The organism is Streptomyces sp. NPDC050509, assembly GCF_044457965.1.
Classification (GTDB): Bacteria; Actinomycetota; Actinomycetes; order Streptomycetales; family Streptomycetaceae; genus Streptomyces.
Genome location: NZ_JBITHL010000014.1, coordinates 173,015 through 215,018, shown reverse-complemented (window position 1 = coordinate 215,018; position 42,004 = coordinate 173,015). Strand labels below are relative to the sequence as shown.

36 protein-coding genes and 3 pseudogenes (1 of these 39 only partly in view) are annotated in these 42,004 nt (G+C 70.1%); 25 read left to right on the top strand and 14 right to left on the bottom strand.

The genetic code is table 11. The annotated features are described in order from the left end of the window. Positions 1 to 137 precede the first annotated feature (137 nt). On the bottom strand, positions 138 to 419 hold the full coding sequence (locus tag ACIBJC_RS33050; RefSeq protein WP_120720905.1) for an HPr family phosphocarrier protein: 282 nt from the start codon (positions 417 to 419) through the stop codon (positions 138 to 140). A 129-nt stretch (positions 420 to 548) separates the two neighbouring features. On the opposite strand from ACIBJC_RS33050, the gene ACIBJC_RS33045 reads away from it, so the two are divergent. From ACIBJC_RS33045 to ACIBJC_RS33030, 4 genes are all read left to right on the top strand, one after another. After that, positions 549 to 3,389, top strand: a complete 2,841-nt coding sequence (locus ACIBJC_RS33045) for a GNAT family N-acetyltransferase (RefSeq protein WP_399298874.1) — start codon at positions 549 to 551, stop codon at positions 3,387 to 3,389. 92 nt (positions 3,390 to 3,481) lie between these two features. After that, positions 3,482 to 4,087 carry a DUF5998 family protein gene (locus tag ACIBJC_RS33040; RefSeq protein ID WP_399298872.1) on the top strand — a complete coding sequence of 202 codons (606 nt, stop codon included), beginning with the start codon at positions 3,482 to 3,484 and terminating at the stop codon, positions 4,085 to 4,087. Continuing rightward, positions 4,087 to 5,283, top strand: a complete 1,197-nt coding sequence (locus ACIBJC_RS33035; protein WP_399298870.1) for an alkaline phosphatase family protein — start codon at positions 4,087 to 4,089, stop codon at positions 5,281 to 5,283. The genes ACIBJC_RS33040 and ACIBJC_RS33035 overlap by 1 nt, the downstream gene beginning before the upstream one ends. 134 nt (positions 5,284 to 5,417) lie before the next feature. Then, positions 5,418 to 6,059 carry a thymidine kinase gene (locus tag ACIBJC_RS33030; RefSeq protein WP_399298867.1) on the top strand — a complete coding sequence of 214 codons (642 nt, stop codon included), beginning with the start codon at positions 5,418 to 5,420 and terminating at the stop codon, positions 6,057 to 6,059. Positions 6,060 to 6,086: 27 nt separating this feature from the next. Here ACIBJC_RS33030 and ACIBJC_RS33025 read toward each other — a convergent pair whose 3' ends face one another. Continuing rightward, positions 6,087 to 6,857, bottom strand: a complete 771-nt coding sequence (locus ACIBJC_RS33025) for a VOC family protein (RefSeq protein WP_399298865.1) — start codon at positions 6,855 to 6,857, stop codon at positions 6,087 to 6,089. Between the two features lie 288 nt (positions 6,858 to 7,145). Between ACIBJC_RS33025 and ACIBJC_RS33020 the strand changes: the two genes are divergently transcribed. Next, a complete protein-coding gene (locus ACIBJC_RS33020; protein ID WP_399298863.1) occupies positions 7,146 to 7,970 on the top strand; it encodes a sulfurtransferase in 825 nt (274 codons plus the stop codon). Positions 7,971 to 8,142: 172 nt separating this feature from the next. Here ACIBJC_RS33020 and sepH read toward each other — a convergent pair whose 3' ends face one another. Next, positions 8,143 to 9,171 carry a septation protein SepH gene (sepH, locus tag ACIBJC_RS33015; RefSeq protein ID WP_399298861.1) on the bottom strand — a complete coding sequence of 343 codons (1,029 nt, stop codon included), beginning with the start codon at positions 9,169 to 9,171 and terminating at the stop codon, positions 8,143 to 8,145. Positions 9,172 to 9,668: 497 nt separating this feature from the next. Between sepH and ACIBJC_RS33010 the strand changes: the two genes are divergently transcribed. Next, positions 9,669 to 10,685, top strand: coding sequence for a hypothetical protein (locus tag ACIBJC_RS33010; protein ID WP_399298859.1), 1,017 nt, complete (start codon positions 9,669 to 9,671; stop codon positions 10,683 to 10,685). 27 nt (positions 10,686 to 10,712) lie between these two features. Here ACIBJC_RS33010 and ACIBJC_RS33005 read toward each other — a convergent pair whose 3' ends face one another. Next, positions 10,713 to 12,047, bottom strand: a complete 1,335-nt coding sequence (locus ACIBJC_RS33005) for a D-arabinono-1,4-lactone oxidase (protein WP_399298883.1) — start codon at positions 12,045 to 12,047, stop codon at positions 10,713 to 10,715. Further along, complete coding sequence (locus ACIBJC_RS33000) at positions 11,992 to 13,254, bottom strand: MFS transporter (RefSeq protein ID WP_399298857.1); 1,263 nt, start codon at positions 13,252 to 13,254, stop codon at positions 11,992 to 11,994. The genes ACIBJC_RS33005 and ACIBJC_RS33000 overlap by 56 nt, the downstream gene beginning before the upstream one ends. A 163-nt stretch (positions 13,255 to 13,417) precedes the next feature. Here ACIBJC_RS33000 and ACIBJC_RS32995 point away from each other — a divergent pair, with 163 nt between their 5' ends. Further along, positions 13,418 to 14,545: a ferrochelatase gene (locus tag ACIBJC_RS32995; RefSeq protein ID WP_399298855.1), complete on the top strand. Its 1,128-nt coding sequence runs from the start codon at positions 13,418 to 13,420 to the stop codon at positions 14,543 to 14,545. Positions 14,546 to 14,556: 11 nt separating this feature from the next. Continuing rightward, complete coding sequence (locus tag ACIBJC_RS32990) at positions 14,557 to 15,357, top strand: inositol monophosphatase family protein (RefSeq protein ID WP_399298853.1); 801 nt, start codon at positions 14,557 to 14,559, stop codon at positions 15,355 to 15,357. A gap of 203 nt (positions 15,358 to 15,560) precedes the next feature. On the opposite strand, the gene ACIBJC_RS32985 is transcribed toward ACIBJC_RS32990, so the two are convergent. Continuing rightward, complete coding sequence (locus tag ACIBJC_RS32985) at positions 15,561 to 15,734, bottom strand: hypothetical protein (protein ID WP_329821500.1); 174 nt, start codon at positions 15,732 to 15,734, stop codon at positions 15,561 to 15,563. A 335-nt stretch (positions 15,735 to 16,069) separates the two neighbouring features. On the opposite strand from ACIBJC_RS32985, the gene ACIBJC_RS32980 reads away from it, so the two are divergent. From ACIBJC_RS32980 to ACIBJC_RS32965, 4 genes are all read left to right on the top strand, one after another. After that, positions 16,070 to 16,723: a response regulator transcription factor gene (locus tag ACIBJC_RS32980; RefSeq protein ID WP_329821498.1), complete on the top strand. Its 654-nt coding sequence runs from the start codon at positions 16,070 to 16,072 to the stop codon at positions 16,721 to 16,723. A gap of 5 nt (positions 16,724 to 16,728) precedes the next feature. Next, positions 16,729 to 17,961: a HAMP domain-containing sensor histidine kinase gene (locus tag ACIBJC_RS32975; protein WP_329821497.1), complete on the top strand. Its 1,233-nt coding sequence runs from the start codon at positions 16,729 to 16,731 to the stop codon at positions 17,959 to 17,961. Positions 17,962 to 18,367: 406 nt separating this feature from the next. Next, positions 18,368 to 18,664, top strand: a complete 297-nt coding sequence (locus ACIBJC_RS32970; RefSeq protein WP_030350183.1) for a DUF4193 domain-containing protein — start codon at positions 18,368 to 18,370, stop codon at positions 18,662 to 18,664. A 13-nt stretch (positions 18,665 to 18,677) separates the two neighbouring features. Then, entirely contained in the window at positions 18,678 to 19,601 is a 924-nt protein-coding gene (locus ACIBJC_RS32965; RefSeq protein ID WP_399298850.1) for a hypothetical protein, read from the top strand. A gap of 72 nt (positions 19,602 to 19,673) precedes the next feature. On the opposite strand, the gene ACIBJC_RS32960 is transcribed toward ACIBJC_RS32965, so the two are convergent. After that, entirely contained in the window at positions 19,674 to 20,132 is a 459-nt protein-coding gene (locus ACIBJC_RS32960) for a DUF3093 domain-containing protein (protein WP_399298848.1), read from the bottom strand. Between the two features lie 129 nt (positions 20,133 to 20,261). Between ACIBJC_RS32960 and dut the strand changes: the two genes are divergently transcribed. The 6 genes from dut to ACIBJC_RS32930 all read left to right on the top strand — a co-directional run bounded on the left by dut (position 20,262) and on the right by ACIBJC_RS32930 (position 26,333). Then, the gene (gene dut, locus ACIBJC_RS32955) at positions 20,262 to 20,777 is read left to right on the top strand and encodes a dUTP diphosphatase (RefSeq protein WP_329821517.1); all 516 of its coding nucleotides are present in this window, start codon (positions 20,262 to 20,264) and stop codon (positions 20,775 to 20,777) included. 1 nt (position 20,778) lies between these two features. After that, entirely contained in the window at positions 20,779 to 21,570 is a 792-nt protein-coding gene (locus tag ACIBJC_RS32950; protein WP_399298846.1) for a DUF3710 domain-containing protein, read from the top strand. Positions 21,571 to 21,825: 255 nt separating this feature from the next. After that, positions 21,826 to 24,369 (top strand): sensor histidine kinase KdpD, encoded by a 2,544-nt coding sequence (locus tag ACIBJC_RS32945; protein WP_329821493.1) that lies wholly within the window; start codon positions 21,826 to 21,828, stop codon positions 24,367 to 24,369. A gap of 26 nt (positions 24,370 to 24,395) precedes the next feature. Next, a complete protein-coding gene (locus ACIBJC_RS32940; RefSeq protein ID WP_399298844.1) occupies positions 24,396 to 25,085 on the top strand; it encodes a response regulator in 690 nt (229 codons plus the stop codon). A 69-nt stretch (positions 25,086 to 25,154) separates the two neighbouring features. Next, positions 25,155 to 25,541, top strand: a complete 387-nt coding sequence (locus ACIBJC_RS32935) for an OB-fold nucleic acid binding domain-containing protein (protein WP_399298842.1) — start codon at positions 25,155 to 25,157, stop codon at positions 25,539 to 25,541. Positions 25,542 to 25,544: 3 nt separating this feature from the next. Beyond that, positions 25,545 to 26,333, top strand: a complete 789-nt coding sequence (locus ACIBJC_RS32930) for a DUF3159 domain-containing protein (RefSeq protein ID WP_399298840.1) — start codon at positions 25,545 to 25,547, stop codon at positions 26,331 to 26,333. A gap of 105 nt (positions 26,334 to 26,438) precedes the next feature. Here the strand turns inward: ACIBJC_RS32930 and ACIBJC_RS32925 are convergent, their stop codons facing one another. Together ACIBJC_RS32925 and ACIBJC_RS32920 are read right to left on the bottom strand one after the other, a co-directional pair. After that, complete coding sequence (locus ACIBJC_RS32925; protein WP_329821490.1) at positions 26,439 to 27,116, bottom strand: TrkA family potassium uptake protein; 678 nt, start codon at positions 27,114 to 27,116, stop codon at positions 26,439 to 26,441. Continuing rightward, complete coding sequence (locus ACIBJC_RS32920) at positions 27,116 to 27,784, bottom strand: potassium channel family protein (RefSeq protein ID WP_399298837.1); 669 nt, start codon at positions 27,782 to 27,784, stop codon at positions 27,116 to 27,118. Before ACIBJC_RS32920 ends, ACIBJC_RS32925 begins: the two co-directional genes overlap by 1 nt. 383 nt (positions 27,785 to 28,167) lie before the next feature. On the opposite strand from ACIBJC_RS32920, the gene ACIBJC_RS32915 reads away from it, so the two are divergent. From ACIBJC_RS32915 to ACIBJC_RS32905, 3 genes are all read left to right on the top strand, one after another. Next, positions 28,168 to 30,216 (top strand): APC family permease, encoded by a 2,049-nt coding sequence (locus tag ACIBJC_RS32915; RefSeq protein ID WP_399298835.1) that lies wholly within the window; start codon positions 28,168 to 28,170, stop codon positions 30,214 to 30,216. A 117-nt stretch (positions 30,217 to 30,333) separates the two neighbouring features. Further along, entirely contained in the window at positions 30,334 to 31,662 is a 1,329-nt protein-coding gene (locus ACIBJC_RS32910) for a class I SAM-dependent RNA methyltransferase (RefSeq protein WP_399298833.1), read from the top strand. A gap of 301 nt (positions 31,663 to 31,963) precedes the next feature. Continuing rightward, positions 31,964 to 32,362 carry a type II toxin-antitoxin system death-on-curing family toxin gene (locus ACIBJC_RS32905; protein WP_399298831.1) on the top strand — a complete coding sequence of 133 codons (399 nt, stop codon included), beginning with the start codon at positions 31,964 to 31,966 and terminating at the stop codon, positions 32,360 to 32,362. Positions 32,363 to 32,490: 128 nt separating this feature from the next. Here ACIBJC_RS32905 and ACIBJC_RS32900 read toward each other — a convergent pair whose 3' ends face one another. Together ACIBJC_RS32900 and ACIBJC_RS32895 are read right to left on the bottom strand one after the other, a co-directional pair. Beyond that, the gene (locus tag ACIBJC_RS32900) at positions 32,491 to 33,498 is read right to left on the bottom strand and encodes a hypothetical protein (RefSeq protein ID WP_399298829.1); all 1,008 of its coding nucleotides are present in this window, start codon (positions 33,496 to 33,498) and stop codon (positions 32,491 to 32,493) included. Positions 33,499 to 34,736: 1,238 nt separating this feature from the next. Then, a complete protein-coding gene (locus ACIBJC_RS32895; protein ID WP_399298827.1) occupies positions 34,737 to 35,753 on the bottom strand; it encodes a hypothetical protein in 1,017 nt (338 codons plus the stop codon). A gap of 511 nt (positions 35,754 to 36,264) precedes the next feature. Between ACIBJC_RS32895 and ACIBJC_RS32890 the strand changes: the two genes are divergently transcribed. Continuing rightward, complete coding sequence (locus ACIBJC_RS32890) at positions 36,265 to 36,513, top strand: transposase (protein ID WP_399298825.1); 249 nt, start codon at positions 36,265 to 36,267, stop codon at positions 36,511 to 36,513. Positions 36,514 to 36,596: 83 nt separating this feature from the next. After that, the gene (locus ACIBJC_RS32885) at positions 36,597 to 37,265 is read left to right on the top strand and encodes a DDE-type integrase/transposase/recombinase (protein WP_399298881.1); all 669 of its coding nucleotides are present in this window, start codon (positions 36,597 to 36,599) and stop codon (positions 37,263 to 37,265) included. 604 nt (positions 37,266 to 37,869) lie between these two features. On the opposite strand, the gene ACIBJC_RS32880 is transcribed toward ACIBJC_RS32885, so the two are convergent. Beyond that, positions 37,870 to 39,122 (bottom strand): IS3 family transposase gene (locus tag ACIBJC_RS32880; RefSeq protein WP_399298823.1). Its coding sequence is split into 2 segments (ribosomal slippage): positions 37,870 to 38,840 and positions 38,840 to 39,122, totalling 1,254 coding nucleotides; the frame shifts between segments, so codons are not numbered across the junction. 460 nt (positions 39,123 to 39,582) lie between these two features. Further along, entirely contained in the window at positions 39,583 to 40,593 is a 1,011-nt protein-coding gene (locus tag ACIBJC_RS32875) for an aldo/keto reductase (RefSeq protein WP_399298822.1), read from the bottom strand. A gap of 656 nt (positions 40,594 to 41,249) precedes the next feature. On the opposite strand from ACIBJC_RS32875, the pseudogene ACIBJC_RS32870 reads away from it, so the two are divergent. Both ACIBJC_RS32870 and ACIBJC_RS32865 read left to right on the top strand, forming a co-directional pair. Then, positions 41,250 to 41,396 (top strand): annotated as a pseudogene (locus ACIBJC_RS32870) (CHAT domain-containing protein); the annotation flags it as partial. 345 nt (positions 41,397 to 41,741) lie between these two features. Continuing rightward, positions 41,742 to 41,786: pseudogene (locus ACIBJC_RS32865) on the top strand (hypothetical protein); the annotation flags it as partial. A 34-nt stretch (positions 41,787 to 41,820) separates the two neighbouring features. On the opposite strand, the pseudogene ACIBJC_RS32860 reads toward ACIBJC_RS32865, so the two are convergent. Next, positions 41,821 to 42,004: pseudogene (locus ACIBJC_RS32860) on the bottom strand (IS1380 family transposase); its annotated part runs 101 nt beyond the window's last position; the annotation flags it as partial.

The following is a 42,004-nucleotide window of genomic DNA, read 5'->3' as shown; positions in this document are numbered from 1 at the left end:
CAAATAAATTAAAATTTCTCTTTTAAAAAATTATTTTATTTGGGGGGTCTTTTTTCTTGCCCCCCCCCACTACCCGCGGCGGGTTTGCCCCCCGTCGGCGGGCCCCCCACGGCTCCGTCGTGGAAATGCTCTCCGGATCAGACCGTTTCGGGGAGCTCGTCGAGCCCCTCGGCGACCAGCTTGGCCAGCCGGTCCAGGGCGGCGTCCGCGCCCTCGGCGTCCGAGGCCAGCACGATCTCCTCGCCGCCCTGCGCGCCCAGACCGAGCACCGCGAGCATCGACGCGGCGTTGACGGGGTTGCCGTCGGCCTTCGCGATCGTCATGGGGACGCCGGCGGCCGTGGCGGCGCGGACGAAGATGGAGGCGGGACGGGCGTGCAGGCCCTCGGCCCAGCCGACATTGACGCGGCGCTCAGCCATGGTGTTGCCCTTCAAGTCGCAAAAAGTCTCAAAACAGGTGTCCGTACCAGGCTCTCATGGGGCGCGGGACGGTCCCCCGTCGCCCCCGATCACCGCTCACGGACAGCGTCCCCGCCGTAGGCTTGCGGCATGGAGCACCCGCGGGACCACGCGTATCCAGGGCACTGGGAGGCGGACGTGGTGCTGCGCGACGGCGGCACGGCCCGGATCAGGCCCATCACCACCGAGGACGCGCAGCGGCTGGTCAGCTTCTACGAACAGGTCTCCGACGAGTCGAAGTACTACCGCTTCTTCGCCCCCTACCCGCGCCTCTCCGACCGCGACGTCCACCGCTTCACGCACCACGACTACGTGGACCGGGTGGGGCTCGCCGCGACGGTGGGCGGCGAGTTCATCGCGACCGTACGGTACGACCGCACCGACGAGCGCGGACTCCCCGCCTCCGCCCCGGCCGACGAGGCCGAGGTCGCCTTCCTCGTCCAGGACGCGCACCAGGGCCGCGGTGTAGCCTCCGCCCTCCTGGAGCACATCGGCGCGGTCGCCCGCGAGCGGGGCATCCGCCGCTTCGCCGCCGAGGTGCTCCCTGCCAACGCCAAGATGATCAAGGTGTTCCGGGACGCCGGGTACACGCAGAAGCGCAGCTTCGAGGACGGCGCCGTACGGCTCACCCTCGACCTGGAGCCGACCGCGGAGTCCCTGGCCGTCCAGCGCGGCCGTGAGCAGCGCGCCGAGGCCCGCTCCGTACAGCGCCTGCTGACCCCCGGCTCGGTCGCCGTCGTCGGGACCGGCCGCGCCCCCGGCGGCGTCGGCCGCACCGTGCTGCGCAACCTCCGCGACGCGGGCTTCACAGGGCGCCTGTACGCGGTGAACAGCGCGTTCCCCGAGACCACCGAGAGACTCGACGGCGTCCCCGCCGTACGCTCCGTCTCCCGGATCGGTGAACCCGTCGACCTCGCGGTCCTCGCCGTCCCCGCCGACCGGGTGCCGGAAGCGGTCGAGGACTGCGGCCGCTCCGGCGTACAGGGCCTGGTGGTTCTCTCCGCCGGTTACGCGGAGAGCGGCGCCGAGGGCCGCGAGCGCCAGCACGAACTGGTGCGGCGGGCCCGCTCGTACGGCATGCGCATCATCGGACCCAACGCCTTCGGGATCATCAACACCGCCGACGGCGCCCGGCTGAACGCCTCCCTCGCGCCCCAGCCGCCCGCGCGCGGCCGGATCGGCCTGTTCACCCAGTCCGGTGCGATCGGCATCGCGCTGCTCGCCGGGCTCCACCGGCGCGGCGCGGGCCTGTCGTCCTTCATCTCGGCGGGCAACCGCGCGGACGTCTCGGGCAACGACATCCTCCAGTACTGGTTCGAGGACCCGGACACCGATGTCGCGCTGCTGTACCTCGAATCGATCGGCAACCCGCGCAAGTTCACCCGGCTCGCCCGGCGCACGGCCGCGGTCAAGCCGGTCGTCGTGGTGAAGGGCGCCCGGCACAGCGGCAGCGCCCCGCCGGGACACACCGTCCCCGTCACCCGCATACCGGACGCCACGGTCTCGGCGCTGCTGCGGCAGGCCGGGGTGATCCGCGTCGACACGGTCACCGAACTCGTCGACGCGGGCCTGCTGCTCGCCTCCCAGCCGCTCCCCGCGGGCCCGCGGGTCGCGATCCTCGGCAACTCCGAGTCGCTCGGCCTCCTCACGTACGACGCCTGCCTCACGGAGGGCCTGCGCCCCCTGCCGCCCCAGGACCTCACCACCGCCGCGGCGCCCGACGACTTCCGTACGGCGCTCACGGCGGCGCTGGCCGATCCCGGCTGCGACGCCGTCGTGGTGACCGCGATACCCCGGGTGGGGGAGACGGGCACGACGGACCCTGCCGACGGCGGCGCGCTGGGCACCGCGCTCAGGACGGCCGCGGCGACGGCCCCGGCGAAGCCGGTCACGGTGGTCCACGTCGAGATCGGCGGCCTGGCGGAGGCGCTGTCGGCGGCGACGAACAGCGGCCCGTCCCGGCCGTCGCCGCCTACGCCTCCGGAGCAGCCACCACCGCTTGAGGTGCCCCCGTCAGGCAAGGACGGCGCCGACGCCCCCACCCCCACCGCCGTACGCATCCCCGCCTACCCCGCCGCCGAACGCGCGGTCCGGGCGCTCGCCGAGGCCGTCCGGTACGCGCGGTGGCGGCGCCAGGCCGCCGAGCCCGGCAAGGTCCCCGAGTTCCTGGACGACGCCATCGACGCGAGCGGGGCCGCCGCCCTCATAGACCGGCTCCTCGGCGCGGCCCCCGACGCCCGCCGCGTCTCCCTCACCCCCGACGACGCCCACGAACTGCTCGCCCTCTACGGCATCCCCGTACGGCCGACCCTGCCCGCGCCGGAACCCGACGCGGCCGTCGCCGCCGCCGCGCGGCTCGGCTACCCCGTAGCCCTGAAGACGACCGCCCCGCATCTGCGCCACCGCGCCGACCTCGGCGGCGTACGGCTCGACCTCGCCGACGAGGCCCAACTGCGGCTCGCCCACCGCGAACTGACCGAGACGCTCGGCACCGCCGTCGAGCTGCGCCCCGTCGTCCAGGCCATGGCGCCCCGCGGTGTGGACACCGTCGTACGGGCCGCCATCGACGCCGCCGCCGGCGCCGTGCTCTCCTTCGGGCTGGCCGGCGCCCCCTCCGAGCTCCTCGGCGACCTCGCCCACCGGCTGGTGCCCGTCACGGACCGGGACGCCGCCGAGCTGATCCGGTCGATCCGTACCGCGCCGCTCCTCTTCGGCTGGCGCGGCTCCGCGCCGGTCGACACCCCCGCCCTGGAGGAGGTGCTGCTGCGGGTGTCCCGGCTGGTCGACGACCACCCCGAGGTAGTCTCCGTCACCCTGGAGCCCGTCGTCGTCGCCACGCACGGGGTCTCGGTGCTCGGCGCCACCGTCCGTCTCGCACCGCCGCCCGCCCGCGACGATCTGGGCCCGCGCACCCTCCCCAGCTACTACTAGAGCCAGTACGGGGCCACTACGAGGCCACTGCTCAGCGGTTACCGCCGGACAGGGCGTCTCCGGCAGCCATCCGGCCACCGTAGGATGAGCCCATGGCGAAGACCGGTACGACGACCCAGGGGCTGCGCACGGCTATCGAGCGCAGCGGCTACTACCCGGCTCTCGTGGCCGAGGCGGTGGAGGCCGCTGTCGGTGGTGAGCCGATCTCGTCGTACCTGGTGCACCAGGAGACCACGTTCGACGCCAACGAGGTGCGGCGGCATGTCACCGTCCTCGTGCTGACGGCTCACCGCTTCATCGTGAGCCACACCGACGAGCAGGCCGCCGACTCCAGCTCCCCGACGCCGTACGCCACCACCTCCACCGAGTCGGTCAAGATCGACCGCATCTCCTCCGTCGTGGTCAGCCGTGTCGTCGCCAACCCGGAGTCGTACAAGCCCGGCGCCCTGCCGCGCGAGGTCGTCCTCACCATCGGCTGGGGCGCCGTCTCCCGTATCGACCTGGAGCCCGCCGCCTGCGGCGACCCCAACTGCGAGGCGGACCACGGCTACACGGGCAGCTCCACCGCCGACGACCTGAGCCTGCGCGTCAGCGAGGCGGGCGACGGGCCGGACGCCGTGCGGCAGACGCTCGCGTTCGCGCAGGCGCTCTCCGAGGCGATCGCGGCCACGACGGCCACTGCGGCGACCGGCCGCTGATGGCAGCCGAACCCCTCTGGCCGGAGCCCGTCCCGCTCGCCCTCTCCAGCGCTCCGCTGCCGCAGTACGGCAGCGGCTCCCTCGCCGATCTGCTGCCGACGCTCGCCGCGGGCCAGGGCGTTCCGGATCTGACCGCGACGATCACCGAACTGACCCCCGCCGACCGGAACTGCGTCTTTCTGATCGACGGCCTCGGCTGGGAGCAGCTCAAGGCCCACCCGGACGAAGCGCCGTACATGACGTCGCTGCTGGCCACCTCGCGCGGCTCCACGGGGCGCCCCCTCACCGCGGGCTTCCCCGCCACGACCGCGACCTCCCTCGCCTCCGTCGGTACGGGGCTGCCCCCCTCCGCGCACGGCCTGCCCGGCTACACCGTCCGCGACCCCGCGACCGGCGCGCTGATGAACCAGCTCCGCTGGAAGCCGTGGACAGCGCCGCACGTCTGGCAGCCGTACCCCACCGTCTTCGCGCTGGCCGACGCGGCGGGCGTGCACACCGCGCAGGTGTCCTCCCCGACCTTCCAGCACACCCCGCTCACCAAGGTCGCGCTGAGCGGCGGCTCCTTCTTCGGCCGGCTCTCCGGCGAGGACCGTATGGACCTGGCCGCCGAGCAGCTCGCCGCGGGCGACCGGTCGCTGGTCTACACGTACTACAGCGAGGTCGACGGCAAGGGCCACCGCTTCGGGGTCGACTCCGACGCCTGGCGCGGCCAGTTGATGTACGTCGACCGGCTCGTCCAGCGCCTCGCCGAACAACTTCCGCCCCGTACCGCGCTCTACGTCACCGCCGACCACGGCATGATCGACATCCCCTTCGACGAGGAGTCGCGCCTCGACTTCGACGAGGACTGGGAACTGCGCGCCGGGGTCGCCCTGCTGGGCGGCGAGGGCCGGGCCCGCCATGTCTACGCCGTACCGGGCGCCGCCGCCGATGTCCTCACGGTCTGGCGCGAGGTGCTCGGCGAGCGGTTCTGGGTGGCGAGCCGCGACGAGGCGATCGCGGAGGGCTGGTTCGGTCCGCCGGGCGCGATGGACGAGCGGGTGTACGGCCGGATCGGCGATGTCGTCGCCGCGGCCCACGACGATGTGGTCATCACGGCCTCCGTCCAGGAGCCGCACGAGTCGCAGATGGTCGGGATGCACGGCTCGATGACCCCCGTCGAGCAGCTCGTCCCCCTTCTCGAAGTACGCTCGTAACCGCTCGTACGCCCGTACGACGCCCTGACCGACCCCTGTGGCCGGCCCCGTACGACCGTGCGGACCCCTGTACGGTGCCGGTGCGGCGCCTGTCGACCGCAGCAGCCGAAGACCCGAAAGGCCGTCACCCCCTCATGCCAGAGCTGGTGTTCTTCTCCGGAACGATGGACTGCGGAAAGAGCACCCTCGCTCTGCAGATCGAGCACAACCGCTCGACGCGTGGGCTCCAGGGCATGATCTTCACCCGCGACGACCGGGCCGGCGAGGGCAAGCTCTCCTCCCGCCTCGGCCTGGTCACCGACGCCGTCGAGGCCGCCGACGGCTTCGACTTCTACGCGTATCTCGTGGAGCGGCTCTCCCAGGGCGGCCGGTGCGACTACGTCATCGCCGACGAGGCGCAGTTCCTCGCCCCGGTCCAGGTCGACCAGCTCGCCCGGGTCGTGGACGACCTGGACCTGGACGTCTTCACCTTCGGCATCACCACCGACTTCCGCTCCAAGCTCTTCCCCGGCTCGCAGCGACTGGTGGAGCTGGCCGACCGGGTCGAGGTCCTCCAGGTGGAGGCGCTCTGCTGGTGCGGCGCCCGCGCCACGCACAACGCGCGGACGGTCGGCGGCGCCATGGTGGTCGAGGGCGCGCAGGTCGTCGTCGGGGACGTCCACCAGGGCCGCGACGAGGTCGGCTACGAGGTGCTGTGCCGGCGCCACCACCGGCGCCGGATGACCGCGGCGACCGCACGGGCCGCCGCGCTCTCCCCGGACGTCCTGCCCGTCTAGGCCGCGTCCGACACCGGTTGACGGACCCTAGACCGACCGTACGATCGTGAAGATCGCGCCCTCCGGGTCCGCGACCGTCGCGTGCCGTCCGTTCACGCCCTCGCGCGGCTGCTGGAGCACCTGCCCGCCCAGCTCCGTGACCAGCCGGGCGGCGGCGTCGGTGTCCTCCACCTCGAAGTGCGTCATCCAGTGCGCGCCCCGCTCCCGGGTGAGTGCGCGGCCCACCCCGTGCAGCGAGGCGACGGGACGCCCCCGCAGACGCAGGGTCAGGAAGTCGAAGTCGGCCGAGACCACCGCCTCCAGGTCGTAGCCGAAGAGCGCCGCGTAGAACTTGCCGACCGAGGACGTCTCGCGGGTGACCAGTTCGTTCCAGACGGGTGTGCCGTGCGCCCCGGCCACCGCCGTGCCCGTGTGCGCCGCCGCCTGCCAGATCCCGAAGACCGCGCCCCCCGGGTCGGAGGCGATGGCCATCCGGCCGGCCTCCGCCGCGTCCAGCGGGCCGACGCCGACCGTGCCGCCGCAGCTCCTGATCGTCTCGGCCGTCAGATCCGCGTTGTCCGTGGCCAGGTAGGTCATCCAGGCGATGGGGAGATGCCGGTCGGGCGGCAACTGGCCGATCCCCGCGATCTCCTTGCCGTCGAGCAGCCCGCGGACGTACGGTCCGAGCTGCTGCGGTCCCGGCTCGAACTCCCAGCCGAACAGCGCTCCGTAGAACTCCTCCGTCGCGGCAAGTCCGTGCACCATCAGACTCACCCAGCAGGGTGTTCCAGGCGTGCGCCGGGTCGCTGCCTCGGTCATCGTCACTGTCTCCTCGGACCTTCGTGGTGGCCGTGCGGACCGGGCGCGCCGCGGGAGTAACTGCCGGTGGAACCGCGGAAGTACACGCGGAACCACCTGGGGAGGAACGGGACGGAAGCGGCCGTGCGCCCGTGCCGATGCTCGCACCCGGCGGCGCGCGGCGCCGCCCGGCCGCGCCGCACTTGGCGGGATCTCGATTCGCTGTTTACCGGCTGTTTCACGGGCCGTTACATCGCACGGTCCACCGCCGCTCCCGCCGCGGGGCGGCGGTACGGGAGGATGACGTTCATGACAGCCATCATCACAGCGGCCGAACTCACCGGCGAGTCGGCGGGTCCGCGTCCGCCCGTACTCCTCGACATCCGCTACCAGCTCGGCGGACCGCCCGGCCGCCCGGAGTACGAGGCGGGGCATCTGCCCGGCGCCGTGTACGTGGACCTCGACGCGGAGCTGGCCGGTCCGCCGGGCGAGGGCGGCCGTCATCCGCTGCCCGATGTGGCGGCCTTCGGTGCGGCGATGCGCCGTGCGGGTGTCGGCGCGGACACGCTGGTGGTCACGTACGACGGGGGCCTGGGGTGGGCGGCGGCGCGCGCCTGGTGGCTGCTGCGCTGGACGGGCCACGGCGATGTCCGGGTCCTGGACGGCGGTCTGGCCGGCTGGACGGGCCCGCTCTCCACCGAGATCCCGGAGCCGGCGGAAGGCGACTTCCGCCCCGTACCGGGCGCCCTCCCGGTGCTCGACGCGGACGGCGCCGCGGCCCTGGCCCGGGACGGGCTGCTGCTGGACGCCCGCGCCGCCGAGCGTTACCGCGGTGACGTCGAGCCGATCGACCGGATCGGCGGCCACATCCCCGGCGCCGTCTCGGCTCCCACGGCGGAGAACATGGCCGAAAACGGCACCTTCCGCCCGGTGGCGGAACTCGCGGCCCGCTTCGAGGCGCTGGGAGCCACGGGCCGGAGCGTCGGCGTCTACTGCGGCTCGGGCGTCTCCGCAGCCCAGGAGGTACTGGCCCTGGAGCTGGCGGGCATCACCGCGGCGCTCTACGCGGGCTCGTGGTCGCAGTGGTCCTCGGACCCCGACCGCCCGGTCGCCAAGGGCCCGGACCCCCGGTAACCAGGCACACCGGGCACCGGGAGAGTACCCGTGGGGCGGGTACGCACCGCACGCGGTGAGTACCCGCCCCTCGGACTGCGTATAGGAGGGTGTGCGAACCCTGTCAGCCCCTGCCCGACCTGCTCCGTCCGTACCCGCTCTGCCAGTAGCTGTTCTGCCCGTACCCGCTCCGTCAGTCCTGCTTCTTGCGGCGGGTGCCGAAGACGATCTCGTCCCAGCTCGGCACCGCGGCCCGCCGCCCGGGGCGGACGCCGTCCGCCTCCGCCTGCCGGTCCGTCGTGCCCGTGAGCCGGTCGCGGTGACCGGCCACCGAGCGCGGCATCAGCACGTCCGCGTACGCGGAACCGGCGCCGGCCGAGGCGGCGGGCGCCTCCTCGGCGTCCGGCTCGTCCTCCGGGTCCACGCCCCCGGGCTCCGGCGGCGCGGGGCGCTCGGGCACGACCATGTCGCCTCGGAAGCTCGGCACGGCCTCCAGCAGGCTGGTGAGCGAGTCGCGTTCGTCGCTGTCGTCCGGTTCCGGGGCGACGGGGCGCTCCAACTGCCGGTCGAGGGAACGGTCCAGCGGCCGGTCGCGCGGCAGCCGGGCGATCCGCGGTACGAACGGGAAGCTCGGCTCCTTCGTGACCGTGTCGTCGGTGTCGCCGATCAGCGCGCGCGCCTCGTCGTCGACGGCCTGGACGAGCCGCCGGGGCGGGTCGTACGTCCAGCTGGCCGAGTGCGGCTCGCCCGCGACCAGATAGACCAGCAGGACTTCCCAGGTGCCGTCGTCACGGCGCCACGAGTCCCACTGCACGGTCTCCTTGTCGGCGCCGCGCAGCGTCAGCCGCTCCTGGACGGTCTCGCCGAGCTGGGGTCCGGTGTTCTCGCCGGGGCGGCGTACGGCGGTCTTCCTGGCCCGCTCCGCCATGAAGGCGCGCTCCGCGAGCACCGGGCCCTCGAAGCGCCGGACCCGGTCCACCGGGATCCCGGCGTGCTGCGCCACTTCCTCGGCCGTGGCACCGGCTCGTATACGCGCCTGGATGTCCCGTGGTCTGAGGTGGCTCTCCACCTCGATCTCGATCTGGCCGAGACGCGCGCGGTCGTTGCGCACGGCGGCGCGCAGCCGCTCGTCGATGGGGAGCGTGTACTCCGTGCTGTCGGCAGCCTTGAGCACCAGTCGTGTGCCGTCGTTGGAGACGGCCACGACACGCAGTTCGGGCATGGGAACCTCCCGGGTGGTGCCTGCCGACGTCACGTGCGTCGCTGCTTCCGCTAGTCGAGTGTGGCCTGCCCGGGTGCAGCCTGCCACAACCTTTCCGTGCTGCCCGGCGTGTCGGGCATGGGCCCTGGATCGCCGATGACACGGTTACCCTTTGCGACGCGGAGTGACGAACGGTCACTCCGTGCAGCAGGCGCCCGTGCGGTGCCGCGGCTCCGCCGGATCGAGTGCCACGTTCGGCCCCCTTCTCCGTAGGTCCCGGACACCCATGAGGGGGTCCGGCCCCAGGGCTCGCCACAGTACTCCATTCGGGCCATCCGGGTGGACCGGCACGCCGCCCAAGTTCTCACGGCGCCGGGGAGTTGATGCCGCGGTGCGGCCCATGAGCGGCCGGGCGCGGGTGTCCTGCTTCACAGAACCCACCGAAGCGGAACTATCCGCTTCGCTCAGAGGTCACTCCCTGGTGCAAGGTGGGACAGATGTGCAAGCAGGGGCTGTAGATGGATCAGAGGCTGACGACCAGTACGCGAACGGGTGACAAGCCGGAAAACGGCGCGACGGGCCCAGGCTTCGACCCGGAGGAAGGGGAGCGGAAGGGGCCCCGGCTCGAACTGAGCCTGCCGCAGGTCGCGGGCAGCGCGCTCGCGGCGATCGCCGCCGCGGTGCTCGCCTCTCAACTCGGCGTGTACGGCACGATCATCGGCGCGGGCGTGGTCAGCGTGGTGGCCACCTGCGGCGGTTCGGTCTTCCAGCACCTGTTCCGCCGTACGGGGGAACAGATCCGCGTCGCGGCCGTCCAGCCGAAGCCCGGAGGCCGGCAGGTGTCGATATCGCCCGAATGGGGTGATCCGAGGCAACGGGATGACCCCACCGGCTCCACCGATTCCGGACGTGGCACCGACGCGACCAGGCTGATGCCCCAGGTGCCTCAGACATCTCTGGTGTCCCCGGCGTCTCCGGTGTCCCCGAGCGAGGAGTTCACCCGGGCCACGACGCACGGCACGCGCGTCCGCGGCTGGAAGCGCCCGGTCCTCGCGGCCGGGATCGTCTTCGGCGTCGCGATGGGCGGGATCACCGGGTACGAGCTGATCTCCGGTCAGGACCTGGGCGGAGGCACGGGGACGACCGTCGGATCCGTCGTGAGCGGCGGCGGCCACCGGACCACCCCCTCCACCCCGGCCGACCCCTCCGACACGCCCTCCACCGACACCGATACCTCCACCGGCGGTGACACGGGCACCACCCCGGAGGGCGGGACCTCGCCGTCCCCCTCCGGCAGCGGGCGGAGCGACGGCACGGACCAGGAGAGCGGCACGGGCTCCGGCTCGGACACCGGCACCGACCCGACGGGCACCCCGTCCGCCCCGCCCTCCGCCCCGACGGACTCCTCGGGTTCGACCGCCGACTCCACCGGCGACAGCGACCCCGGCGCGTCGTCCGCCCCGGCCCCGACACCTTCGGGCAGCGCCGACAACACGACCGGCGGCGGCGACGGCGGGACGACCAGCGGGGAGTAGGAGACGTACGGCGCGCATCGGTCCCCGTCAGTCCCCGAGGACCCGGCGCAGATAGTCGTTCCCGAACAGCCGGTCCGGGTCGAGCCGGTCCCGTACCGCCGTGAACTCCGCGAAGCGCGGGTACACCCCGGCGAGATACCCCGCGTCCCGTGTGTGGATCTTGCCCCAGTGCGGCCGGCCGCCGTGCGCGGTCATGATGCGCTCCACCGCCGTGAAGTACGAGCGGTGCGGCGTGCCCCGGTAGAGGTGCACGGCGATGTACGCGGTCTCCCGGCCCGAGGCCGTCGAGAGGGCGATGTCGTCGGCGGGCGCCGTGCGTATCTCCACCGGGAAACTCACCTTCAGAGGTGAGCGCTCGATCATCGCCTTGACCTCGCGCAGCGCCCCGACCGCCGCCTCCCTCGGCAGCGCGTACTCCATCTCCACGAAGCGCACCCGGCGCGGCGAGGTGAAGACCTTGTACGGAATGTCCGTGTAGGTACGGGCGGAGAGCGCCTGGCTGGAGACCTTGGCGAGGGCGGGGATCGTCGCGGGCACGGCGCGGCCGAGGGCGCAGGCCACCCGGAAGGCGCCGTTGGAGAGGAGTTCGTCCTCGATCCACGCGGGGACCCGGCCGGGCGGCGCCGCGGGACCGGCGCTGCGGTTGTTGCGCTTGGTGTTGCAGTTGCCGGTGTGCGGGAACCAGTAGAACTCGAAGTGCTCGTTCTCCGCCACGTGCTGGTCGAACTCCGCCGTGACCCGGTCGAAGGGCATCGGCTCCTCACGGGCCGTCAGCAGGAAGACCGGCTCCACCGCGAAGGTGACCGTGGTGATCACGCCCAGCGCGCCGAGGCCGATCCGCGCGACGGCGAAGATCTCCGGGTTCTCCTCGGCCGAGCAGCGCAGCAGCGTGCCGTCCGCCGTGACCAGTTCGAGCGCCCGGATCTGGGCGGCGACCGACGCGGAGTCACGGCCGGTGCCATGGGTGCCGGTGGAGGTCGCGCCCGCGACGGTCTGCTCCATGATGTCGCCCATGTTCGTCAGCGACAGGCCCTCCCGGGCCAGCGCCGTGTTCAGGCGCTTGAGCGGGGTGCCGGCCGCCACCGTGACGGTGCCCGCGGCCCGGTCGATCTCCCGGATGCCGGTGAGCAGGTCGGGACGTACGAACACGCCGTCCGTGGCGGCGACGGAGGTGAACGAGTGCCCCGTGCCGACCGCCTTGACCCGGAGCCCGTCGGCCGCCGCCGCGCGGATCTCCCCGATCAGCTCCTCGACGGAGGAGGGGGACACCGTACGGGCCGGCCGGGCGGTCACGGTCCCCGCCCAGTTACGCCACGCGCTCATGGTCGTCGTGCTCCTCAGGACTGTCCGGTCCCCGGTCATCCGCCCCATGCCCTCCCCGCCTCGGTACCGGCTCACGCAGCCGGCGGTACCCCAGGAACGCCACCGCGGCCGCGACGGCGCCCGCCACCACGGGCACCCTGTACCCCGCACGGGCCCCGGCGGCGTCGACCACCCAGCCGGCGGCCGAGGAGCCGAGCGCCACACCGACCGCGAGCCCGGTACTGGTCCAGGTCATGCCCTCGGTCAGCTTGGTGCGCGGTACATGCGCTTCGACGAGGGCCATGGTGGTCACCATGGTCGGTGCGACGGAGAGGCCCGCGACAAAGAGCGCCACGGCCAGGAGCGGCAGGCTCCCGGCCAGTTGGAGGGGGATCATACTCACGGCCATCGCGCAGACACCCACCAGCCACCTCCGGGCCGGCGGACCGGCGAGGTGCAGCAGCCCGAACACCACGCCCGCGCAGCAGGACCCCAGCGCGTAGACGGAGAGCACCAGGCTCGCCGCCGCCTTGTGACCCCGCTCCTCGGCGAAGGCGACCGTGACCACGTCGACCGCGCCGAAGATCGCCCCCGTCGCCACGAAGGTCGCCACCAGCACCCGCAGCCCGGCCGAACCGAGGGCCGAACCCCCGGTGTGCTCCGCGCGGGGCCGCGGCACGGGCTCGGTGGCCCGCTGCGCCGTCAGCCACAGGACACCGACCACCAGGAAGACCCCGGCGAGCAGCGGGCCCGCCTCGGGGAACCAGGCCGTCGAGAGCCCGATCGAGATGATCGGGCCGAAGATGAAGCAGATCTCGTCGACCACGGACTCCCAGGAGTACGCGGTGTGCAGCGCGCGCGGGGAGTCCCGGTGGACCGTCGCCCAGCGAGCCCGCACCATCGCCCCGACGCTCGGCATGCACCCGGTACCGGCCGCGAAGACGAAGAGCGTCCAGTCGGGGGCGCCCTGCTGGGCGCAGAGCAGCAGCCCCGCGATCGCGGTCACCGAGACCAGCGTCGCCGGGCGCAGCACCCGCCGCTGGCCGTGCCGGTCGACCAGCCGGGAGACCTGCGGGCCGAGCACCGCGGCCGACATGGCCATCGCCGCCGAGACGGCGCCCGCGAGGCCGTACCGGCCGGTGAGCTGGGAGATCATCGTGACGGCGCCGATGCTCAGCATGGCGAGAGGCATCCGGCCGATCAGTCCGGCCGCGCTGAATCCCTTCGTGCCGGGAACGTCGAACAGCGCGAGGTAGGAACGGGGCAACGCAGGCAACGGACGCTCCGGTAAGCGATGAATCTGGCCGCGACAGCTTACGGCTGCCCAGGCACCGCGCGCCTCCGGTTTTCCGCCGGTTCCCGGGCGTACCCCGGGCCCGGCGGGGCGGGGCCGCCGCCCGGCGTACCGGGGCGGATGGCAGGATCGGAGCATGCCAGAACAGTCGGCGACTTCGCCCTACGACGCTCTGCTCCTGCTGTCCTTCGGCGGCCCCGAAGGCCCGGACGACGTGGTTCCGTTCCTGGAGAACGTCACCCGGGGACGTGGCATCCCGAGGGAACGGCTCAAGGAGGTCGGCAGGCACTACTTCCTGTTCGGCGGGGTCAGCCCGATCAACGAGCAGAACCGGGTGCTGCTGGACGCGCTGCGCAAGGACTTCGCCGGGCACGGCCTGGACCTGCCGGTCTACTGGGGCAACCGCAACTGGGCGCCGTACCTGACCGGCACGCTGCGCGAGATGGCCGCCGACGGGCGGCGCCGTATCGCCGTCCTCGCCACCAGCGCGTACGCCTCGTACTCGGGCTGCCGCCAGTACCGCGAGGACCTGGCGGGCGCCCTCGCCACCCTGGCCGACGAGGGGATCGAACCGCCCCGCGTGGACAAGCTGCGCCACTACTTCAACCACCCCGGCTTCCTGGAGCCCATGATCGACGGGGTGCTCGCCTCCCTCGCCGACCTGCCCGAGGACGTACGGGCGGGGGCGCATCTCGCCTTCACCACCCACTCCATCCCGATCGCGGCGGCCGACACCTCTGGCCCGGCCGGGGGGCACGGCGAGGGCGGCGCGTACGTCGCCCAGCACCTCGACGTCGCCCGGCTGGTCGTGGCCGCCGTCCGCGAGGAGACCGGGATCGCGTACCCCTGGCGGCTCGTCTACCAGTCGCGCAGCGGCGCCCCGCACATCCCCTGGCTGGAACCGGACATCTGCGAGCACCTGGAGACGCTGCACGGGGAGGGCGTCCCCGCCGTCGTGATGGCCCCCGTCGGCTTCGTCTCCGACCACATGGAGGTCCTGTACGACCTCGACACCGAGGCCACCGCCAAGGCCGCCGAGCTGGGGCTGCCCGTACGCCGCTCGGCCACCGTCGGCGCGGACCCCCGGTTCGCCGCCGCCGTGCGCGACCTCGTCCTGGAGCGCGCCGCGGCCGAGCGCGGACGCGCCGTGGAGCGGTGCGCCCTCGGCGCGCTCGGCCCCAGCCACGACCTCTGCCCCGTCGGCTGCTGCCCGGCGCGCGCCCCCAAGCCCGCCGCCGCGGGTGCCGACAGCCCGTACGCCTGAAGGAGCCCGCTGTGACCGACGCCCTCACCGGTGAACTGCTCGCGCTCGCCCTGGAGGCCGCCCGCCGGGCCGGAGCGCTGCTGCGCGACGGACGCCCCGACGATCTGGCCGTCGCCGCCACGAAGTCCAGCCCCATCGATGTCGTCACCGAGATGGACATCGCCGCGGAGAACCTGATCACCGGCTATCTCGCGGACCACCGCCCCGACGACGGCTTCCTCGGCGAGGAGGGCGCCAGCACGGCGGGCAGCAGCGGCGTCCGCTGGGTCATCGACCCGCTGGACGGCACCGTCAACTACCTCTACGGGCTGCCCACCTGGGCCGTCTCCATCGCCGCCGAGCGCGACGGGGAGACGCTGGTGGGCGTCGTCGAGGCCCCGATGCGCCGCGAGACCTTCCGCGCCGTGCTCGGCGGCGGCGCCTTCCTGGGGGACCGTCCGCTGCGCTGCCGCCCCGCCCCGCCGCTGGAGCGGGCCCTGGTCTCCACCGGCTTCAACTACGTGACCACCGTCCGCGCCCACCAGGCGGAGATCGCCGAGCGGCTGATCCCGCAACTGCGGGACATCCGGCGCGGCGGCTCGGCCGCCATCGACCTCTGCGACGTGGCGGCCGGCCGGCTGGACGGCTACTACGAGCGGGGGCTGCATCCCTGGGACCTCGCGGCCGGCGATCTCATCGCCCGTGAGGCGGGCGCCCGGACGGGTGGGCGCCCCGGTACCCGCCCCGGCTTCGATCTGGCCGTGGCGGCCCCGCCAGGCGTCTTCGAGCCCCTTCAGGAGCTGCTGGAGGGGTACGGCGCCTGGCACGACTGATCCGGTAGGCGACCGTCCTGGCACCGCGACCGCCCCGACGCCCGACTGATCCGGCGCCCGACCGACCCGGCGCACGGAAGGGCCCCGGCACCGTCCCCTCGGTGCCGGGGCCCTTCTCAGCAGATCGTGTGCGGCTCTTCGTTGGTGGCTCTGATATTTCGTATGTCTGTACGACTTTGTCCGTACGACTGCGATGTATCGGGTCAGACGCCGGCGGCGCCGACCTCCACACCGTGCTCGGCGGCGAGCCGACGCAGGTCGTCCAGCTCTTCCTGTTCGACATCCGCGAGGAAGTCGTCACCCGTCTCACGTGCTCGGGTGAGGTCTGTTTCCGTGGCCTTTATGCGCTGGAGAAGCCCGGCGGTGAACGCGTCCATTGCGCCCCCTCGTCGTGGGTCAGTGGCACGGGGGTGTGCCGACGGCGGGAAGATCAGGCGCCCACTGTCTTCTGGAGGACAGCTATCCGGTGGGCAGATAAGGGTGTGGCATGCCACAAACAGGGCGTGATCTCGGGTGTGAAGTCGTCTTCCCCAGGGTCCGTCTCCGAGAAACCTCTCCGACCCGACGAATCCCGTCCCGCCCCGGACGTGCCTGGTCACCCGGCATCGTCTTACCGCCGGTTTATGGCCGATACGGGCAGGATGGGCCCGCACAGCGAGTGTGACGACCTGCCCTGATCACGGGAGACGGGCCCAGAGGAAGGAAAAACGACGTGCGCGTACTCGTCGTCGAGGACGAGCAACTGCTCGCCGATGCGGTGGCCACCGGACTGCGCCGGGAGGCCATGGCCGTCGACGTCGTGTACGACGGTGCGGCGGCCCTGGAGCGGATCGGGGTCAACGACTACGACGTGGTGGTGCTCGACAGAGACCTCCCCGTCGTGCACGGCGACGACGTCTGCCGCAAGATCGTCGAGCTGGGGATGCCCACCCGGGTCCTGATGCTGACCGCCTCGGGCGATGTCAGCGACCGGGTCGAGGGCCTGGAGCTGGGCGCGGACGACTATCTGCCCAAGCCCTTCGCGTTCACCGAGCTGACCGCCCGGGTCAGGGCGCTGGGACGGCGTACGACGGTGCCGCTGCCGCCCGTCCTGGAGCGCTCCGGGATCAAGCTCGACCCCAACCGCCGCGAGGTCTTCCGCGACGGCAAGGAGATCCAGCTCGCGCCCAAGGAGTTCGCGGTCCTGGAGGTCCTGATGCGCAGCGAGGGCGCGGTCGTCTCGGCCGAGCAGCTCCTGGAGAAGGCGTGGGACGAGAACACCGACCCGTTCACCAATGTCGTCCGTGTGACGGTGATGACCCTGCGGCGCAAGCTCGGTGAGCCGCCCGTGATCGTCACCGTGCCCGGCTCCGGCTACCGGATCTGAGGCCGGTGGCCACCACCCCGGCGCCGCCGGCGGCGCCTCCGAAGCCGACCTGGGACCCGAGAAAACCCGACCAGTCGCTCCCCTGGGTCCGCCCCACCATCCGCATACGTCTGACGCTGCTCTACGGCGGGATGTTCCTGATCGCGGGCATCCTGCTGCTCTCGATCATCTACCTGCTGGCCGCACAGGCCCTGCACGTCGGCAGTGAGCTGCCGTTCCAGATCGTCAGCGGCAAGGTGAGCAGTGACACCTGCAACTTCCCCGACCAGGCGACGCCCGACCGCTTCAACACCGCGATGAACGCCTGCGTCAACCACCAGCGCCAGCAGGCACTCGACGATCTGCTCAGCCGCTCGCTCTTCGCGCTGGTCGGGCTGAGCGTCATCGCGTTCGCCTTCGGCTACGCGATGGCCGGCCGGGTGCTGTCCCCGCTGGGCCGGATCACCCGTACAGCGCGCCGCGTGGTCGGCACCGACCTCGCGCGCCGGATCGAGCTGGACGGCCCGGACGACGAGCTGAAGGAGCTCGCCGACACCTTCGACGAGATGCTGGAACGGCTGGAACGCGCCTTCACCGCGCAGCAGCGCTTCGTCGCGAACGCGTCGCACGAGCTCCGTACGCCGCTCGCGATCAACCGGACCCTCCTGGAGGTCCATCTCTCGGATCCGGGGGCTCCCATGGAGCTCCAGCAGCTCGGGAAGACCCTTCTGGCGACCAACGAGCGCAGCGAGCAACTGGTGGAGGGGCTGCTGCTGCTCGCCCGCAGTGACAACCAGCTCGTGGAGCGCAAGCCGGTCGACCTCGCGGAGGTCGCCACCCGCGCCGTGGACCAGGCGCTCTCCGAGGCGGAGGCGAAGGGCGTGGAGATCCGCTCGGAGTGCGTTCCCGCGGTCGTCCAGGGCAACGGCGTCCTGCTGGAGCGGATCGCCCTGAACCTGGTGCAGAACGCCGTGCGGTACAACATCCAGGAGGACGGCTGGGTGGAGGTCAGCACGGAACTCCAGCAGGGCCAGGCGGTCCTGGTGGTGTCGAACACGGGACCCGTGGTGCCCGCGTACGAGATCGACAACCTCTTCGAGCCGTTCCGCCGCCTGCGTACGGAGCGGACCGGCAGCGACAAGGGGGTGGGTCTCGGCCTCTCGATCGCCCGCTCGGTCGCCCGCGCCCACGGCGGACGGATCTTCGCGGAGCCGCGTGAAGGGGGTGGACTGGTGATGCGTGTCACTCTCCCGATCTGAGAGACTGCGCTCGGTATTCACGCGGCGGATTACTTTGTTCGCTTTGCGCGGAATTTCCTCCATGAGTTTTTGGCGGATCCTTGTGTGATCGATCACAGGGGCGAATTCCCGCCTATCGACTCTGTGTGATCAAGCCTTCATCGGAAAGCCGGTAAAGTCCGGGTTTCCGGGGGTCGTGATCACGGGAAGTACACGGGGTGGCGCCCGTGCGGCAGGAAAGAGGGACCGTGTACGGTCCCCCTCGCCACCCGAAGCCGATCACTCCTGAGGAGTCCGGTTGGGTGTCGATTGAGTAACAGACCTTGATGTGAGGCAAAATCTCCGCCTCAGGTCGGGCACAAGTCCGGCCTCTCACGCGTTACGTGCGCTGAGACACCACAGACACCCAGAGGGGGAGAGCGACGACATGGCAACGGACTACGACACCCCACGCAAGACCGATGACGACGTCGATCAGGACAGCCTTGAGGAACTGAAGGCCCGTCGGAACGACAAGTCGACCTCGGCGGTCGACGTCGACGAGTTCGAGCAGGCCGAGGGCCTTGAACTGCCCGGAGCGGATCTCTCCAACGAGGAGCTGTCCGTCCGGGTCCTGCCGCGGCAGGCCGACGAGTTCACGTGCATGAGCTGCTTCCTCGTGCACCACCGCTCCCAGCTCGCCAGGGAGAAGAACGGCCAGCCCATCTGCCGCGACTGCGACTGAGGTCCGACAGGCCGTGGCAGGCGACACACCGTTCCGGAAACGGCGCTTCCGGCGCAAGAACGCCCCGGAGGCACCGGATACGTATCAGGGCGGCTCAGGCCCGGCAGAAGGCGATCAGCCCGCTGCCGAGCACTCCGCCCTGCTGCCCCAGCACGGCGCGCACGAGGACGAGCGGGGCCGGTCGGCCTCGCTCGAAGCCGTCCGGGACGACCACGGCGGCCCCACGACCGGGGGCCGGCGCCTGGACAGCGTGAAACGGGGCGTGCGCAAGGGGAGTGACGGAGCCAAGGCGGCCCTGGCGTTCGTCGCCGACCGGATCATCGAGAACGCACCCCGGATCCCGGTCCGCGACCTCGCGACCCTGCGGGCACAGTTCCCGGGCCTCGGCCCCGAGGAGCTGGCCGACAAACTGGTCGCCGGCGCCGCGAACAGCAGCTCCACCGTCGGGGCGGGCGTCGGCGCCGCCGCGATGATGCCCGTACCACCCGCGATGCCGGCCGAACTGGCCGCCGAGATCACCGCCGTCGCCGCGATCGAGCTGAAGCTCATCGCGGAGCTGCACGAGGTCTACGGACAGCGCGCGCCCGGCACGCTCAGGGAGCGCAGCGCCGCCTATCTGACGTCCTGGACCGAGGAGCGCGGCGTCGACATCACCAAACCGTCGTCCTTCAACGGCGCGCTCAGCGGCGGCATGAAGCGCGAGCTGCGCCACCAGATCACCAAACGCATGGTCCGCAGCCTGCCCAACCTGGTCCCCTTCATGATCGGGGCCGCCGTGGGCGCCCTGATGAACCGGCGGGACACCAAGAAGGTCGCCGAACACATCCGCAAGGACCTGCGGACCCGCCAGGTGCCCTGGGACGCGCTGCCCGCCCTGCCGCCCCTGGAGCAGCCCGACGAGCTGCCGCCCGGACTGCCCAAGGAGCTGGGCCACTAAGAGGCCACCAGGACCTCCAGGGCCTGCCCCGGACCTCGTACGGCCCTCGGGGCGCCCCGGATCCGCTGGGTCTCAGCCCGTGCGTACCGCGTCCAGCGCCGCCGCCAGCGCCCGCGGGGTCCTGGTCGACAGATAGACGTACGGTGTCGGGTCGTCCGGATCCGTGACCTCCACGCGCAGCGCCGTCGGCACATAGCTGCGCAGCAGCATGAAGGCGCGCGGGTCGGCCTTCTCCAGCCGCCAGGCCCGCGCCTCCTCCGGATCCAGCACCTCGGCCGCGCCGAGCGCCGCGACGGGGATCCGCGCGTCGCCCGCGACCAGCGAGTCCGCCACCACCCGGATCCGCGCCGAGCCGTAAGCGCTGACCCCGGCCGCCGCGAGCGCGCCCGCCACGATCACCCCGCCGAGCATCGGCAGCGTGCCCAGCGGCAGCGTCATCAGGCCGCCGGCCACGGCGAGGAGAGCGGCGATACCCCACCAGGAAGGGGGTGCGGTCAGGCGTTCGTCGTAAGGCGCGGGGGAAGGCTCCATGGAGCCAAGCTTGGCACGGTGCGCCCCAGGGGCGACCGCGCGGGTAAGGTCTGCGCCTGTGAGTAACGTGCCATCCCCGGAGACGCCCCCCGCACCCCGCGCGGAGCCAGAGGTGACCCCATGAGTCCTGTGCCCGGTGCTCCCGTGGACGTGCTGATCCGCCGCGTCGACCCGGAGGTCCCGCTGCCCTCGTACGCGCACCCGGGCGACGCGGGGGCCGATCTGGTCACCACGGAGGCCGCCGAGCTGGCCCCCGGCGAGCGTGCCGTGCTGCCGACCGGCATCTCCGTCGCCCTGCCCGACGGCTACGCGGCCTTCGTGCACCCGCGCTCCGGGCTCGCCGCCCGCTGCGGGGTCGCGCTGGTGAATGCCCCCGGGACGGTGGATGCCGGGTACCGTGGGGAGATCAAAGTGATCGTGGTCAATCTGGACCCCCGCGAGAGCGTGCGGTTCGAGCGGTTCGACCGGATTGCCCAGCTCGTCGTCCAGCAGGTCGAGAAGGTGCGCTTCCACGAGGTGGCGGAGCTTCCCGGTTCCGCGCGGGCCGAGGGGGGCTTCGGGTCCACCGGCGGTCATGCCGCCGTGGGCGGGGTACAGGGTGGGAATCGATACGCTTCGGTCGTATCCGACCGGGAAGGACAGTGACGTGTTCGGACGTCGCAAGAAAAGTGGTTCCGCCGAGGACGAGGCGGGGACAGCGGGCGAGACCGAGCAGTTGATCGACGCCGCCGGTGAGGACACCGGGGACGCCGACGACACCGAGGCGGCGCCCGCGCCCCGCCGTGCGAACCTTCCGCCGGCGCCCAGGCCCGACGGTCCCTGGGACATCTCCGAGGTCTCCAGGCCCGACGAGGGCCGTGTCGACCTCGGGGGCGTCTTCGTCCCCGCGGTCGAGGGCATGGAGCTGCGCGTAGAGGTCGCCGGTGACGCGATCGTCGCCGCCACGGTCGTCGTACGGGACAGCGCCGTACAGCTCCAGGCCTTTGCCGCGCCCAAGAAGGAGGGCATCTGGGGCGAGGTCCGCGAGGAGATCGCCACGGGCATCACCCAGCAGGGCGGCATCATCGACGAGGTCGAGGGTCCGCTGGGCTGGGAGCTGCGCGCCCAGGTCCCCGTACAGCTCCCGGACGGCACCGGAGGCGTACAGCTCGTGCGCTTCATCGGGGTCGACGGCCCGCGCTGGTTCCTGCGCGGGGTCATCTCCGGGCAGGGCGCGGTGCAGCCCGAGGCCGCGGGGCTGCTGGAGCAGATCTTCCGGGACACCGTCGTCGTCCGCGGGGAGGGCCCGATGGCGCCCCGCGACCCGATCGTCCTCAAGCTCCCGGACGACGCGCAGATGGTCGCCGAGGGCGTCCAGCAGGAGGACCAGGAGAGCTCACGCTTCTCCGGTGGGATGGGACAGCTCCAGCGCGGTCCCGAGATCACCGAGGTGCGCTGACACCCGTAAGGGCAGGAGATGGGCCGTACCCCGGGCGGGGTACGGCCCATCCGCGTGACCGGGCCGCCGCGGCGACGGGGACGGCCGCCGCGCGGCGGCCGGCGAGTCCCGCGCCCGTCTCCCGCGCCCGTCAGAATCGTGTCAAAACCGGCCCGGGACCCCCTCGGGGCGACCGCGCGCGTCGTCACCGGCGGTAGTTTCGTCAGGACGGTCGGCAGGTCGGGCACGCCGGCCCTTCTGGAAGACAATGGGGCCATGGGACGCGGCAAGCTTCGTATCTACCTGGGCGCGGCACCGGGCGTCGGCAAGACGTACGCGATGCTCTCCGAGGCGCACCGCCGGGTGGAGCGGGGCACGGACTGTGTCGTCGGGTTCGTCGAGCACCACGACCGGCCGCGTACGGAAGTGATGCTGCACGGCCTGGAGGCGGTCGAGCGGCGCGAACTGGAGTACCGCGGGACCGTCTTCACCGAGATGGACGTCGACGCCGTCCTGGAGCGCCGCCCCGCCGTCGCGCTGGTGGACGAGCTGGCCCACACCAACGTGCCGGGATCCCGCAACGCCAAGCGCTGGCAGGACGTCGAGGAACTGCTCAAGGCCGGCATCGAGGTCGTCTCCACCGTCAACATCCAGCACCTGGAATCTCTCGGTGACGTCGTCGAGTCGATAACCGGGGTACGGCAGCGCGAGACCGTCCCCGACGAGATGGTCCGGCGCGCCGACCAGATCGAACTGGTCGACATGTCGCCCCAGGCGCTGCGCCGCCGGATGGCCCACGGCAACGTCTACAAGCCCGACAAGGTCGACGCCGCGCTCTCCCACTACTTCCGCCCCGGCAACCTCACCGCGCTGCGCGAGCTGGCGCTGCTCTGGGTCGCGGACCGGGTGGACGAATACCTCCAGCAGTACCGCGGCGAGCACAACATCCGTACCACCTGGCAGGCCCGCGAGCGGATCGTCGTCGGCCTCACCGGCGGCCCCGAGGGCCGTACGCTGATCCGCCGCGCCGCCCGGATGGCCGCCAAGGGGTCCGGCAGCGAGATCCTCGCCGTCTACATAGCCCGCAGCGACGGTCTCACGGCCGCCTCGCCCAAGGAGCTGGCGGTCCAGCGCAAGCTGGTCGAGGACCTGGGCGGCACCTTCCACCATGTGATCGGCGACGACATCCCCTCCGCGCTGCTGGAGTTCGCGCGCGGCGTCAACGCCACCCAGATCGTGCTGGGCTCCAGCCGCCGCAAGACCTGGCAGTACATCTTCGGCCCTGGTGTGGGCGCCACCGTGGCGCGGGAGTCGGGGCCCGACCTGGACGTGCACATCGTCACGCACGAGGAGGTCGCCAAGGGGCGCGGGCTGCCCGGTGCGCGCGGTGCCCGCCTCGGCCGCTCCCGGCTCATCTGGGGCTGGCTGGCCGGGGTCGTCGCGCCCGTCCTGCTGGCGGTGCTGCTGACCGCGCTGAACAACACCCTCGGGCTCGCCAACGACGTCCTGCTCTTCCTCTTCCTGACCGTGCTGGCCGCCCTGCTCGGCGGGTTGCGGCCCGCGCTCGCCTCGGCCGCCGTGGGGTCGATGCTGCTCAACTTCTACTTCACGCCGCCCACCCACAACCTGACCATCCAGGACCCCAAGAACCTGGTCGCCATCGTGATCTTCTTCGCGGTGGCCGTGGCGGTGGCCTCCGTGGTGGACCTGGCGGCCCGCCGTACCCATACGGCCTCCCGGCTGCGCGCCGAGTCCGAGATCCTGTCCTTCCTCGCGGGCAGCGTGCTGCGCGGGGAGACGGCCCTGGACGCCCTGCTGGAGCGGGTCCGCGAGACCTTCGCCATGGAGTCCGTCGCGCTGCTCGAACGCAAGAGCGACGTCGACCCGTGGACCCGGGCCGGCAGCGTGGGCCCCCAGCCCGTCGACCGCCCCGAGTCCGCCGATGTGGACATGCCCGTCGGCGACCACATGGCGCTGGCGCTCTCCGGGCGGGTGCTGCCCGCGGAGGACCGCCGGGTGCTCGCCGCTTTCGCCGCGCAGGCCGCCGTCGTACTCGACCGCCAGCGGCTGGTCGGCGAGGCCGAGCAGGCCCGCGCGCTCGCCGAGGGCAACCGCATCCGTACGGCCCTGCTCGCGGCCGTCAGCCACGATCTGCGCACCCCGCTGGCCGGCATCAAGGCCGCGGTCTCCTCGCTCCGCTCCGACGACGTCGAATGGTCCGAGGAGGACCAGGCGGAGCTGCTGGAGGGCATCGAGCACGGCGCGGACCGTCTCGACCACCTCGTGGGCAACCTCCTCGACATGTCCCGGCTCCAGACCGGCACCGTCACCCCGCTGATGCGCGAGATCGACCTGGACGAGGTCGTCCCGATGGCGCTCGGCGGCGTACCGGAGAACAGTGTGGAGCTGGACATCCCCGAGTCGCTGCCCATGGTGGCCGTCGACCCCGGGCTGCTGGAGCGCGCGGTCGCCAACATCGTCGAGAACGCCGTCAAGTACAGCCCCGAGGGACGGCGCGTCACCGTCGCCGCCAGCGCGCTCGGCGCCCGGGTCGAGGTACGGGTGGTGGACCGCGGCCCCGGCGTCCCCGAGGACGCCAAGGAACGTATCTTCGAACCCTTCCAGCGCCACGGCGACGCCCCGCGCGGGGCCGGAGTCGGCCTCGGGCTCGCCGTCGCCCGCGGCTTCGTGGACGCGATGGGCGGCACGCTCGCCGCCGAGGACACCCCCGGCGGCGGCCTGACCATGGTGCTCACCCTCTCCGCGGCGGCCGGCCCCGTGCCGGCGCGCCCCGAACCTCCCGCCCGGGTCGGCTCATGACCGGGACAGCAGAAAGGCGGACCTCTATGACCCGGGTGCTCGTGGTCGACGACGAGCCACAGATCGTACGGGCCCTCGTGATCAATCTGAGGGCACGCAAGTACGAGGTGGACGCGGCCTCCGACGGCACGACCGCGCTGGAGCTGGCGGCGGCCCGCCACCCCGACGTGGTCGTGCTCGACCTCGGGCTGCCGGACATGGACGGCGTCGAGGTGATCAAGGGCCTGCGCGGCTGGACGCGCGTCCCGATCCTGGTGCTCTCCGCGCGCCACACCTCCGACGAGAAGGTCGAGGCGCTGGACGCGGGCGCCGACGACTACGTCACCAAGCCGTTCGGCATGGACGAACTGCTGGCCCGGCTGCGCGCCGCGGTCCGCCGGGCCGAACCGCTCGGCGGGGACGGCGACGAGACCGTCGCCGTGGTCGAGACGGCGGGGTTCACCGTCGACCTGGCGGCGAAGAAGGTCCACCGGGAGGGCCGCGACGTACGGCTCACCCCGACCGAATGGCACCTGCTGGAGGTCCTGGTACGGAACACGGGCCGGCTGGTCAGCCAGAAGCAGCTCCTCCAGGAGGTCTGGGGCCCCTCGTACGGCACCGAGACCAACTACCTGCGGGTCTACATGGCCCAGCTCCGGCGGAAGCTGGAGGCGGACCCCTCGCACCCCCGGCACTTCGTCACCGAGCCGGGCATGGGCTACCGCTTCGAACGGTGATCCGATTCCGGTGATCCGGTTGCGTCGTTGCGTTCTCCTGTCGCACCCGTACCCCGGTACCCTTCAGACATGAGTGCTGAGAAGCCGACCGGCCGCTTCCGCCGGATGCTCGACCGGCTCTCCAGCTCCCAGGAGGATCTGGAGTCCGAGGAGCTGCGCGAGGACGCCCAGGCGTCCGGATGCACCCGTATCTCCGAGTGCGACGACCGCCAGATCGTCCGGGTGGCTGGTACGTTGCGGACGGTCACCCTGCGACCCCGGGCCGGTGTGCCCGCGCTGGAGGCGGAGCTGTTCGACGGCACCGCGCCCTTGGACGTGGTGTGGCTGGGCCGGCGCTCCATCGTGGGCATAGAGCCGGGCCGCAAGCTGATCGCCTCCGGCCGGATCTCCCTGAGCCACGGCCGGCGGGTGCTGTTCAATCCCAAATACGAACTCCGACCGCTCGGACAGGAGTAGCCGGTGACGTCACCCGACAAGCCCACCGCCCCGACCGTTTCCCCCGCACCGTCCTCACCCGCGTCACCCGACCCGGACGGTGATGCGAAAGCCGTCACGGAGGCGGCGCTCTTCGAGGCGTTCGGCGGCGTGCGCGGCATGGTGGAGACGGTCCTCCCCGGCCTGCTCTTCGTCACGATCTTCACCGTCAACAAGGACCTGCACACCTCGGCGATCGCGGCGCTCGCTGTCTCGCTGCTGCTGGTGGTGGTGCGGCTGATCCGCCGGGACACCGTCAAGCACGCCTTCAGCGGGGTCTTCGGTGTCGCCTTCGGTGTCGTCTTCGCGATGATGACCGGCAACGCCAAGGACTTCTACCTCCCCGGCATGCTCTACACGCTGGGGCTGGCACTCGCCTACATCGTCACCACGCTGGCGGGCGTGCCGCTGATCGGCCTGATCCTGGGCCCGGTCTTCAAGGAGAACCTCTCCTGGCGCACCCGCAACCCCGGCCGCAAGAAGGCGTACGCCAAGGCCAGTTGGGCCTGGGGGCTGATCCTGCTCGCCAAGTGCGCGATCCTCTTCCCGCTCTACTGGTGGGCGGACACGACGCAGCTCGGCTGGGTGCTGATCTCGCTCAAGATCCCGCCGTTCCTGCTGGCCGTCTATCTGACCTGGGTCTTCCTCGCGAAGGCGCCCCCGCCGATCGATGTCTTCGCCGAGATGGAGGCGGAGGAGCAGGCCGAGAAGGAGCGCGCGGCGCAGGCCGCCGCCGTGACCGGCGACCGGGGCCCGGCCCGGCACCGGCGGTAGCACGCGTACACACCGATCGCCGGGGACGGGCAGCGGCCCGTCCCCGGCGATTCGTGCGTACGGCGACGCGTGCGTACGGCGACGCGTGCGTACGGGGACGTCCCGTCAGTCCGCGGTGTCCTCGCGGCGTACCGACAGCAGATCCTCCAACTGCTCCTCGCGCGCCTGCGCCGCGACGAACAGCAACTCGTCGCCCGCCTCCAGCGTCTCCTCCGGATGGGGCGTCAGCACCCGCGTCCCCCGGATGATCGTCACCAGCGAGGTGTCCTCCGGCCAGTTCACCGAACCGACCTGCGTCCCGGTCACCGCGGACTCCGGCGGCAGGGTCAGCTCGACCAGGTTGGCGTCGCCGTGGCTGAAGCGCAGCAGCCGTACGAGATCGCCGACGCTCACCGCCTCCTCCACCAGCGCCGACATCAGTCGTGGTGTCGACACGGCGACATCGACACCCCACGACTCGTTGAACAGCCACTCGTTCTTGGGGTTGTTGACCCGGGCGACCACCCGCGGCACCCCGTACTCCGTCTTGGCGAGCAGCGACACGACCAGGTTGACCTTGTCGTCACCGGTCGCGGCGATCACCACGTTGCAGCGCTGGAGCGCCGCCTCGTCCAGCGAGGTGATCTCGCAGGCGTCCGCCAGCAGCCACTCGGCGAGCGGTACCCGCTCCACAGAGATGGCGGTCGGTGCCTTGTCGACCAGCAGGACCTCGTGCCCGTTCTCCAGCAGCTCCGCCGCGATGGAACGACCCACCGCGCCTGCCCCGGCAATCGCGACGCGCATCAGTTCCCGCCTCCGTCCGGGCCCTCGGCGAATGCCGCCTCGACCTTCCCTATGTCGTCCGTACGCATCATCACGTGGACGAGATCGCCCTCCTGGAGCACCGTCTGCGACGTCGGCAGCATCGCTTCGCCCAACCGGGTGAGGAACGCCACGCGGACGCCTGTCTCCTCCTGGAGCGTGCTGATCTTGTGGCCGATCCAGCTCTCCGCCGTATGGACCTCGGCGAGCTGCACCCCGCCGCTCGGGTCGCGCCACAGCGGCTCCGCCCCGGACGGCAGCAGACGGCGCATCATCTGGTCGGCGGTCCAGCGGACCGTGGCCACGGTCGGGATCCCGAGCCGCTGGTAGACCTCGGCGCGGCGCGGGTCGTAGATACGGGCCGCGACGTTCTCGATGCCGAACATCTCGCGGGCCACCCGGGCGGCGATGATGTTGGAGTTGTCACCGCTGCTCACCGCGGCGAACGCCCCGGCGTCCTCGATGCCCGCCTCGCGCAGGGTGTCCTGGTCGAAGCCGACACCGCTGACGCGACGGCCGCCGAAGCCGGAGCCGAGCCGGCGGAACGCTGTGGGGTCCTGGTCGATGACGGCGACCGTGTGCCCTTGCTGCTCCAGGTTCTGCGCGAGTGCTGCGCCCACCCGGCCGCAGCCCATGATGACGATATGCACGGCCCTACACCACACTCCCCGCAGGTCCTCTGACCTGCGTAAATGTCCTGCTCATGTCTCTCTTTCGGCTCGCCGGGCTACAGCGGCGGCCGGTTTGCGGTCGCCAGGCACCATCATGCCGGTGGAACCCGGAGCGGCCCCCTCGCGGGGGCCGGGGTGGCGCCCGCTGTTGCCCGGGTCCAACGTATCGGTAAGGACCGACAGGCCGACGACGGGCCGGTGCCCGGTGCGGACGGTGCGCGCGCGTGACGGACGCCGGCCGGGTGGGGGTCGCCAGGCGTCGGAACACCGCCCGACAACGGCGGGGCGACCCGGAACCCGCCGCGCACCGGATGGGGGTGGTGCCCGCACACGTCACTGTTCGAACGCATACGATCCCTTCCGTGTCCAAACTGACCGACGTGCCCAAACGCATCCTGATCGGGCGGGCGCTGCGTAGCGACAGGCTGGGGGAGACCCTCCTCCCCAAACGCATCGCCCTGCCCGTCTTCGCCTCCGACCCGCTGTCCTCGGTGGCGTACGCGCCCGGAGAAGTGCTCCTGGTCCTGTCCATCGCGGGGGTGTCGGCGTACCACTTCAGCCCGTGGATCGCCCTGGCCGTCGTCGTCCTGATGTTCACGGTCGTGGCGTCGTACCGGCAGAACGTGCACGCCTACCCGAGCGGTGGTGGCGACTACGAGGTCGCCACCACCAACCTCGGCCCCAAAGCGGGCCTCACCGTCGCGAGCGCGCTCCTCGTCGACTACGTGCTGACCGTCGCCGTGTCGATCTCCTCCGGCATCGAGAACCTCGGCTCCGCGATCCCGTTCGTCGTCGAGCACAAGGTCCTCTGCGCCGTCGCGGTCATCGTCCTGCTCACCCTGATGAACCTGCGCGGCGTACGCGAGTCGGGCAAGCTCTTCGCGATCCCCACCTACGTCTTCGTCGGCGGCGTCTTCATCATGATCGCCTGGGGCGCCTTCCGCGGTCTCGTCCTCGGCGAGTCCATGCAGGCCCCCACCGCCGACTACCAGATCAAGCCCGAGCACCAGGGGCTCGCCGGGTTCGCACTGGTCTTCCTGCTCCTGCGGGCCTTCTCCTCCGGCTGCGCCGCACTGACCGGCGTCGAGGCCATCAGCAACGGCGTACCCGCCTTCCGCAAGCCCAAGAGCAAGAACGCGGCGACCACGCTCGCCCTGATGGGCGGCCTCGCCGTCACCATGTTCTGCGGCATCATCGGGCTGGCCATGGCCACCGACGTGAAGATGGCCGAGAACCCGGCCACCGACCTGTTCAACGGCGGCGTCCCGGTCGGCTCCGGCTATGTGCAGAACCCGGTGATCTCCCAGGTCGCCGCCGCCGTCTTCGGCAGCGGGACGTTCTTCTTCGTCCTTCTCGCCGCGGCCACCGCGCTCGTCCTCTTCCTGGCCGCGAACACCGCGTACAACGGCTTCCCGCTGCTCGGCTCGATCCTCGCGCAGGACCGCTATCTGCCGCGCCAGCTCCACACCCGCGGCGACCGGCTCGCCTTCTCCAACGGCATCGTGCTGCTGGCCGGGGCCGCCGCGCTCCTCGTCGGTGTGTACGGGGCGGACTCGACCCGGCTGATCCAGCTCTACATCGTCGGCGTGTTCGTCTCGTTCACGCTCAGCCAGACCGGCATGGTCCGGCACTGGAACCGTCATCTGCGGACCGAGCGGAACGTAGCCAAGCGCCGCCACATGATCCGCTCCCGGGCGATCAACACCTTCGGCGCGTTCTTCACCGGGCTGGTGCTGATCGTCGTCCTCGCCACCAAGTTCACCCACGGCGCCTGGGTCGCCCTGCTCGGGATGGTGATCTTCTACGGCACGATGACCGCGATCCGCAAGCACTACGACCGGGTCGCCGCGGAGATCGCCGCCGCCGAGGACTCGGCCGCCGACACCGTACGGCCCTCGCGCGTCCACTCCATCGTGCTGGTCTCCAAGCTCCACAAGCCCACGCTGCGCGCCCTCGGCTACGCCAAGCTGATGCGCTCGGACACCCTGGAGGCGCTCTCCATCAACGTCGACGCGGCGGAGACGAAGGCGCTCAGGGACGACTGGGAGCGGCGCGGCATCAACGTACCGCTGAAGATCCTCGACTCCCCGTACCGGGAGATCACCCGGCCGGTCATCGAGTACGTACGCGGACTGCGCACCGAGAGCCCGCGCGACGCGATCAGCATCTACATCCCGGAGTACGTCGTCGGGCGCTGGTACGAGCACCTGCTGCACAACCAGAGCGCCCTGCGGCTCAAGGGGCGCTTGCTCTTCACTCCGGGTGTGATGGTCACCTCGGTGCCGTACCAGCTCGAATCCTCGGAGCTGGCGAAGCAGCGGGCGAAGCGGCGCGGAATGTACAACGCGCCGGGCGCCGTGCGGCGCGGCCCGGTCGACGCGCGGCCGAAGGACCCCGGCGCGGGGGAGTGACGGAGGCGGTCCCGGCCGGACACGGGGGCCGAGCCCGCCACGTAGACTGGTGGGCTGTCGTCCGGCCGGGACGCCCGTACCCCTTGATTCCCCCTGATCTTTTGGAGCCACCCCGTCATGAGCACAGAACCGCAGGCTTCGCTGATCGGGGAGGAGTACGAGGTCGAGGTGGGCCCCGTCGCCCATGGCGGCCACTGCATCGCCCGTAACGACGAGGGCCGGGTGCTCTTCGTACGGCACGCCCTGCCCGGCGAGCGGATCCGCGCCCGGGTGACGGAGGGCGAGGCGGACTCGCGCTACCTGCGCGCCGACGCCGTGGAGATCCTCGACGCCTCCAAGGACCGCGTCGAGGCCCCCTGCGAATACGCGGGCCCCGGGCGGTGCGGCGGCTGCGACTGGCAGCACGCCAAGCCCGGCGCGCAGCGCCGCTTCAAGGGCGAGGTCATCGCGGAACAGCTCCAGCGGCTCGCCGGACTCACCCCGGAGGAGGCGGGCTGGGACGGTACGGTCATGCCCGCGCCCGGCGACAAGCTCCCGGCGGGCGAGGTGCCCGCGTGGCGCTCGCGCGTGCAGTACGCCGTCGACGAGAAGGGCCGCGCGGGGCTCCGCAAGCACCGCTCGCACGACGTGGAACCGGTCGACCACTGCCTGATCGCCACGGAGGGCGTCAGCGAACTGGGCATCGAACGCCGGGAATGGCCGCAGATCGCCACGGTCGAGGCCATCGCAGCCTCGGGCTCCGGCGACCGCCAGGTCGTCCTCACCCCGCGCGAGGGCGGCCGGCTCCCGCTGGTGGAACTGGACAAGCCCGTCTCCGTCCTCCGGGTGGAGGAGCACGACGGCGGGGTCCACCGCGTCCACGGCCGCGCCTTCGTCCGCGAACGCGCCGACGGCCGCACGTACCGCGTCGGCATGGGCGGCTTCTGGCAGGTCCACCCGCAGGCGCCGCAACTGCTGGTGGAGGCCGTGATGCAGGGCCTGATGCCGAGGAAGGGCGAGACGGCCCTCGACCTGTACTGCGGGGTCGGCCTCTTCGCCGGGGCGATCGCGGAACGCGTCGGCGAGAGCGGCGCGGTCCTCGGCATCGAATCCGGCAAACGCGCGGTCGAGGACGCCCGCCACAACCTGAAGGACCTCCCGAGGGTCCGTATCGAACAGGGCAAGGTCGACCAGGTACTCCCGCGCACCCGCATCACGGAAACAGACCTGATCGTCCTGGACCCGCCCCGCGCGGGCGCGGGCAAACAGACGGTCAAACACCTCACCGGCCTGGGCGCCCGCCGCATCGCCTACGTAGCCTGCGACCCGGCGGCACTCGCGCGCGACCTGGCGTACTTCCGGGAGGGCGGCTACAAGCCGCGGACGCTGCGGGCGTTCGACCTGTTCCCGATGACTCATCATGTGGAGTGCGTGGCGGTGCTTGAGCCGGTCGCCAAGCCGTCCTGACCTGCGGTTTCGTTGTTTGGGTGGGTTGTTCGACCTGTTTCTCTCCGCGCAGCGGTTCGAGCGCACGGATCGATCTTTGAGAGCTGCCTGACCTGTGCATTTGTGAGCGAGGCGTTTGCATCGGCGACGCCTTCAGAGGCTTTTCGGAGATTCGTGACGCTCGGATGACGCTCGAAGCGGAAGTCTCTGCTGCACCTCCGCAGTGGCGGTGCGAGCGACCATCCCGGCCGCACGAGCTGAAGGTCGATGACGTCTTGGCCGAGCTCATGGACAGCGATTCGGTGATCCTTGACTACCTGAAGTGACTGACGTGCGCTACAGCCAGATCGACGAGATCCTGTCCATTGCCCGCACGGTCAACGGCACCGAGTACAGCGTTCGAGACATGGGTCTTCTCGTGTCGGCGATTGAGCGACCCCGGACGAACGTGTTCGGAGCCGAGTTGTATCCCACGCTGCACGGGAAGGCTGCGGCACTGCTGCACTCCGTCGTCCGCAATCACGCGCTGATCGACGGCGACAAAGGTACCGCCTGGCTCGCCTTGCGTGTCTTCCTGCGGTTCAACGGCGTCAGCGCCGCTACCGTCCCGCCACCTGTCTCCGTTGCCGGCCCCTTCGTCGAGGAAGTCGCACAGGACAACATCGATGTACCGGTCATCGCTAAGCGCTGCTGGCTCCAGGCAGTCCGCCGGGCGGACTGATCCCGTTCTCTGGGGATCCGTTCGTTCAGCGGACTGATTCGTATGCCTTCACGAGGCGGAGCAGCGAGTCGGCTCGGCGCGGAAATGGCGTCCCGAGGATGATCCCGAGGAAGCCCGGCACGGATGATTCAGGAGCGTACCTGAGCTGTGTTGGTGTTCTGGTCGGGCACACGGGCCTGGCGTGCAGTGCGACGTGGTGACAAGGGCATCTTGTTAGTGTCCGGGTCGGCTGATTCGTGCTGCACCTCGGTGAATCTGCGCGCCGAGCCAGCGCGGACGACTTCGGGCATACGCTCGTTGGGCCGGAAGTACGCCATCTCCCAGACCTCGTCAGAGATCCATAGATTCCAGGTCTTGAGAAGCAGCCCCAGCTGAAGCGAGCTGACAGTGTTGCCGCGCCGTGGCCGAGCCGGATTCTGAAAGTATCGGCGGACAACCCATCTGGGGTCGGCTGTGTCCAGGTGGGCTCCGGAGACCAGGCCCTGGAAGAAGTCGTCCGCGTGCGAGGTGCTCCCGCCGTCCCGGTGGACCAGGTACGCGCATGCCAGTGACGCTGCGGGGGCGGAGTACACGCCGCTCTTCAGAGCGGTCATCAGTGGCAGAAAGCCCGAAAGGTCGAGGTAATCCGACTGGAAGAACCGTACGATCTCGGCATTGGTGTAGACGACCGACCGCCACGCGGGCCAGGCGACCTTCTTGCGTTCGACGTCGTAGAGTCGTAGCAGCCGGACGGTCGAAGAGATGTCCTTGCGGTGCCGATCGACACCCACCAGGGACAGCGCGGTGGCGGCGGAGCGTGCCTTGCCGCAGTCCATAGTGGTGGCTGTCTGGTGTGGCACGTCCCGGGCGACAAGGAAGCTGCGGGGCGTCTTGCTGATGATTACCGCTTCGAGGCGGTGCTGTCCCTGGATTGCGGCTCCATGACCGCACAGAGACAGGACGTCGGGGTTGTAGTCGTTCCAGCTACCGCTGCACATGTCACGGGCGAGCCGCCGGGCGTGAGAGGAATCCAGCTTGCGTGGGTTGCAGCCGTGCAACCGGGTCTTCTCAAGAATTTCGGCTGCCGCAGCAGGGGTGACGATCTCACGCACCGGCAAGGGGAGCGGTGCAGAGGAAGACATGCTCTCGTCGTTCATGTCAGACTCCGATGGATCCGAGACAGGGGCGATTAGGTGGCGTTTTCCGTAGCGACGTTTCGTGTCTGCGCAGTCAGGTGCGGGCTCACGTCGCCGGAGCGGGTGACCTTGCTCTGTGGGAAGTGAGCCCAGTGTGGTGAGTAATGCCCGCCGTTGCCGACGGCTTGGCTTCCTTTTCTGAATCGAGAATGGGGCACGGTTGACGGCGAGGCGGGCGGTGCACCGTCAGCTCGGCGAGGACCGGTATTCAGTGGCCGGTGGTGTCAGTCCGTATGTTCGTGGAAGAATCCGATGGTTCCACCGAATGCGGAGACTCCTGCGGCCAGCCCGGCCAGTGGATCGCTACTTGTGGACGCCGCGATGTAGCCCACGCTGTTCGCAAGGGTGACCGCGGCGCACAATACGAGGAGGGTGCGCTGTTTGAACAATGAATCGTGCCGGGCCGCTTCGAGGGGCCCGCTCTCGGGAGGCTGCAGGTGCGAAGGGGCATTGCAGAGTGGTGAAATTGCGTCCGGTTGAGGGACGGCATCACCGGGGGTCCTGCGCCAGCGTGAAGTAGCTCCGGATCTGGGAGAGTGACTCATGACCGTGTTTCTCCTTCGGTGGACACACGGGAAGGTGGTGGGAGCCCTCTGGCGAAGGGCTCCCACCTTTATATGATCAGTCACACCACCGAAGATCAACTTCTGTCGCGCGAATCGATTTCGTGGCGCGACCACGTGAAACCGGGTGGCGCAACGAGGTGCGTCGGATGTGACCATTGGCTCAATGATTCGGAGCTATGACGGAGACACGCGACCGCGGCTTGCCGGCAGCCTTGTCAAAAGACGTTCTGCTTGGGCCAGCGTGTTCTTGCCCGGTTCGATGAGCGTCGGGCTCCACCGACGTCCCGCAGTTCTCGGTATGGAGCGGCATCACCGCGAAATCACTCCTCGCTGCGCGGCCCGCTGCACGGGTAACGCCGTGACAGCAGTCCGTTCTGGCTGCTGGTCGCAGCGACACTCCGCGGTGTCCTCGCCGCCGGAGGCGATCAAGCATGCCGACCGGTCCTAGGGGGCAGAGCCGAAGGCTCCTGACGCACGTCCACGTCGATGTCCGAGCAGGCAACCACGTCCGAAGCTCGGCTGGGCTTGGCGTTGCGTGTCCGCCTGCCAAAGTCTTGGTGTCCAGCAGTGCTTCTTGAACAGGTCGTGCAGGGCGAGCGGCCCAACGCCATTGCCTTGTCCAGGGTGCGCCTCTCATGCGGGGAAGCACTCTTCCACGGGCAGGTGCATCATGCCCATCGTCTGTCCAGGAACGCCAGCTCGGTCTGCGGCTCGGCGGCGTGGAATGACGGGTCCGTCCTTGCTCGGATTCCTGAAGGCTTGCTGTGCTTGTGCAGGACATAGCGCGTTGGCGATGTCGGGCATGCGCTGTGTCGCGCGAAAGTTGGCGATCTCCCAGGTCTGACCGGTGACCCAAAGGTTCCACGTCTTCAGGAGCAGTCCCAAGTGGAGGGCGCTGGTGATGTTGCCGCGTCGTGGCCGGGCCGGGCTGTGGAAGTATCGGCGAGTGATCCATCTGGGGTCGGCTGTGTCCAGGTGGGCTCCGGAGACCAGGCCCTGGAAGAAGTCGTCCGCGTGCGAGGTGCTCCCGCCGTCCCGGTGGACCAGGTACGCGCATGCCAGTGACGCTGCGGGGGCGGAGTACACGCCGCTCTTCAGAGCGGTCATCAGCGGTAGAAAGTTCGGCAGGTCGGAATACTGTGACTGGAAGAACCGTACGATCTCGGCGTTGGTGTAGACGACCGACCGCCATGTGGGCCAGGCGACCTTCTTGCGTTCGACGTCGTAGTTCTGCAGCAGCCGGATGGTCGAAGAGATGTCCTTGCGATGTCCGTCGACGCCCACCAGGGACAGCGCTGTCGCAGCCGATCGAGCCTTGCCGCAGTCCATCGTTGTCGCCGCCCCATGTGGCACGTCCCGGGCGACAAGGAAGCTGCGGGGCGTCTTGCTGATGATTACCGCTTCGAGGCGGTGCTGTCCCTGGATTGCGGCTCCATGACCGCACAGAGACAGGACGTCGGGGTTGTAGTCGTTCCAGCTACCGCTGCACATGTCACGGGCGAGCCGCCGGGCGTGAGAGGAATCCAGCTTGCGTGGGTTGCAGCCGTGCAACCGGGTCTTCTCAAGAATTTCGGCTGCCGCAGCAGGGGTGACGACCTCGCGTACGAGATCAGGCAGCGCTACGGTAGCGGGCGCGGCGTCTTCGATCACGGTCAACTCCGGTTACGTGCTGAATGCGGGCGATCCGGAGTCGTTCACCGTGCGGATTTCTACGAGCGATCGGGTGACCGTTCTCCGAATTGGCGTCACTTGGCGCGGTGACCTGAAGCGCGGGTAGCGATGCGGCGGCGATGTATCACATCGGACAGCTTCATCGCCTGCAAATGCCTAGTTCATCGAGCCTGCGAGACGTTGTCGCAATAGTGACGGATGGCGCACTGCCAGTCGGTGATGACACGCATAGCAGCGGCAGGCAACCGTCCAGGTACCGAAGGAATAACGCGAGTGCCGTCCTGGACTGATCGAAGAGCCTGTCACGCCACCGGCCGCTGGATCCGATTCCAGGGCGGCTTCCGTCAGTCCACGTTCGACTTCGACCCCGATGACGGGGAGCGGGTCCGCCGGACCACCGACCTTTTCATCGACCAGGAGAGGTACCCAGAGGCGCACCACGTGCCGTAAGCCAGGTCGCCGCCTCGGCAGATGGGAGAACGCAGGTCCGATGCCAGCTCTACGGAAGTACACCGACGAGCTGTGTGAGCGAGCCGTCTGCGAGGGCCGGACCTCGGGCCGTCCGGTCGCGCATGTCGCCTGGGATCTGGGTGTACACGAGGAAGCCCTGCGGCAGTGGGTCCGCGAGGCCGAGGCCGAGCAGGGTGGCTGGCCTGGCCTGCTCAGCACGGCCGAGAAGCAGGAACTCGCCCGGCTCCGCAAGGAGCTCGACCAGCCCCGCACGCGACCGACGCGGTGATCAACCGCCTCCGCGACGACTTCGGGGTCGAGCCGGTCTGCCGGGAACTTGGCCTTTCGGTCGCCGCCTACAGCGCCTGCCCGATGAGCAGGTGCTGGCGAGGACCCGCGCGGTGCACGCCGCCTCCGGCGAGACCTATAGCGCCCGCAGGGATCCACCGCCAGCTGCGGCGCGAGGACGTCACTGCAGTCCGCTGCACCGTCGAACGGCTGATGCGCGCGAACGGCCTGGAGGGTGTCATCCGCAGCTGGCACCGCCGGACCACGGTGCCCGAACCGGCCGCTGTGCGCCCACCGGACCTGGTGAACCGGCGCTTCGCCGCCGCCCGGCCCAACCGGCTCTGGGTAGTGGACCTGACTTATCTCCGGGCATGGTCCGGCTGGGACTACGTCGCGTTCGTCCTCGACGTCTACTCGCGGATGATCGTGGGATGGCAGATCGCGACACACATGCGCACGGACCTGCCTCTGCAGCTCAAGGGATGGAGGGCTGGGTATCAGACCCGCTGCGAGTCCTACGTCGAGGAACGCGGGGAGCCCGGTGCGGCGCGGCCTCTTCCTTTCGCGGGAGTGGGTCTCGTTCGTGTGGTCGCCGTGGCTGTGCGAGGGCCCGGCGCGGCTCGCCACCGGGGACGGTGCCTCCGCCGTGCCCACCGGCGTTGGCGCGGACCGTGGGCGCCGGTGGGCGCCTGCGGTCGAATGGAATCAGGGGACGTCACGTATCGGTGCTCCACCGCCATGCGCGCGGTGTGAGACGGCGCGGGGGTGGTACTGCATCGTGATAGCACGTTGCTGCTGATCCGCTGTCTCGTGCGTGACCGGGTGCCTCTGGCGGCAGTCGGTCAGTCCATGGAACGGCTTGGCCGAACGGAAACCCATGACGCTCATTTGACGCTCCGAGCGTCTGATGCCCTCCTGTCAGCCTGAGAACCGCATCTGACCTGTGCTTATTCGCTTCCCAGCCGCGGTGACACGTTTCCGATGACGCATCATGTGGAGTGCGTGGCGATCCTGGAGCCGGTGGGGAAGGGCGCCTGACCTGCGGTTTTGCCTGTGCTCATTATGCGCGGTGTGGCCGTCACGGGCGATATCTTGACGCTCATTTGACGCTCGTTCTGATGGGCCGTCAGTCGTTTTGAGCCGCTGGTCAGCCGGTCTGTCGACGGGGCCGGCATGGCGGGTTGTCGAGAATTTCGTGGTGCCAAGCGGCCTTACCCAGCCACATGTATGGAAGGCCCAGCAGATTCTTGGTCTGCGGGTGGTGCAGGGCTGGTGTGCAGGTTGACCTGCTTAATTGCTCAAATTGGATGTGAATGATGGCTGCTTGGTCTGAATCGCCCCGGGTTCGATAGAGATCTCAGATTATGGTTGTGACCTGGGGTTTCGTGGATTCCATGTAGTGGTTGGCTTCGTACTCGACGGGCGGAACGTGCCCTATCTCACCGTGGAGTCGGCGGCGGTTGTACCAGTCGACCCACTCTGCGGTGGCCAACTCGACCTGGGAGAGCGACTTCCAGGGCCGTTGGGGCTTGATCAGCTCGGTCTTGTACAGGCCGATCGTGCTCTCCATCAGGGCATTGTCGTAGGCGTCGCCGACCGATCTGATCGAGGCGGCGATGCCGGCGGCGTCCAGATGCTCGGCGAGCCGGAAACTCGTATATTGCGACCCGGCATCCGAGTGGTGGATCAACTCGCCTGGCTGAACTGGGTGTTGGTCGCGGTCACGTTGCCACACGGCCATCTCAAGGGCGTCCAGGACGAAGACCGTTTCCTTCACGGTGGCCGCGGACCAGCCGACGATCCGGCGGGAGAACGTGTCCACGACGAAGGCGACGTAGACGACACCGGCCCAGGTCTTCACGTGGGTGAAGTCCGCGACCCAGCAGCGGTTCGGGGCGGCAGCGACGAATTCGCGGTCCAGCAGGTCCGGCGCCCGTTCGGCCTGCCCGCCGGGCAGCGTGGTGATCACGCGTTTACCACGGACCGCCCCAGCGATGCCGAGTTCGCGCATCAGGCGTTCGACGGTGCAGCGGGCCACGCGGCGGCCCTGCCGGTTCAGCTCACGCCAGATCTTCCTCGCCCCGTAGACGTGGTAGTTGGCCTCGAAGACCTCGCTGATCTGTTTCTTCAGTTCGGCATCCCGCACGGTCCTGGCCGACGGCGTGCTCCGACGTTTGTGGTGGGCGTAGTAGGTGGAAGGGGCGATCCTGCAGTCGTGCTCGGTGAGCGTCCTGCAAATCGGCTCGACGCCGCCGAAGCGGTCCCGGTGCTCGTCGATGAACGCTACGAGCGTGTGTGTGGCCGGTCGAGCTCGGCCGCGAAGAAACTCGCCGCGGCCTTCAGGATCTCGTTGGCCCGCTTCAGTTCGGCGTTCTCCTTCTTCAACGCCTTGAGCTGGGCGGACTCCTCCGTCGTCGTCCCCGGACGTGTCCCCGCATCGATCTCGTGCTGCTTCACCCAGTTCCGCAGCGTCTCGCGGGAGCCGATGCCGAGCTTCTCGGCCACCGCCTGCAGGGCGGCCGTCTCGTTCGGGTAGTCGTCGCCTACCTCGGCGACCATGCGCACCGCGCGACGGCGGAGCTCAAGCGGGTAACGGGAAGGTCGTGCCATGACTCGATCCTTTCATGAAAGCGAGTCTCCATTCGAACCGGGGCGATTCAAGATGCGGTGGCAGGAGGGCCTCAAACTGAACCCACAAGGGCTCGATCGCCCATGCTTCGACGGCGGGCACCGGAGCTCCGTTTTCAGATGTAGAGATGTAGGAGGCCCACGTCAACACGGATCCCGATGCCCGCGTCACATTAGCCTGACGCTCCTACCCGCGAAATCTCTTACCAATTGATCAAACTCAGGAGCAGTCGGTGGACGTCAGCTACTCGGTGCCCACGGGCACGTTCCGCTGCGCGTCGCCCTGCTGCTGGCCGCAGTGGCAAGCATCCTGCTCACCGCGCTGGCGGGCAGTGCCCAGATCATGCAGTTGCGCGCTGCCCGCCCGCAAGCACCGCCGGGCCCACCACAGGGCTGTGAAGGCCGAGGCCAGGGACTCGTCGAAGGCCGGCGGTAGCCCGGACTACCGGGAGCCCGCCGCAGGGCGCGACTTGTAGAAGGACTCCTCCAGGTAGGCGACCTCGTGCGGCTGGTAGGGCGCCTCCAAGTAGGCAGCCTCGGCTTCGTCGAGTTCGACGTCCACCGCGGCGAGTGCGTCGGCCAGCTGGGCCGGCTTGGTGACCCCGACGATGGGCGAGGTCACCGCCGGGTTGCGCATGACCCAGGCCAGGGCGACCTGGGCCGGGGACAGACCCCGCTTGCCCGCGATCTCGTGGACGCGCTCGGCCACTGCCTGGTCCCCGTCGCGGTAGAGGATCTTGCCGCCCTCATCGGTCTCGGCACGCGCCGTGGCGGTGTCCCGGACCCGCGTCAGCCTGCCCCGCGCCAGCGGGCTCCACGGGATCACGCCGATGCCCTGGTCGGCGCAGAGCGGGAGCATCTCCCGCTCTGCTTCTCGGTGGATGAGGTTGTAGTGGTCCTGCATTGACACGAACCGGGTCCAGCCGTTCAGGTCAGCCAGGTACAGGGCCTTGGCGAACTGCCAGGCGTACATGGAAGAGGCTCCGATGTAGCGGACCTTCCCGGACTTGACCGCGTCGTGCAGCGCCTCAAGGGTTTCCTCGATCGGGGTGTCGTAGTCCCAGCGGTGGATCTGGTACAGGTCGATGTAGTCGGTCCCCAGCCGCTTCAGGGAGGCGTCGAGCTCGGCGAAGATCGCCTTGCGGGACAGCCCGGCGCCGTTCGGGCCGGGGCGCATCCGCATCCAGACCTTGGTGGAAAGAACGACCTCCTCGCGCCGGGTGAAGTCCTTGACCGCCTGGCCGACGATCTCCTCGCTGCTTCCGGCGCTGTACCCATTGGCCGTGTCGAGGAAGTTGACGCCGCCCTCGAGGGCCTGCTTGATGATGTCCCGGCTGGCGTCCGCGCCCAGCGACCAGGGCTCGCCGCCCCGGTCCGGCTCGCCGAAGCTCATACAGCCGAGGGCGATGGCAGAGACTTCCAGTCCGGTCGTTCCGAGTTTGATGTATCGCATGCGCCGAACCTAGGAGTTGGAGTGCGCTCTAACGCAAATTCGGAGGCGTGGGGCATGTTCCGCTGGTCCGGGCGGCGGTATCGAAGCGCTCGCGACCGCGCCCCTACCCGCGGAATCTCTTAATTGCTCAAATTGGATGTGGATGATGGCTGCTTGGTCCGTGCATGGTCCGCACTCTGGGCTTGGACGAGGATCCAGGGGCGCGGACAGCTCTGCTTGCAGAGCGGTCTCCGTGTAAGGGGCCCAAGACCGCCGAGTGGCTCTGGTGCGGAGTGGCTGGGTTGTGGGCTCTACGTACCTCCGGGTTTTGGGTGTGCTGATGGCCCCGTGGCTTCAGCCGGTACTTCAGGAGGCAGGTCTGGCATCATGAGTGGTGATGTTGAGAGATGGCGGTCAAGGAATGGCAAAGCGCCTCTGAAGCCGCAGGTCGGGAAGAGTGCTTCCCGCGCGAGCGGGGGTGAACCGTGGATATCACGACAGGGTCTGTCAGCATCAGAGTACTTCCCGCGCGAGCGGGGGTGAACCGCAGCCGGAAGCGCTGAGCGAGTGGCGCGTGACGTGCTTCCCGCGCGAGCGGGGGTGAATCGGCCGGGCAACGGTGTGTTGTAGCAGTCTGGCGGGAAGGTGAGCGGAAGACCGAGACCAGCCGCGTCGACGAGTCCGCCGGACTCACCAGGGTGTTCCTCCAAGCTGGTGTCCGCTCAGTGGCATCGACGCTTTGGAGCGTGCACCAGAAGAGTTCCGGACGTCTTGTCTCCGTCCTCGACGTACAGATCACCGCCGATCCGCGCGTTCTGCTCTGACGCTGCTCCTGGAGTGCCAGTCCGGTCAGACTCTTGTGCCTTACACCGGGCAGCAGTTGGGAGCGGGACCAGCCAGGTGAAGAGTCCTCACGACCGCCCCGTGAGTCAACCGCGTGAACTTCATCAAGGCCCTGTGCGAGATCGTCACCGACGAAGACCTCTGCACGAACCTGCGCACGGTTGATCAGCTCCACTCCAAGGTCGCCACGAACCTCTGGCTGTTCGGCGAGGACTGGAACCTGACCAGGAGCGAGTCGGTGGGGATCGAAGCTTCAGACCGGATGCCGTTCGCGTTGCCGGCGAACCCGGCAAGATCATTGCCTGGCGCGAGCGTGGTGCCCGTACGTGAACCCGATCGAAGAAACGCATGTAATCCGGCCGGACCTGGTCGTGGTCGACGTCGCGACTGCCGACGCAGCCACCGCGTGCCGCCGCTTCCATGATCGACGAAGCCCATCAATGGGTAGTCGCCGAAGGACTCATTCCAGGTCGCGGCCGCATCCTGCTTCTGGGAGCGCGCCGGCACCAGCACCCCGTCCAGATCCACAATCGTCTCGCCTGTGGCATCCGGCGCTGACGTCCCGGTCAACTTCCATACCCGGTGCCGA

What these genes read in the sequence shown, in the direction of transcription:
- ACIBJC_RS32940 (WP_399298844.1), top strand. Translation starts at nt 24,396, where the DNA reads ATGACCCGGGTGCTCGTGGTCGACGACGAGCCACAGATCGTACGGGCC.
- ACIBJC_RS33030 (WP_399298867.1), top strand. Translation starts at nt 5,418, where the DNA reads ATGCCAGAGCTGGTGTTCTTCTCCGGAACGATGGACTGCGGAAAGAGC.
- ACIBJC_RS32960 (WP_399298848.1), bottom strand. Translation starts at nt 20,132, where the DNA reads ATGGAGCCTTCCCCCGCGCCTTACGACGAACGCCTGACCGCACCCCCT.
- ACIBJC_RS33010 (WP_399298859.1), top strand. Translation starts at nt 9,669, where the DNA reads ATGGATCAGAGGCTGACGACCAGTACGCGAACGGGTGACAAGCCGGAA.
- ACIBJC_RS33040 (WP_399298872.1), top strand. Translation starts at nt 3,482, where the DNA reads ATGGCGAAGACCGGTACGACGACCCAGGGGCTGCGCACGGCTATCGAG.
- ACIBJC_RS32985 (WP_329821500.1), bottom strand. Translation starts at nt 15,734, where the DNA reads ATGGACGCGTTCACCGCCGGGCTTCTCCAGCGCATAAAGGCCACGGAA.
- ACIBJC_RS32875 (WP_399298822.1), bottom strand. Translation starts at nt 40,593, where the DNA reads ATGCGATACATCAAACTCGGAACGACCGGACTGGAAGTCTCTGCCATC.
- ACIBJC_RS33035 (WP_399298870.1), top strand. Translation starts at nt 4,087, where the DNA reads ATGGCAGCCGAACCCCTCTGGCCGGAGCCCGTCCCGCTCGCCCTCTCC.
- ACIBJC_RS32900 (WP_399298829.1), bottom strand. Translation starts at nt 33,498, where the DNA reads ATGAACGACGAGAGCATGTCTTCCTCTGCACCGCTCCCCTTGCCGGTG.
- ACIBJC_RS33050 (WP_120720905.1), bottom strand. Translation starts at nt 419, where the DNA reads ATGGCTGAGCGCCGCGTCAATGTCGGCTGGGCCGAGGGCCTGCACGCC.
- ACIBJC_RS33025 (WP_399298865.1), bottom strand. Translation starts at nt 6,857, where the DNA reads ATGACCGAGGCAGCGACCCGGCGCACGCCTGGAACACCCTGCTGGGTG.
- ACIBJC_RS32995 (WP_399298855.1), top strand. Translation starts at nt 13,418, where the DNA reads ATGCCAGAACAGTCGGCGACTTCGCCCTACGACGCTCTGCTCCTGCTG.
- ACIBJC_RS33045 (WP_399298874.1), top strand. Translation starts at nt 549, where the DNA reads ATGGAGCACCCGCGGGACCACGCGTATCCAGGGCACTGGGAGGCGGAC.
- ACIBJC_RS32970 (WP_030350183.1), top strand. Translation starts at nt 18,368, where the DNA reads ATGGCAACGGACTACGACACCCCACGCAAGACCGATGACGACGTCGAT.
- sepH (WP_399298861.1), bottom strand. Translation starts at nt 9,171, where the DNA reads ATGCCCGAACTGCGTGTCGTGGCCGTCTCCAACGACGGCACACGACTG.
- ACIBJC_RS32910 (WP_399298833.1), top strand. Translation starts at nt 30,334, where the DNA reads ATGAGCACAGAACCGCAGGCTTCGCTGATCGGGGAGGAGTACGAGGTC.
- ACIBJC_RS32935 (WP_399298842.1), top strand. Translation starts at nt 25,155, where the DNA reads ATGAGTGCTGAGAAGCCGACCGGCCGCTTCCGCCGGATGCTCGACCGG.
- ACIBJC_RS32890 (WP_399298825.1), top strand. Translation starts at nt 36,265, where the DNA reads ATGCCAGCTCTACGGAAGTACACCGACGAGCTGTGTGAGCGAGCCGTC.
- ACIBJC_RS33020 (WP_399298863.1), top strand. Translation starts at nt 7,146, where the DNA reads ATGACAGCCATCATCACAGCGGCCGAACTCACCGGCGAGTCGGCGGGT.
- ACIBJC_RS32945 (WP_329821493.1), top strand. Translation starts at nt 21,826, where the DNA reads ATGGGACGCGGCAAGCTTCGTATCTACCTGGGCGCGGCACCGGGCGTC.
- ACIBJC_RS32925 (WP_329821490.1), bottom strand. Translation starts at nt 27,116, where the DNA reads ATGCGCGTCGCGATTGCCGGGGCAGGCGCGGTGGGTCGTTCCATCGCG.
- ACIBJC_RS32885 (WP_399298881.1), top strand. Translation starts at nt 36,597, where the DNA reads ATGAGCAGGTGCTGGCGAGGACCCGCGCGGTGCACGCCGCCTCCGGCG.
- ACIBJC_RS33005 (WP_399298883.1), bottom strand. Translation starts at nt 12,047, where the DNA reads ATGACCGGGGACCGGACAGTCCTGAGGAGCACGACGACCATGAGCGCG.